The following is a 54,825-nucleotide window of genomic DNA, read 5'->3' as shown; positions in this document are numbered from 1 at the left end:
TGATCCTCAGCATCGCTTCCGGCATCGCCGTGCTCGTCGCTCTCGCCGCGGCGCTGTGGATCACGCTCGGAATCAACAATGGTTTGAGGAAGATCACGACGGTCGCAAACGCCGTTGCAATCGGGGACCTCAGCCAGAGCGTCGACGTCAGGACCAATGACGAGATCAAGGATCTCATCAACACGGTCAATAGCATGACCGCCAATCTGCGCGCCACGGCGGCGCTTGCCGACCAGATCGCCATGGGCGACCTCAGCATCGATGCCAAGCCGCTCTCCGACAAGGATACGCTCGGCATCGCGATGCAGAGCATGATCTCCAACCTGCGGACGACCGCTGGCATCGCCAATCAGATCGCGAACGGGGATCTGACCGTGTCTCCGAAGCCGCTCTCCGAAAAGGATGCGTTGGGCATCGCGCTCGAGCAGATGGTCGAGCGCCTGCGCGGCGTCGTCGCCGATGCGATCTCGGCTTCGGAAAATGTCTCGGCCGGCAGCCAGGAGCTTTCGGCAAGCTCGGAACAGGTGTCGCAGGGCGCCACCGAACAGGCCGCTTCCGCCGAAGAGGCTTCCGCCTCGATGGAGGAAATGGCCGCCAACATCAAGCAGAACGCCGACAATGCCGCGCAGACCGAAAAGATCGCTCGTCAGTCGGCGAAGGATGCGGAAGCCAGCGGTGAGGCTGTCTCCCGCGCTGTCGACGCCATGCGTACGATTGCCCAGAAGATCGGCATCGTCCAGGAAATCGCCCGCCAGACCGATCTCTTGGCGCTCAACGCGGCCGTTGAAGCTGCTCGTGCCGGCGAGCATGGCAAGGGCTTTGCGGTCGTCGCTTCGGAGGTGCGCAAGCTTGCTGAACGCAGCCAGTCGGCTGCCGCCGAAATCAGCTCGATGTCGAGCGATACCGTCAAGGCTGCCGCCGATGCCGGCGACATGCTCGGCCGCCTGGTGCCCGACATCCGCAAGACTGCGGAACTGGTCTCCGAGATCAGCGCCGCCTGCCGCGAGCAGGATATCGGTGCGGCGCAGATCAACGAGGCGATCCAGCAGCTCGACAAGGTGACGCAGCAGAATGCCGGTGCCTCCGAACAGATGTCGGCGACCTCCGAGGAACTCGCCTCCCAGGCCGAGGAACTGCAGACATCGATCGCCTTCTTCAAGGTCGATACTGCGGGCGGGCGCCGCGAGCGTGCACCGGCTGCAAAACTCACCGCCCGCAGCCGGGTTGCAGCCGCCCTCCGCAAGCCGGTCAGCAAGGCGCCGGCCAATACGGTCGCCGGCCAGCAGGCGCGCGCGAAGGGTTTTGCCCTCGACCTGTCGATGGGCGGGCCGGATACGGCCGATGACGAGTTCCGTGAAAGCGCATAGGGCTTTTCCGATGCAGAAGCTGGGGGCCGCGGTGGATAGCGGCCCTCGATTGAACCGGTGCATGGACGCACCTGGTCATGCCGGCTCCGCTGGTGACGCATGAAGCGTTTTTACGACGGCACGATGTGCGATCTGGCGGAATATCCGCCGCGGTACTAACGGGGGTTTGAAATGCGCTTCACAATCAAATTAAAACTGAGCCTAGTGTTCGGTTTCATCGTTCTCCTGACCTGTGCGATGGCCGGTCTTTCGATCTATAACCTCTCGTCGCTGAACAGCGAGATCTCGATCATGGTTGCCGGTCCGGTCGCCAATCTGCGTGATTCCGGCGATCTCTCCGATGCCGTGATGCGCTCGATCCGCGCCGAAAAGGATGCGATCATCAACACCGATCCGACCAAGATCGCCGGTTATGTCGATGAGATCTCGCAGCAGCGCGAGCAGATCAAGACATTGCAGGCTCGCCTCGCTGCTTCGGAAGACCCTGATATCAGGAATGGCATGGGCCAGTTCGGCGATCTCTACGGCAAGTGGACAGCGCTGCAGGCTCGCGTCGCCGGTCTCGCCACGCAGAACACGACGGAGTCCAACGGTCAGGCCGGCGTCATCTCGATGGGCGAAGGCCAGCAGGTGACGACCCAGCTTCTCGGCATCCTCACCAAGCTGAACGACACGGTGACCGGCAATGTCGCCGAAACCGACGCCGCCACCAACGACCAGTATGCGCACTCACGCAATCTGCTTGTCATGATGACGATCGGCCTGATCATCGTCTCGTCGGCAGCAGCAATCTGGATCCTGCTCAACATTTCGCGCGGTCTGAAGCGCGCCGTCAACCTTGCCGATGCCGTCAGCATCGGCGATCTCGAACAGACTATCGAGCACAAGAGCAACGACGAAATCCGCGATCTCGTCCATTCGATGAGCCGGATGACGGCGAACCTGCGCACTACCGCAACGATCGCCAACCAGATCTCGAACGGCGACCTGACTGTCTCTCCGAAGCCCCTTTCGGAGAAGGATATGCTCGGCATCGCGCTGGAGCAGATGGTCGAGCGCCTGCGCGGCGTCGTCGCCGATGCGATCGCCGCCGCTGAGAATGTCTCGGCCGGCAGCCAGGAACTGTCCTCGAGCTCCGAGCAGGTGTCGCAGGGCGCCACGGAACAGGCCGCATCGGCCGAAGAAGCATCCGCCTCGATGGAAGAGATGGCTGCGAACATCAAGCAGAATGCCGACAATGCCGCTCAGACAGAGAAGATCGCCCGTCAATCCGCCAAGGATGCCGAAGTGAGCGGCGAAGCGGTTTCCCGTGCCGTCGACGCCATGCGCACCATCGCCCAGAAGATCGGCATCGTCCAGGAAATCGCCCGCCAGACTGACCTTCTCGCCCTCAATGCCGCCGTGGAAGCGGCGCGTGCCGGCGAGCACGGCAAAGGCTTTGCAGTCGTCGCCTCCGAAGTGCGCAAGCTTGCCGAACGCAGCCAATCGGCCGCTGCCGAAATCGGCGCGATGTCCGGTGATACTGTCAAAGCCGCCCAGGAAGCCGGTGACATGCTCGGCCGCCTGGTGCCCGACATCCGCAAGACGGCGGAATTGGTCTCCGAGATCAGCGCCGCCTGCCGCGAGCAGGATATCGGGGCTTCGCAGATCAACGAGGCGATCCAGCAGCTCGACAAGGTGACGCAGCAGAATGCCGGCGCCTCCGAGCAGATGTCTGCGACTTCGGAAGAACTCGCCTCCCAGGCCGAGGAACTTCAGACGTCGATCGCCTTCTTCAAGGTCGATATGGCGGGCGGGCGCCGCGAGCGCGCGCCGGCTGCCAGGATGACTGTCCGTAGCCAGGCTCCAGCCGCTGCCGCCCGCAAGCCTGCGCCCAAGAAGTCGGCAGCCAATAGCGTCGCCGGTCAGCAGGCGCGGGCGAAAGGCTTCGCTCTCGATCTCTCCATGGGCGGTCCCGATGATGGTGACGCCGAATTCAAGGAAAGCGCATGATCATGGCCACCACCTCCCTGGAAGCGCAATTCGTGACCTTCAGCCTCGGCGACGAGATTTTCGCCGTGCCGGTTGAGGTCGTACGGGAAATCCTCGACTATGCGGAAGCTTTCAAAATTCCGAATGGTCCCGACTATCTGCTCGGCCTGCGCGACGTGCGCGGGCAGGGCGTGCCGACGATCGATCTCAGATTGAAGCTCGGCATGTCGAAGACCGTGCCGACGCCGCATACGCGTGTGCTCGTGCTCGACGTACCGATGGAAAGCCGGCTGCTGACGCTTGGCCTCGTCGCCGACCGCGTCTTCGAGGTCACGCCGTTCCGGCGCGAGCAGATCGAGGCGGCGCCTGATATCGGCGTGCGCTGGCGCTCGGACTATATCGCCGGCGTCGTTCGTCGTGAAAACGGCTTCGTCGTCATCATCGATCTTGCACGCTTGCTGTCGCGCGAGGACGCCTCGGCACTGCAATCGGCGGCCTGACCGCGCATCAATTCGGAGTACTGCGTTCTATGGGTATGGCAGCAGCGGTGGAAACCCAATTGCCGGGCGACCGGATCAGCAAGCGCAATTTCGACAGGCTTGCCCGGTTCATCTGCGACTATAGCGGCATCAAGATGCCGCCGACCAAGCTGACGATGCTCGAAGGGCGGCTGAGGCGCCGCCTTCGCGCAACCAATCATTCGACCTTCGACGATTATTGCGACTTCCTGTTCAATCACGACGGCCTCGCCCAGGAAACCGTCTATCTGATCGACGTGGTGACGACGAATAAGACCGACTTCTTCCGCGAAGCCAAGCATTTCGACTATCTGCAGAGCGTGGCGTTGCCGGCGATCGCCAATAGCGGCGTGCGGACCGTCCGCACCTGGAGTTCGGCCTGCTCGACCGGGGCGGAACCCTACACAATGGCGATGGTGCTGGCGGAGTTCGCCGAAGGCCGCAATGACGTCTCCTACAGCGTACTGGCGACCGACCTTTCCACCGACGTGCTGCAGACGGCGCGCCGGGGCATCTACCCGGAAGATTTGATCGCGCCTGTGCCACGCGATCTGCAGCGCAAATACGTGCTGACGGCCAAGCAGCCGGATCGGCGGGAGGTGCGCATCACGCCGAAACTGCGCAGCAAGATCGGTTTTGCCCGTATGAACCTAATGGACGAGAAATACGCTGTCGGCGAACCGATGCACGTCATCTTCTGCCGCAACGTGCTAATCTACTTCGACAAGCAGACTCAGGCCGGCGTGCTCAACCGCCTCTGTGATTGCCTGGCGAAGGGCGGCTATATGTTCATCGGCCATTCCGAATCGATCACCGGCTTCGATCTGCCGTTGAAGCAGGTCTCGAATACGGTGTTTCAGCGTATCTAAAGCGCATCGCGTCATCCCAAAACCGCTGCGCACTTCTGGACGGCATGCATTAGGGGCATTCATGGCTAAGAAAATCCGCGTTCTCATCATCGACGATTCCGCCAGCATCCGCCAGACGCTGACGCATGTGCTGGAGCAGGATCCCGATATCGAGATCATGGCGGTCGCATCCGACCCCTTCATGGCGGCGCGGAAGCTGCAGGAAGAGATCCCCGATGTCATCACGCTCGATGTGGAGATGCCGCGCATGGATGGCATCACCTTCCTGCGCAAGCTGATGTCGCAACGGCCGATCCCCGTCGTGATGTGCTCGTCGCTGACGGAGGCGGGATCGGAAACGCTGCTCCAGGCGCTGGAGGCCGGTGCCGTCGACGTCATCCTGAAATCGAAGATCGGCGCCGCCGACAGCCTTTCCGACGATGCGATGCGCATTCGCGAAGTCGTCAAGAGCGCCTCGCATGCACGGCTTTCCAACGTCCGCCGCGCCGCCGGAACCATTCGCTCTGCCTCAGTGGAAGGGCCGGCCAAGAAGCTGACGGCGGATGTGATGCTGCCGCCGCCGACGGGGCGGGCCATGGCGAAGACGACGGAGATGGTCGTCTGCGTCGGTGCCTCCACCGGCGGCACCGAAGCGCTGCGCGAGTTCCTGGAGGAACTGCCGGCCAATGCGCCGGGCATGGTGATCGTCCAGCATATGCCGGAGAAATTCACCGCCGCCTTCGCGAAGCGGCTGAACGGGCTCTGCGAGGTCGAGGTCAAGGAGGCCGTCGATGGCGATCCGGTGCTGCGCGGCCATGTGCTGATCGCGCCAGGCGACAAGCACATGCTGCTCGAACGCCAGGGTGCGCGCTACTATGTGAGCGTCAAGAGCGGGCCGCTGGTGTCGCGACACCGGCCTGCTGTCGACGTGCTCTTCCGCTCGGCGGCGCGCTCGGCCGGCTCGAACGCCATGGGGATCATCATGACCGGCATGGGCGACGACGGCGCGCGCGGCATGCTGGAAATGCATCAGGCCGGCGCCTACACCGTGGCGCAGGACGAGGCGAGTTCCGTTGTTTTCGGCATGCCGAAGGAGGCGATCGCCAAAGGCGGCGTCGATCGGGTCCTGCCGCTCGATCAGATCGCCCGCGAAGTACTGATGACGCAGCAGAAGTTTTAAGTCGGTTCAAGGGAACCGGCTTTTGATCATAGCCGTGCAGGTTTTCTGTTCAGGCGAGATAACCGCCGTCGATCGTCAGGCTGGCACCGGTGACGAAGGCGGCCTCGGCACTGGCGAGATAGGCGGCGAGGCCGGCGATCTCGCGGTCCTCCCCCAGGCGGCCAAGCGCCATCAGCGGCTTGAGGCGCTCATGATCGTCCTCATTGGGGTTCATGTCGGTCGCCGTCGGGCCGGGCTGGATGTTGTTGACGGTGATGCCGCGGGGGCCGAGATCGCGGGCGAGGCCGCGGGTCATCGAGGCGATCGCGCCCTTCGTCATGCTGTAGACTGCGGAGGTCGGAAAGCCGCTACGATCGGCGGTGACGCTGCCGATGGTGATGATGCGGCCGCCTTCCTTCATATGTCTTGCCGCTGCCTGGATGCCGACGAAGGCAGCGCGGACATTAACGGCGAACATCCGGTCGAAATCTTCGAGCGAATAGTCGTCGAGCGGGTTGAGGATGAGAATCCCGGCATTGCTGACGAGAATGTCGAGACCGCCAAAGGTCCCGGCTGTCAGCGCGACGGCATCCTGTACGGCTTTCGCATCGGCACTGTCGGCCCGGATAGCCAGCGCCCGGCCGCCGGCAGCCTCCAACTCGGCGACGATCGCCTTCGCCGTGTGCTCGGAGCTGGAATAGGTGAAGGCGACGGCGGCTCCGTCAGCGGCGAGCCTTCGGACGATGGCGGCACCGATGCCGCGCGAGCCGCCGGTGACGAGGGCGATCTTGGTGGAAAGGGGTTGAGACATGCAGGTTTCCTTTGTTTTTGGATCGTTCAGTCTAGAATTATCCATGAAAAAGCCAGCTCGGAGTTGTTCTCGTCAGCGGAGGCTTCTGATTGCCATGCGTGCGATAGCGCGGAGCGTCGCGGGTGAGGCGCCGTTTCGGGCACTGACTTTCATGCCCGACAAGGCAGCGCCGAGAAACCGAATGGCGTCGGCGATATCGATATCTGTTGCGAGTTCTCCGGTCCTGCGAGCCTCCCCGAGAAGGCTCTCGATCGCCGCGTGAAGCGCGTGGCCGGCGCTGTCGGTAAGAGCTGCGACCTCGGCATCGGTGCGGCCGAATTCGCAGATGGCGCTGACACCGAGGCAGCCGCGCCGCGCCTCGGCAGCGGGACGTGAGGCGAAAGCGACGAGAGCGCCTTCCAGCGCCTCGATCGGCCGGCCTTCGCGGCGAAGATCGGCGATGATCTTGTCGATGCTCTCCACATTGTAGCGCTTCAGCGCTTCCAGATAGAGACCGCGCTTGTCGCCGAAGGTGTCGTACATGCTTTGCCGGCTGATCTTCATCGCGGTCAGCAGTTCCTCGGTCGAGGTGCCTTCATAGCCGTGCTCGGAAAATACGCCGATGGCGGCATGAAGGGCGGTGTCGCGATCGAATTCCTTGTGTCGTGCCATGACGAGGCTTCTACTCTTATTGGACTGATCTGTCCAGAATAAAATTGATGGTTTCTGGCGCCGCAGGGCAGCCATGCGCGCCTCCCCTTGAAATTTCCCTGATTTTGTGGTCTTGAGGCCGCCAATCTTCGCAGCGCTGCCTGTCATGCATGTTCAGGGACCCTTCCCGCCCCTGGCAGCGCGCGCGCCCCGTATCAGTCCCAAGGAAAATGCGCCGATGGCCCGTTCAGCTCTTCTCAATGTCATGGTTCAGGCTGCCCTCAAGGCAGGAAAGTCGCTGGGACGTGATTTCGGCGAGGTGCAGAACCTGCAGGTTTCCGTGAAGGGGCCGGGCGACTTCGTTTCCACCGCCGACCGCAAGGCCGAAAAGATCGTCAGGGAAGAGCTGCTGAAGGCGCGTCCGACCTATGGCTTCCTCGGCGAAGAAAGCGAAGAGATCAAGGGCACGGACGGTGCGCATCGCTGGATCGTCGACCCGCTCGACGGCACGACGAACTTCCTGCACGGCATCCCGGCCTTCGCGGTCTCGATCGCTCTTGAGCGCAACGGCGAGATCGTCGCCGCCGTCGTTTTCAATCCGGCGACCGACGAGCTTTATACCGCCGAGCGCGGCGGCGGCGCCTTTCTCAACGACCGGCGCCTGCGCGTCGCCGCTCGCCGCTCGCTGTCGGATTGCGTGATCGGCTGCGGCGTGCCGGCGCTCGGCAAGCGCAATCACGGCAAGTTCCTGGTCGAGCTTCGCCACGTGATGGGCGAAGTGGCGGGCATCCGGCGTCTGGGCTCGCCGACCCTCGATCTTGCCTATGTCGCGGCCGGGCGTTTCGACGGTTTCTGGGAGGCCGAGCTGGCGCCGTGGGACATGGCGGCCGGCATCCTGCTCATCCGCGAAGCCGGCGGTTTCACCACCGACTGGGACGGTGGCGCAACGATGCTGGAGAGCGGCACAATCGTCGCCGGCAACGAGATTATCCACAAGGCGCTGATCGAAGTCGTCAAGCGGCCGGTTCCCGCCAAGTGACCGAACGAAAATCTGGCTGTTGTAAAGTCACGGTTTTCTCCCCGGCATACTTCAATTCGGCACAATGTTGTTCTAGTCTCCGCCAGCAGGGAATCCGGAGGCTGCGTAACCTATGGAAAATGTGAATGTGGCGGAGATCGGCTCCACCGAAAAGACGGCGGGCACTTATGCCTACAGGCTTTCGAGCCCCATGCCCTTCCTCTGGACGATGCTGCTTTTCCTCGTCATCGTCGGTTTTATCGCCGCCATCCTCTTCCGGCAGACGCAGACCGCCTTCATGCACAATCCGGGCCTCAACGGCCTGATCCTCGGCGTTCTCGCGGTCGGAATCATTCTTGTTTTCAACCATGTACTGGCGCTTCGACCCGAGGTGCGCTGGTTTAATTCCTTCCGCGCCGCCGGCAGCGCCGACAAGGTCAACCGCAATCCGCGGCTGCTTGCGCCAATGCGGGCGCTGCTCGGCAGCCGCAAGTCCTCACTGGCACTGTCGACGACGGCGCTGCGCTCGATTCTCGATTCGATCGCCACCCGCCTCGACGAATCGCGCGACGTTTCGCGCTACCTGATCGGCCTCTTGGTCTTCCTCGGCCTGCTCGGCACATTCTGGGGTCTCATCGGCACCATCGGTTCGATCAGCATCGTCATCCAGTCGCTCGATGCCGGCTCGAACGGCACCGGAGACGTGCTCTCGGCGCTGAAGGAAGGGCTTTCGACGCCGCTTTCGGGCATGGGCCAGGCCTTCTCCTCCTCGCTGCTCGGCCTTTCCGGTTCGCTCATTCTCGGCTTCCTCGACCTGCAGGCCGGCCGCGCGCAAAACCGCTTCTACATGGAGCTGGAAAACTGGCTGTCCTCGGTCACGGATGTCGGCTCCGATCTTGCCCCCGCTCTCGAGGCCGTTTCCGGCGCTTCCTCTGACGACATGCGCGCACTCTCCGATTATCTGCGCAAGGTTTCCGAAGAGGGTGGCGCCGGCAGCCAGCGCTCCGTCGCCGCCATGGCAAGCCTTGCCGAGGGCATTCAGGGCCTCGTCAAGAACATGCGCAACGAGCAGCAGATGCTGCGCGACTGGATCGAGGCACAGCAGGACGAGGCCAAGGCGATGCGCCGCACGCTCGACCGGCTTGCCGAACGCATCGGCGTGCAGGAGCGCGCCGGCGAGAGGGGCGAGCGGTCACGCGACCGCGCCAGCCAGGCCGAAAAGAGCGAGGGCAAGTAAGCCATGGCTCTTGCCCGCAACCGGCGCCGCGAACGTACGGTGGATTACTGGCCGGGCTTCGTCGACGCATTGTCGACGCTGCTCATCGCCATCATGTTCCTGCTGACGGTCTTCGTCGTCGGGCAGTTCATCCTCAGCCGCGAGATCAGCGGACGCGACGAGGTGCTGAACCGCCTCAACAGCCAGATCAACGAGCTGACGCAGCTTCTGGCGCTCGAGAAAGGCAGCAACCAGGATCTCCAGGATTCGGTCGCCAATCTGCAGGCCTCGCTTGCCAGTGCCGAAGGTGATCGTTCGCGGCTGCAGGCGCTGCTGAATGCCGGTTCGGGCGGCCAGGATGCGGCGCAGAAGCGGATCGGGGCGATGACGCAGGAACTCGACCAGCAAAAGCAGGTGAGTGAGCGGGCGCTCAGCCAGGTCGAACTGCTGAACCAGCAGATCGCAGCACTTCGCAGCCAGATCGCTGCCGTCGAAGCAGCCCTTCAGGCGTCGGAGGAGAAAGACCGGGTCTCGCAGACCAAGATCGCCGATCTCGGCAGCCGCCTCAACGTGGCGCTCGCCGCGCGCGTTCAGGAGTTGAACCGCTACCGCTCCGACTTCTTCGGCCGGTTGCGCGAGATCCTTTCGGACCGCGAAAATATCCGCATCGTCGGCGACCGGTTCGTCTTCCAATCGGAAGTGCTGTTTCCCTCGGGCGGCGCCGATCTCAACCCGGCGGGGCAGACCGAGATGGCGAAGCTTGCTAGCGCCCTTCTCGATCTCGCCAAGGAAATTCCGCCCGAGATCAACTGGGTGCTGCGCGTCGATGGCCATACCGACAACGTGCCGCTTGGCGGAACGGGCCGCTATCGCGACAATTGGGAACTCTCCTCGGCGCGCGCGATTTCTGTCGTCAAATTCCTGATCGCACGGGGCGTGCCGGCCGACCGGCTGGTTGCCGCAGGCTTCGGCGAATTCCAGCCGATCGCGCCGGGCGATACACCGGATGCGCGCTCTACCAACCGCCGCATCGAGCTGAAGCTGACCGAGAAGTGATTAACTTGATATCGCCTGCCGCGCGTCCTTTAGCCGGCCGGTGAGAAAATCGCGCACGGCGGGGCTGTCGCTGAGGCCGATGGCTGTCATATAGGCACCGGCTGCCGCGGTATGATCGCGGGCCTGAGTCAGGAGAAAGGCACGCACCGCCCAGTAGGGCTGGTAGCTTGCGATGTCGCGCGGATCGAGCTTGTCGAGTTGCTCCAGGCCGGCAGCGGCGCTCAAGGCCCTGCCGATCACCGCAGCCTGGCTGACGTGTGCACCCAATGTCGGCTTCATCATCACCAGCGCTGCGTAAAGTGTTGTCAGCGGCTGCCAGTCGGTCGTTCCCGACAGCCGGCGCGCTGCATGCACGGACTGGATCGCCGCCTGGCACTGGAAGGGGCCGAAACGGTCGAAGCCGCCGGCCTTGCGCAGCAGTGCATCCGCCTCGGCAATCATGATCGCGTTCCACGCGGCCGTATCCTGCTCGTCCAGTGGCACATATCGGCCGCTATCGTCGCGCCGGGCGCTGCGGCGGGCTTCGCAGTGGAGCATCAGCGACAGCAGGCCGATCGCTTCCGGCTCGTTCGGCAGCACCGCCAGAAGCGCACGGCCGAGCCAGATCGCTTCGCCGGCCAGCGAATGGCGCTCTTCCTCGCCGTCGAGACCATCCCAGCCGAGACCGTAAGCCGCGTAGATCGCCGCAAGCACCGCGGCGAGCCGCCCGGGCAAGGCGGGGCGAGGCGGGACGGCGAAGGGAATGCCGGCATCCCGGATCTTCACCTTGGCCCGCACCAGGCGCTGGCTCATCGTTTCCGGCGAAACGACGAAGGTCCGTGCGATCGTTCTCGCCTCGATGCCGAGAACGGTCTGCAGCATGAGCGCCGTATGCACGGAGCTGTCGATGGCGGGATGGGTGCAGGCGAAGAGCAGCTTCAGCCGCTCATCGGGAAAGACGGCGCTGCCGGCCGCATTCATGCGTTCCTCCGCCTCCTCGAAGGCGACCGATATCGTCGTTTGTGCATTGGCCTCGACAGTGCGGTGGCGGGCAGCCTGCATGAGGTTGCGGCGGGCAGCCACCAGCAGCCAAGCTTCCGGATTGCCAGGAATGCCGCGCTCCGGCCAGACGCGAAGCGCCGAAGCCAGCGCTTCCGACAATGCATCTTCTGCCGCCGGCACGTCGCGCGAGCGGGCGGCCAGAAAGGCGATCAGTTTGCCGTAGGACTGACGCGCCACCTTTTCGGCAGCGCGTCCGGCATCGGGCGGCATGACCACCTCACATCTGCAGGCGCGGGCGCACCTCGACCGAACCCTTGTCGGAGATCGGAACCCGGGTTGCCCATTCGAGCGCGGTGTCCATGTCGGGGACATCGATCAGATAGAAGCCGCCGAGCTGTTCTTTGCCGTCCGGATAAGGGCCGTCCTGGACATCGTGGTCCTCGCCTTTGCGGCGCACGATCGTGCCGGTCTCCGGGGGTGTCAGCCCGGCGCCGCCAGTCATGATCCCTGCCTGAGCGAGCGCCTGGCTGTAGGCGACCCAGCCGTCGCGATAGGCGGGATCGCTGCGGCGGGCGAAATCCTCGGCGGCTTCGCGAATGATGAGAGCATATTGCATGGAAAACTCCTGATCTCGTTGCTGACGTTGATCCGGGCATGCCGATATCGGGACCGATACCCCGAAAGCCGTGAAGCCCGGCGGAGCGGCGGAGCCGTTCCAAAACAATGAGGCGCGGCCACCGGTCGTTTCGACATGGCTTTCAAAAAATACGCGAAAAAGAAAAATGGCGCCGAAAATCGCAAGCAAGCGGGCCGGGCTCAAGGGCACCGGCGCTGCTTACGGGCGCGAAAGGGCAGGGCGGCAATCACGCCGCCGCTGCCGGTCTGCTCAGGACTCGGCCTTCGTCTGATCGACGATCTCGGCGCTTGGCGTGTTCTTCTTGATGGATTCGATGGCACTCATGGCGGACGCCTTCGCCTTGTAGCCCTCCGACGAGAACATGGCTTCCCCGTTCGATGCTTTGAAGCGGAAGCGGAACTCCCCGCCCTTATCCTTATAGACTTCGAATTTATACATAGATGTCTCCCGAAATCCCAAAACGCTGAATTGCAACCATCAGCTTAGCGGAAGCTAGATCAAAATGGCGAGCTTTTCCACTGCCTTAATCAGGATTGGGTTGCTTAGCGTCCAATTGTCACCGTTTCCATTGGACGCAAGCGAATGAGGACGCCGGCGCCCATGCCTGCCTAAAATCTGAATCCTGTTCTCAATTAAAGAGTAGAGCATGATGTCATCCGAAAACCGCTCACACTTTTCGGCATCATGCTTTGGCATCACTCCATCTGGATATTCGCGCCCTTGACGACCGGTCCCCATTTGGCGAGTTCGGCCTTCACATGGGCGGCGAGTTCCTCCGGCGTCGAGCCGACGATGGTGGCGCTGAACTCTTTCATCCGTTCCGCGACGGCTGGGTCGGCGAGCGCCTTTTTAGCCGAGGCGTTGAGGCGCGTCACGACCTCGCCCGGCGTCTTGGCTGGGGCGAAAAGCGCGTTCCAGGTATAGGTCTCGTAACCTGGAATACCTGACTCGGCGACGGTCGGTACATCGGGGAAGGAGGGCGCGCGCTCGGCCGTGGTCACCGCCAGCGCCCGCAGAGTGCCGGCCTTGATGTGGCTCGACGAGGAGGGCAGGTTGTCGAACATGATCGGCACCTGGTTGCCGATGACGTCGTTCAATGCCGGACCGGCGCCCTTATAGGGGATGTGCTGCATGCTGACGCCGGCCATGGACTTGAAGAGTTCGCCGGAAAGATGCAAAGGCGTGCCGTTGCCCGATGAGGCGTAGCTGTATTTGTCGGGCTCGGCCTTCAGCAGGGCGACCAGTTCCTGCACGGTCTTTGCCGGCAGTTCCGGATTGACGACCAGCACATTCGGCACGACGACGAGCAGCGAGATCGGTGCGAAATCCTTTTCGGCGTCATATGGCGTCGATTTCAGGATAAGCGGATTGAGGGCGTGGGTCGCGACCGTGCCCATCAGGATGGTGTAGCCGTCCGGTTCGGCGCGGGCGACGTTACCGGCGCCGAGATTGCCGCCGGCGCCGGCGACGTTCTGGACGATCACCTGTTGGCCGAGATCCTCCGACATCTTCTGCGCGACGATGCGGGCGACGACATCGGTCGAGCCGCCGGCCGCGAAGGGCACGACCATAGTGATCGCGCGATCGGGAAAATCCGCAGCGGTGGCAGAGGCGCCGACGGCAATGGCCGCAAGCATACCGAAACCGAGCGCAAGGCCCGCACGTCGCGTCATATCGGAAAGCGCCATTCCTATCTCCTCCCAAGGATTTCAGCAGCAATATCCCCACCCGGGGAATGAAGAGCTTAGGGCAGGACGCGCGAAAGACAACCGCAGAGAAGCGCGGCGGGTTCAAACTTTAGTCGCTGTTGGCGGGAGAAGTGCGCGCCGGCTATTTCGCGGCAGCGAGCACATCCTCATTGGCGGCGTCGAATTGCAGCCGCGCCAGCCGCGCATAAATGCCGCCATGGCGGATCAGGCTCTGATGCGTGCCCTCTTCGACGACGCGGCCCTGATCCATGACGAGAATGCGGTCGGCCTTCAGCACCGTCGCCAGGCGATGGGCGATGACGAGCGTCGTGCGGCCGTCCACCAGACCGTCAAGCGCCTTCTGCACCAGCGTCTCGCTTTCGGCGTCAAGCGCGGAGGTTGCCTCGTCAAGCAGCAGCACGGGTGCGTTTTTCAGGATGGCGCGGGCAATGGCGATGCGTTGGCGCTGGCCGCCGGAGAGCGTGATGCCGCGTTCGCCGACCTCGGTCTCATAACCCTGGTCCAGCCGGGCGATGAATTCGTCGGCCTGGGCGGCAAGGGCTGCGGCGCGGACCTCGTCACGTGAGGCACCGGGACGGCCAAAGGCGATGTTGTCATGAATCGACGCGGCAAAGATGGTGACGTCCTGCGGCACGATGGCGATGCGCTGGCGCAGCTCATCGGGCGTCGTCAGCTGTGCGTCGACCCCATCGATCTTCACGCTGCCCTGCTGTGGATCGTAGAAGCGCAGCAGCAGCGAGAATACGGTGCTCTTGCCGGCACCGGAAGGGCCGACGATGGCGACGGTCTCACCTGGCGTGACGGCGAAGCTTAAGCCATGCAGCGCCGATTTGCCGGGGCGCGAGGGATAGGCAAAATGCACGCCTGAAAATTCGACGCGGCCGCGGCTGGGCGAAGGAAGCGGCTCGGGGCTGGCGGGAGCGGTAATCGGCGAGACCTCGTCGAGAAGCTCGGTCAGCCGGTCTGCAGCACCGGCTGCCTGCGAGAGTTCACCCCAGACTTCCGACAGCGCACCCAGCGAACCGGCGGAGATGACGGCATAGAGCAGGAACTGGCCGAGCGTGCCGGCCGAAAGCGTGCCGGCAAGCACGCTGTGGGCGCCGAACCAGAGCACGGCGACGACGCTGCCGAAGATCAGCGTGATGGCGATTCCGGTTAGCAGCGCGCGCGAGCGGATGGCGGCGCGGGCGGCCTCATAGGCGGATTCGACGGCGGTGCCGTAACGCGTCGCTGCGGCATCCTCACCGTTGAAGGCCTGGACGGTGCGGGTCGCGGCGATCGTCTCGTTGGCGAAGGCGGAGGCATCGGCCAGCGTATCCTGGGCGGCGCGTGAGCGCTTGCGCACCGAGCGGCCGAAGGCGACGAGCGGGAAGACGATCAGCGGGATTGCTCCGATGACGAGGCTCGAAAGCTTCGGCGAGGTGACGATCATCATGCCCATGGCGCCGATACAGAGGATGAAGTTCCTGAGCGCCACCGAGGCGGTAGCGCCGACGGCGGACTTGATCTGCGTCGTATCGGCGGTCAGCCGCGAGACGATCTCGCCGGACTGGTTGACGTCGAAGAAGGAGGGCGACAGCCTAGTCACATGGGAAAAGACATCGCGGCGAAGATCGGCGACGATGCGCTCGCCGATGGTGATGACGAAATAGTAGCGCAGCGCGCTGGCGACCGCGAGCACGATGGCCATGACCATCAGCATGGCGAAGTAGCTGTTGATGAAGCGGCCGTCGGACTGGGTGAAGCCGTGATCAATCATGCGACGCACGGCGAGCGGCAGCGCCAGCGAGGTGATGGCGGCAAGCGCCAGCGAGATCAGCGCACCGGCCACCAGGCCGCGGTAACGCATGACATAGGGCGTCAGCCTGCCGAGCGGTCGCAGCGATCGCGTCTTGTTTTCCTCAGCCCGTGCCTGCTCTGCCAAATCGTCTCCGATCGCCCGCAGGACCCGCGCAATGCGGCCTGTTGGCTCTTGTTATCTAGGCGTCCTTCATGTATAGGCACCGCATCCTAATGGGAAGCCGTAGCCATCCGACTGCGGCTTCATTTATTCAATCGGTTCGTTGGCCGCAACTGCATGCGGCAAATTGAACTCCGGTATCGCAGGAAGATTGTTATGAAGGCAGGCATCCATCCCGAATATCACATGATCAAGGTGGTCATGACCGATGGCACTGAGTACGAAACCCGCTCGACCTGGGGTTCGGAAGGCGCTGTCATGAACCTCGAAATCGATTCCAAGTCGCATCCGGCCTGGACCGGCGGCAACCAGCAGCTCATGGACCGCGGTGGCCGCGTCTCCAAGTTCAACAAGCGCTTCGGCGGCCTCGGCCTCTAATCGCTTTTGCTCGACGGAATTCGAAGAGCCCGGTTTCGCCGGGCTTTTTTGCGTTCGCAATGGCTTACAGCGCCGCGCGTCTTTTAAAGCATGTCGCGCAAAAGTGTGCAGCGGTTTTGGGCTAACGACATGCGTAAAAACAAAGACCTAAAGCGCGACAAGCGAATCTGAAAGATCGCGACGCGCTTTAGACGCGCAAAGGACGCTGTAGGAATTCCGGCGTTCGGCGGCAAAACAAAAAAACCGGCCGCGTAAGACGCAGCCGGTTTGTATTCGAATTCTTGATCCGGTCAGTTGTTGCCGAAGGCGGTCTGCAACAGGGAAAGCTGGGCCTGGACGCTGTTCTGATTATCATGAACGATTACCGCTTCGGACGGGCGGTAGATTTCGCGGTCGAGCAGGGCAATGCGGTTCTGCAAACGCAGCGAGCGTTCGACGAGGTCGCGGAAGGATTCCGGCAGGTCGCCCCAGCCGGGTGCAGCGCGGTCGACGTTGAAGCCGTCGAGGCGAACCTTGTTCTTTTCAGCCAGCACCTGATCGCGAGACATTTCGCCATTGTTGACGGCGCGCTGCAACAGCAGCCAGGAGGCCATCTGCATCAGGCGGGTGGTGAGACGCATCGATTCCGCGGCGTAGAGAACCGAGGCCATCCGGGGCAGAACCTTGGAAGCGGCGCGGCCCTGACCGTCGAGATAGGCGGCAGTCTCTTCGACCAGCGACATGCCTTCCGCATAAAGTGCCTTGAACTGCGAAGATGCAGCGGCGCGACCTGCAAAACTGATCGTGTTCAATCCAACTTCCGACATCGCAATAGTCCCTGTTCGCACGCAGCTACATATATTCAGGTAACGCCGGTTCCGATGGAAAAGTTTCCAGGCCGGGTCTTTATGACTTTAAGATGGTATCATTAGCCCAAATGCGCAAGCCGTTTCTTAAGAAAGGGTTAATCTCCACAGTTTCGTGGAAGTGCGCCGGGCAGAGGAAAAAGAAGAGCCGCAAACGCGGCTCTCAAGGTAAAACAGGGAGAAAAATCAGACCAATTCACCGCTTGGAAAACTGTCTGAGATCCAGAGGAAATCCGGATGAATACAGTAATACCTTATAAAGCTTAATATTTTATTAACATTGTGCCGGATTAAGACTTGAGGCGGGTTATTTTATCCGCCTATAGCCTTGTTTTTCGGGGTTTTTATCGGATCACGAGCGGAAGAAGCTTTCCGCCGCCTGCCGCCCGGAGGCCTTGCGGGCGGCCTCGGCCTCAAGGCGGGCGATCTCCGTCTTCAGCAATTCCACCCGCGCCTTCAATTCGTCGACCGAAAGCATGGAGAGATCGGCGCCGATCTCATGGGCGACTTTCTTCTGCGGCCGGTCATCATCGATGAAGCTCATGGTTCGTCCTCCGTTCGCTGCCTAACCAAACTTTACAGCAGGATCGTCGCTTTCGGGAGACTTTCCGGTTTCGGGAGGTTTGCCAGCGCCGCGATCGGCAAGCGACATGCTTTGCGGTGTCAGGATCGCCGAGGTGCCGGTCGGGATCGTCGTGTAGGCGTCGCGGTCGCTGGCGGGGACCGCGGCGCGGATGCGGCTCCTGATGATGGCATAAACGGTGATCAGCACATGGGCGATGGCGGTGACGAGGAAAAGCGCATGCGGCGTGATCGCCGACATGACGGGACCGCTGAGCGTCGGGCCGATCACCGTGCCGATGCCATAGAGCAGCAGCAGGCCGCCGGAGACCTTGACGAAATCCTCCGACGCCGCAAAGTCGTTCGCGTGGGCGACGGCGATCGGATAGAGCGTATTCGCCACGGCGCCGTAAAGGACGACGAGCCCGATCAGCAAAGCGGGGGACGTCGGGTGGAGCAAGAAGATCAGCAGGCCGGCAAGGGCGGCGATCCCCGACATGGCAGCGAGCACGTAGCGCCGGTCGATGCGATCGGAAAGCCGGCCGGCCGGCAGCTGCATCACCGCCCCGGCGAAGATGGTGGCGCTCATCATGACGGCAATGCTGGTGTCGGAGAGGCCGGCGCCGGCGCCGAAGACGGCGCCGAGCGTGCCGTAGGCACCGTTGGCGATGCCGACGAGCAAGATGCCGAGGCAGGAGACCGGCGAGTTGCGATAGAGCGCCGGCAGGTCGAGGCGCACCGCCTTCAACGGCTGCGGCGAAGCGGCGGTCGACAACGTCGTCGGCAGCATGGCGATGCAATAGAAGATGCCGCAGATCATGAACAGCACCGGTGTGCGCACATCCTCGAGCGGGATCATCATCTGGCCGCCGACGACGCCGATGAGTGTGATGCCAATATAGAGCGAGAAAATCGCGCCGCGACTCTCGTTGCTGGCGCGCTCGTTCAGCCAGCTTTCGATGATCATCGACGTGCCGGCGGTGGAGAAGCCGGTGACGGCGCGCAGGACCACCCACCAGACCGGATCGATGATGATGCCGCTGACCAACGCGATGATGGCGATGATCGAGATGAAGCCGGAAAAGGCACGCACATGGCCGACGCGGCGCACGATCTTCGGAGCAACCAGGCAGCCGATGACGAAGCCCCCGGCCCATGAGGTGCCGAGCAGGCCAAGCGTCGTCGTTCCGTAGCCTTCGAGATTGCCGCGCACGGGAAGCAGGATGCCCTGCAGGCCGTTGCCCATGAAAAGGAAGAGCGTGCCAAAGAGCAGCGCGGCGACGGACAGCAGATTTCTCTTCATTTCCCCAGACTCGGTCTTAGCGATTTGCAATGACATAAGGCAGGACCTGCGTCAGCCCAGCCTCAAGATGATTGATTGTGCCCCGGAATGTCTTTACGGCGTGTCGAGATCCTCTTGTTCGCGCGGAAAAATGTCCGTCCTGTGACATTCCGAAAAACGGAAAAAATAAAGCATGACAAAGCTGATAGCCTTGCTGCTCATCCTTGCCATGGCGATACAAGTGATCAAGCCGCTCGGGCTTCCCGGCCTCAGGCGGCGAATGGATTTCTGGAAGCTCGCGCTGATCGCTTTCGCCGTCTGGGCAGTGGCTCTGCTTTCGCGCGATTTCCTGATGTAGCCCCGGATTACGTGTAACGCAGGGGTACGGTTCGGGCTGCGCCCGTCAGTTTTGCAAGCTAATTTCGCCGCGCATGACGGAAACACAGCCTCCCGAGATGACGACATCGGTGACGATGCCGTTGGATTTCGCGATATCAAGGGTGATGACGCTGCGGCGGCCCATTTCGACGCCCTGTTCAATGGTGATGCGGACGTTCATATCGGCCTCCAGCGCAAGCGAGACGAGATAGGCGCCAAGCGCGGCTGACGCGCTGCCCGTTGCCGGATCCTCGGGCACATTGTCGAGGGGCGCGAACATGCGGGCGCGAATATTCCATGGATTTTCGGCTGTCCTCACATAGAGGAAGAGCGAAAAGTCGTGGCCGCTGGTTGTCTGGTGGCCGGCAGCTGCCTGGAACCCGGCAAGGTTTGGGCGGACGGCGGCCAGCGCCTCGAGCCCATTCACTTCTGCAACGGCGAAATTCAGGCCGACGGATGCAAAGGCCGGGGCATGGGTGGTGCTGACGATGACACCGGCGTCGAGCGAGACGCAGCCGGCGATGGTTTCCGCGGCGATGGTGTCGCCGATCGTCAGCGGCTGCGGCGCGCGGATGGCGGCACCGGCAACCTTTCCGCCGCTGCGTTTCAGGCTGACTTCGACGATGCCGGCCTTTTCCTCGAAACGCAGCGTATCGCCGACCGGCTTGCCGAAAATCTCCGCCTGCTGGCCGAGCACATAGGCGGTGCCGACGTTCGGATGGCCGGCAAAGGGTATTTCCATCGTCGGGGTGAAGATGCGCACGCGGGCGGAATTTTGCGGGTCTTCCGGCGGCAGGACGAAGGTGACTTCGGAATAATGGAACTCGGTGGCGATCTTTTGCATCGTCGTATCGCTCAGACCGCGCGCATCGGAGATGACGGCAAGCGGATTGCCCTCGAAGCGGGTGGAGGTGAAGACATCGACGGTGACGTAGGAGAGGGTGTTCATGGCGGCTCCTGTTGTGACAGGGCGCTATGAGTAATCACGGTTTTTCGCGGAACGAAGCGGTTTCTTGTCGCCGTGACAATGGGAGGGAAGGAAACGGCAGAGAGGGCAGGAAGCCGCGTTCGCCGCCCCCTGCCCATTAGTTCAAAGCTCCAAAAGCTCAGGCGGCCTTTTCCAGGTCTTTCTTCCAGTTGCCCTTGGCGGCAAGGCTGTTCATCTCGGCGCGGTGGGTGAATTCGCGCTGGCCGGCAGCGACGTTTTCCTGCTTGCCGTTCCAGGCCCTGAGCGCGCTGTCCTGCAGGGCGCGGCCGTAGGAGAAGGTGACGAACCAGGGCAGGTCGCCGATGGCATTGATCGCCGAAAGGTGGGCTGTCGCTTCTTCGGTCGTCTGGCCGCCGGAGAGGAAGGCGATGCCGGGAACAGCGGGCGGAACGGTCGTCTTCAGCACCTTGACGGTGCGTTCGGCAACTTCCGCGACCGAGGCCTTGCGGGCGTTCTTGCCGTCGATCACCATGTTCGGCTTGAGGATCATGCCTTCGAGGTTGACGCGGGCATCGGCGAGTTCCTCGAAAACGATGCGCAGCGTGGATTCGGTCACTTCGGCGCAGCGGTCGATATTGTGGTCGCCCGGTTTGCCGTCCATCAGGCATTCCGGCTCGACGATCGGAACGATCCCGGCTTCCTGGCAAAGTGCGGCATAACGAGCAAGCGCCTGAGCGTTGGCGCGGACGGAACCGCGGGTCGGCAAGGTCGATGAGATGGCGATGACGCCGCGCCACTTGGCGAAGCGGGCGCCGGCTTCATAATATCTGGCAAGGCGCTCGCCGAGGCCGTCGAGGCCTTCGGTGATGGTTTCAGCGGGATATTTGGCCATCGGCTTGGCGCCTGTATCGACCTTGATGCCGGGGATGGCGCCGGCGGCGCGGATGATGTCGACGAAGGGCGTGCCGTCCGCGGCCTTCTGGAACAACGTCTCTTCGAAGAGAATAACGCCGGAGATATATTTCTTCATCGCTTCGTCGGAGCGGAAGAGCATTTCGCGGTAGTCGCGCCGGCTCGTTTCGGTCGATTCGAGATTGATCGCGTCGAAACGCTTCTTGATGGTGGAGGTCGATTCATCGGCGGCGAGCAGCCCCCGGCCGCCCGTAACCATCTGCACTGCAATGTCTTCCAGTCGTTCGCTCATTTTCGTTCTCTCCACAACAATAAACATCGGCACTTCAGGAATATAGAACGCGGATAACAGAAGTTTATAGAGAGGAAAATGGAAGGCTAAGTCATTGAAACGATTGAATTCAATTCAATCGTTTGAAAATTTGAGATTTTTTTCATCCTCTGAGCAAAAGACCGTGGAAGCTGTTTTCCTTCCACGGTCTATCCACATGTAAAATCTGCGAAATCAGTCTTGGTAATTATCTACAGCGCCGCGCGTCTTTCAGACGCGCAAAGGACGCTGTAGCACTTTGAATGGCTGCTAATTATGTCCTTAAATCAGTTCCGATTTAAGGAATTATGCAGCAGCAGTGTTGAGGACGGCGACGCCGGGAAGCTCTTTGCCTTCCATCCATTCGAGGAAGGCGCCGCCAGCGGTCGAGACATAGGTGAAATCGTCGGCAACGCCGGCATGGTTGAGCGCCGAGACGGTGTCGCCACCGCCGGCTACAGAGGTGAGCTTGCCGGCTACGGTGCGTCCGGCGGCGTATTTCGCGGCAGCGACCGTCGCGGCATCGAAGGGTTCGATCTCGAAGGCGCCGAGCGGGCCGTTCCAGACCAGGGTTGAGGCGCGTTCGATCCAGGCGTTGATGGCCTCGACCGATTTCGGGCCGACATCGAGCACCATGGCATCGGCAGGAATGGCGTTGATATCGACCGTTTCGTTGGCGGCGCCGGCCTTGAACTCGCGGGCGATCACGCCATCCTCCGGCAGGATGATGGCGCAGCCGGCGGTGGCTGCCTCGATCATGATCTGTTTGGCGGTTTCGGCGAGATCATGTTCGCAGAGCGACTTGCCGACATTGGTGCCGCGGGCGGCGATGAAGGTATTGGCCATGCCGCCGCCGATGACCAGCGCATCGACTTTCTTCACGAGGTTCATCAAGAGGTCGATCTTGGTGGAGACCTTGGCGCCGCCGACGATCGCGACGACAGGGCGAGCGGGATCACCGAGGCCCTTTTCCAACGCTTCCAGCTCGGCCTGCATGGTGCGGCCGGCATAGGCCGGCAGGTGGTGGGCAAGACCCTCGGTCGAGGCATGGGCGCGGTGGGCGGCCGAAAAGGCGTCGTTGACGTAGATGTCGCCGTTGGCGGCAAGCGCCTTGGTGAAGTCGGAGTCGTTGTTTTCCTCGCCCTTGTGGAAGCGGGTGTTTTCCAGAAGCAGGATATCGCCGTCATTCATCGCGGCAACGGCGGAGGCGGCGGCTTCGCCGATGCAGTCGGAGGCCGTCAGCACGGCATGATCAAGCACTTCCTCGACGGAAGGGGCGATCAGCGACAGCGACAGATCCGGCGAAGGGCCATCCTTCGGCCGGCCAAAATGGGCCAGCAGGATCACCTTGGCACCCTTTTCGGACAATTCGAGGATCGTCGGCGCCACACGCTCGATGCGCGTCACATCGGTGACCTTGCCGTCTTTCACCGGGACGTTGAGGTCGACGCGGACGAGAACGCGCTTGCCGCGGATGTCGGAAAGATCGTCGAGGGTCTTGAAAGAAGGCATGGGGGGATCCTGTCGTGGTTGGCGAAAGTCGCGCCGAACATAGCAAGGATCATTCGAGACGCAAGGCGTTCAGCGGCCGTTTTCGCGTGTGCCTTCGTCGCGTCCGGCCGGTGGTTTCAGCGTGCTTTCGGAAGCCGCGGTATCCCGGTTCCGGCGTCCGTTCAGCCGGTCGCGGATGCGCTGGATGATGTCCTTGAGATTGAGGAAGATCGGCAGCGTAATTGCCGGTTCGACCGCTTCGAGCGACATGCCGACGGAGGTGATGTGATCGTGCTCGTCGAGATCGCGGACGATGAGGATGATCGAGCCGAGGCGGACGCGGTCGGCATAATCGGCCTTGCCGCCGAGACGCTGCCGCATCAATTCGGCGATCGTCAGGCCCTTTTCGGATTCGTTGAGCAGGCCGGGGCCATAGGCGGCGTCGAGATCGGCGGCGGGGCGGGCCGGAGAGAGCGCGAAGGCCCCGAAGAATTCGGCATCGTCGTCATCGACAGGCGCCCGGCTGGCGAAGAGCCGGTCGAGCAGGCGGGAATAGCTCGGCACGATGAAGAGGTAGACGAGATCGTGCTCGCGCAGCCGTCCGGCATATTGATAGCGCATCGACTTGCCGTCACGGATGACGAGCGAGGGGGTCGCCCAGCGCGGAATGCGCTCGCCGCGCAGCACCGGGCTATCCTTGATGACGCGGTAAGAGAGCAGTTCGTGGTTGGCCGCACCCGGCAGGTCGACCTCGACCTTGTCGACGGCGCCGATGCGCGGCGGAATGATCAGCCCGAGCTTCTTGGCGACGGGTTTGATCGTCCAGCCCTGGAGGAGCAGCGAGACCAGCACGATGATGAAGGCGGTGTTGAAGTAGATCTGGCCGTTCTCAAGCCCGCCGAGGATCGGCATGATGGCGAGCAGGATGGAGACGGCGCCGCGCAGGCCGACCCAAGCAACGAAGCCGATTTCCTGCTGCGTGTAATCGAAGGGAAGCAGCGACAGCCAGATCGCCAACGGCCGGGCGACGAAGATCAGGAAGAGGGCGAGCAGGATGGCCGGCACGATGATGGCAGGGAATTGCGACGGCGTGGCGAGCAGGCCGAGCACCAGGAACATGATGATCTGCGCCAGCCAGGTCATGCCGTCCTGGAAGCGCTTGATGGTGCCGATCGCCTGCATCTTGCGGTTTCCGGCGTAGATGCCGGCGACATAGACGGCGAGGAAGCCGCTGCCGCCGACCGCGCCGGTGAAGGAGAAGACGAGAAGAGCGAGCGCCAGCACGAAGATCGGCGTCAGGCCGCGATCGGTATCGAGCTTGCTGACGATCAGCACGATCATCATGCCGCCGAGCAGGCCGAGAATGACGCCGAGGCCCATCTGCTGCACGAACATGGCGAGCATGCCGATATTGATGCCGGCATAACGCTCGCCGCTCGCCAGCACCTCGACGAGGGCGATGGTGAGGAAGATCGCCATCGGGTCGTTGGTGCCGGATTCGACTTCCAGCGTCGAGCGCACCTTGTCGCGGATGTTGATGCCGCCGATGCGCAACAGGAAGAAGACGGCGGCGGCATCCGTCGACGCGACGATCGAGCCGAGCAGCAGTCCTTCCAGCCAGGTGAAATTCAAAAGCCACATGGCGGCGAAGGCAAAGAGCGAGGCGGTGATCAGCACGCCGACCGAGGCGAGCGCCAGAGACGGCACAGCCGCCAGCCGGAAGGCCTGCATCGGCGTGCCGAAGCCTGAATCGAACAGGATGATGGCCAGCGCGATGGAGCCGAGAATATAGGCGAGATAATTGTTGCTGAACTCGATGCCGAGGCCATCGACGCCGGCAGCAAGGCCGATCATCAGGAAGAGCAGCAGCAGGGGGGCGCCGAAGCGGAATGCGAGCAGGCTCGAAAAAGCGGCAAGAAGCACGAGCGCCGTCGACACCAGCACCACGATATAGAACGCTTCCATGCCCACCCCTTTCCATCGACTGCTTCGCGAACACAGCCGCCCGGCCGGTTCGCCTTTATCCAACCCCTCCGGCACGCGCGGCAATCCGTCAGTAAACGGCAAAACGTCAGAGAAGGGTAGGCCTTGCGGCTTAACCTCGTCGCGATGCTGCTTCATGCTGCTGAACGGCTGCCGGACGGCCAACCGACACGGACGGAATGCTACGGGAGAAATTCTCTATAAAGAATGTATAGGAAAATCAGGCGAGAGCAGGGCAAAAGAGACGGGCACGGATTTTTCCTGCCGGTATCTGCGAATGGCAACAGAATAAGACACGCTCCCCCTTTCACGCGGCCCGTTTGCCTCGTCCGATGACGGGAAGAAAAATGAGCGCTTTCGATATCGGGTAGGAAAATGCCGGCCGCCCAGCGGGAGCAGCCGGCTGCAGTTTTGTGCCGGAAGCGGCCGGCTCTTGCTCTGCTATCCCAACACTTCCTGAAGTATGATGATGGCGAGAAACGAGAGGCCAATGAACGCGGCGACCCAGATGACCAGACGATTGGCCTTTGCCAACACGGCAGGTCTGACGTCCCGCTTGGGGTGAAACCGTTCCCGCCGTTTGAGGGTGGTGTGGGACAAGCGTTTTTGTGCCTCTGCCATTTATCGCCTCCACTTGGCGCACTTTAGCTTGTGCAGCGCTGTGCATTCCTCAATCTAGCACGCTTGCTCAGCGGATTGCCAACCCGTGATCCATCCTTGCGGCCAAGGAAGTCGTTGATGATGGTTTCGCGCAGGGACGCCTATCGAATTCGAACCCGTCGCTTCGATATGACTTCGAAACCGGCGTGGATCGTCGGTCAGTCTTCTGTGTCCTCGCCCTCGTCGGTCAGATCCGCGACCGGGACCAGGAAAACGACGAACTCGTCCTCGATCGTCCGTTCGGGATCGTCGTCGAATTCATAGGCGTGCTCGACTTCGCTCGCTTCCTCGGTGGTCGCCTTGCGCAGGCTCAGGGCCGCTTTGCGGTCCCAAAGAGGCTTGCCTTCGGATTCCAGGACGGTCAGATCGTCGCGAAAGTCTTCCGCCTCGAAGAAATGCATCGCTTCCTCATGATTTTCCGAGCGAAAACTGGCAATGGCGCGGTCGGCGATTTCAACGGTAAAGTAATCCATCCATCTCTCTCATTTTCATGCGGGCGACAGTGCTACCACACGGTATTGGCGTTCCGCACCTGGCCGGTGGCCGATGCGGTGTGAGGAAACTGGGCAATTTGGAATGTCCAGGGTGCCGTATTCTAACAGATCTCTTCCGGGCAATGGGCGAAAAGATGCCAGTGCGGGAAGGCCGGTTTCGTTTGGAGGCACGGCAACAAAAAGCGGCCCGGTTTCCCGTGCCGCTTGCATATCGATGCCTCAAGAGCGCTCAGATGAGCTTGGCGAAAGCGACTGCCGTGTCGGACATGCGGCTGGAGAAGCCCCACTCGTTGTCGTACCAGGACAGGACGCGCACGAAGTTGCCTTCCATGACCTTGGTCTGATCGGTTGCGAGGATCGAGGAGTGGCTGTCGTGGTTGAAGTCACGGGAGACGAGCGGCTCGTCGGTGTAGCCGAGGATACCCTTCAGCTTGCCGTTGGCAGCAGCCATGATGGCTTCGTTGATCTCGCCAACGCTGGTCGCCTTCTTGGCGACGAACTTGAAGTCGACGACCGAAACGTTCGGGGTCGGAACGCGGATCGAGGTGCCGTCGAGCTTGCCTTTCAGATGCGGCAGAACGAGGCCGACTGCCTTGGCTGCACCCGTCGAGGTCGGGATCATGGAAAGGGCGGCCGCGCGGGCGCGATACAGGTCCTTGTGCATCGTGTCGAGCGTCGGCTGGTCGCCGGTGTAGGAGTGGATGGTCGTCATGAAGCCGTGGTCGATGCCGACGGCGTCGTCGAGAACCTTCACGACCGGCACCAGGCAGTTGGTGGTGCAGGACGCGTTGGAGATGACCAAGTGCTCCTTGGTGAGCTGGTCATGGTTGACGCCGAAGACGACCGTCAGGTCGGCACCATCGGCAGGCGCCGAGACGATGACGCGCTTGGCGCCGGCCGTCAGGTGGGCGGCAGCCTTGTCGCGGGCGGTGAAGATGCCGGTGCATTCCATCGCGATGTCGACGCCGAGCTCGCGGTGCGGGAGCGTTGCCGGATCCTTGATCGCCGTGACCTTGATCGGCTTGCCGTTGCCGACGATGATCGTGTCACCCTCGACCTTCACCGTTGCCGGGAAGCGGCCGTGGATCGAGTCGTAGCGCAGCAGGTGGGCGTTGGTTTCAACCGGGCCGAGATCGTTGATGGCGACGACTTCGATGTCGGTGCGGCCGGATTCGACGATGGCGCGAAGGACGTTGCGGCCGATGCGGCCGAAACCGTTAATGGCAACCTTGACTGTCATGTGCATTCACTCCCGATAGAGTAGGGCCCGATAGTTGAGGGCCTGGAATTGAGGAGATGGAGAGCGCCCCAAGGCGCCCTCATTAAAGCTTTGCTTCCGCGGCTGCAACGACGGCGTCGGCCGTGATGCCGAAATGCTTGTAAACTTCCTTGACCGGGCCGGAAGCGCCGAAGCTCTTCATGCCGATGAAGGTACCTTCCGGTCCAATGAACGCATCCCAGCCTTCGCGAACGGCGGCTTCGACGGCGATCTTGACCGGCGAGTTGCCGAGAATTTCCTTGCGATAAGCTTCAGGCTGCTCGAAGAACAGTTCCGTGCAGGGAACCGATACGACGCGGACGGTGACGCCCTTGGCTTCGAGTGCCGTACGCGCCGCAACGGCGATTTCGACTTCCGAGCCGGAAGCAAAGATCGTCACCTTGGCGTCGGCATTGCCGGCCAGCGTGTAGGCGCCCTGTTCGCAGAGGTTCTTTTCGCTGTATTCGGTGCGGGACGGCGTGAGGTTCTGGCGCGTCAGGGCAAGGCCCGAAGGACGGTTGTGCGTCTTGATGGCGATCTGCCAGCATTCCGCCGTTTCCGTGGCGTCGGCCGGGCGGAAGACCATCAGGTTCGGGATGGCGCGGAGACCGGCGAGCTGTTCGACCGGCTGGTGCGTCGGGCCGTCTTCGCCGACGCCGATCGAGTCATGCGTCAGGACGTGAATGACGCGGATGCCCATCAGCGAAGCAAGACGGATCGGCGGGCGGCAATAATCCGAGAAGATCAGGAAGCCGCCGCTGTAGGGGATCAGGCCGCCATGCAGCGCAATGCCATTCATGGCAGACGCCATGCCGTGCTCGCGGATGCCCCAATGCATGTAACGGCCGGCGAAATCCGTCGGCGTGATCGAATGCATCTGGCTGGTCTTGGTGTTGTTCGACGGCGTCAGATCGGCGGAGCCGCCGAGCGTTTCCGGCAGGAAGCCATTGATGACCTCGAGCGCGTCTTCCGAGGCCTTGCGGGTCGCAACCGTCGGCTTGGTCTCGGCGAGCTTCTTCTTATATGCGCTGATCGCGGCGTCGAAGCCTTCCGGCAGATCGCCTGCCATGCGGCGGGTGAACTCGGCCCTGGCCGGAGCCTTGGCAAGACCGTCTTCCCAAGCCTCGACGAGGTCGGCGGAGCGAGCGCCGGCTGCACGCCAGCTGTCGAGGACATCAGACGGGATGACGAAGGCTTCGGATTCCCAGTTCAGCGCCTTGCGGGTGGCGGCGATTTCCTCGGCGCCGAGCGGATTGCCGTGGACCTTGTGGGTGCCTTGCTTGTTCGGGGCGCCGAAGCCGATGATCGTCTTGCAGGCGATGAAGGTCGGGCGGTCGGACTTATGCGCAGCTTCGATTGCGGCGGCGATAGCGGCCTGATCGTGGCCATCGATCTCGATCGTGTTCCAGTGTACGGCCTTGAAGCGGGCGATCTGGTCGGTGGAGTCCGACAGCGAGACGGCGCCGTCGATGGTGATCGAGTTGTTATCCCAGAACAGGACGAGCTTGTTGAGCTTCAGGTGGCCGGCGAGCGCAATGGCTTCGTGGCTGATGCCCTCCATCAGGCAGCCGTCGCCGCAGATCGCATAGGTATAGTGATCCTGGAGGTCGGAGCCGAACTCCTCGCGCAGCTTGCGTTCGGCAATCGCCATGCCGACGGAATTGGCGATGCCCTGGCCGAGCGGACCGGTCGTCGTTTCGATACCTGTGGCATGACCGTATTCCGGATGGCCGGCAGTCTTCGAACCGAGCTGGCGGAACTGCTTCAGATCCTCGATCGTCATATCGGGATAGCCCGTCAGATACAGCAGCGAATAAAGCAGCATCGAGCCATGGCCGGCCGACAGCACAAAGCGATCGCGGTTCGGCCAATGCGGCTTCTTTGGATCGAACTTCAGATATTTGGTGAACAGGACCGTCGCCACGTCAGCCATGCCCATCGGCATGCCCGGGTGGCCGGAGTTCGCCTTTTCAACGGCGTCCATGGCGAGAAAACGGATCGCATTCGCCATCCGGTCGTGTTGTTCGGGAGAGGTCATGGCTTTTCCGCAAGTTCCGGGTGTCGGGGGATGGCCTCGAGCCTCCAAGACCATCGAGTGAAAGCGGCAGAGACATAGCAGTTGGGGCGGGCAAGTCAATAAAAGGCAGGCCAAATCCGGGCCGTCGGCGGCGATTTTTGACATTTGATCGCGCGATTGTACAAATGACGAATCTGCTGTGACGGGTATGTGTAAAACGCTCATCCACAGGATAGGCCGGTGGGCAGGTGACGGGATTTATTGACGGGCCGTTTACGAGCGGCATATCCTCTTGAAATCACAGGATCGGTGCGGGCCGCCGATTCGCGGATCCTGCGCGGGAATCGGAAAGGCATGATGCCCACAGGCAAAACCATGGAAGCAGCGCTCAACGAGCTGAGACAGGCGATTTCGAGCCTCGAAAACGCCGTCGACATGCGCGTCGAGCGCCAGCGCGAGCAGGGCGAGATCGAGGGCGAGGTGCGGCGCGTGCATGCCGACCGTTCGCGGCTGGCGCAGGAGCTCGACCAGGCCGAATTCCGCGCCAACCGGCTGGAAGAGGTCAATCGCGAGGTATCGCGGCGGCTGGTGACGGCCATGGAAACGATCCGCGCGGTTCTGGATCGTTGATGAGAGAGAGTTTCGCATGGCGCAGGTGACGGTTACGATCGACGGTAAGGCCTATCGTATGGCCTGCGAAGAAGGGCAGGAGGATCACCTGACCGATCTCGCCAACCGCTTCGACGGCTATGTCGGCCATCTCAAGGATCAGTTCGGGGAAATCGGCGATCTCAGGATCACCGTCATGGCCGGCATCATGGTTGTGGATGAAATTTCCGAGCTGACGCGCCGCGTCGCCGGATTGGAGTCCGAGCTCGAGACGCTGCGCGGCAACCGCGATACGGTGCTTGCAGCGACCGCCCGCACCGAGGAAAACCTAGCCGCGGCGCTCAGTGAAGTGTCGAGCCGCATTCGCGGCATCACCGACAAGCTAAACGGCCGGTCTGCTCCCGAACTCAATTGATCTCAAATAAATAGGGGTGGCCTTTCGTCACCACTGGCGCGTCAGCACAAACGACCTTATATATCGCCGTGCGGTCTGCGCCTCTCGACAGGAACCACAATCCCTGGGGCCATACTCGATCCAAAGGGAGCTGTCCCTGGCCAGGCCCGTGGGCCTGGACACACGGCGCCCACCTACGTTTGTAGGCACCCAGGATCGTAAACATCCATCGGTGGTCGTGGATCGCACCCTTTCCTTCTATTTTCAGCGAAGACGCCGGATCGACAGCGAGCATCAGGAAGGGTTCTTGTCGGAAAGAGCAACGATTTCGCTCTCAGCGGCGATCGTCGTCTTGTCCTTGGCATACCGGGTACGGCCCTTCGGCGAAGACCTCGTCGTGATAGCCCTTGGAGCCGACATTCAGCGCCAAAGGGCTTCGCCACTCCCTGTTGTCGCGCAGGCAATCAAGCACGAAACAGAAATCATATCGCGGCCGCCAGCCGAGTTCCCGTCTTGCGCGTTCGTTGACATAGACACGGTCGAGCGAAGGAAACATCTTCCAGCCGCGTGATGCGTAAAGGGCGCCTGCACCTGGGAACCGTCGTTCGACGACATGAGCCGCATCGCGCCGGATCGCGGCGAGATCACTTGCAGAAAACGGAGTCGTGGCGGAGATGATGTAGCGGCCAAAGCCGATTGCCGGCGCCTTTTCGAGCGCCAGCAGATGGGCGCCGACCACGTCACTGATATCGACGCGGCGGTGAAGAAGCTCGTTGGCCTGGGCATTCTCCGCAGAATAGAGGTTGCGAATTTCAGGATCGTCGTCGTTTTCGGGAAAGAAGCGCGATGTCCTGAGAATGGCGACCGGCAGGCCGGACTTGCGCGCGAAGAGTTCGCACAGACCTTCGGCGGCGAGTTTCGTCACGCCGTAGATGTTTTTCGCGACGGGAAGCACGTCCTCGGTCACCCATGCCGCCGGTTCGCCGGCAGCCGGCGTCAATGCCGCGCCGAAGGTGCTGGTGGTGCTGGTGAAGACGAAGCTTGCAACGTTGGCAGTGACCGCTTCTTCCAGCAGGTTGAGGGTGCCGGCGATATTGGTATCGAGGAAATCGTAATTGCCGTGGGTTGCCACATGCGGCTTGTGCAGCGTTGCGGCATGGATGACGTGGCTGATGCCTGACATTGCCTGCCGGACGAAGGCGCGATCACTGATCGAGCCGACCATGTCGGTAAAAGCCGCGGGCTTGATATCGATGCCGCGCACCCAGCGGCTTTCCGCCCTCAAGGTCCGCATCAGCGCCTCGCCGAGATGGCCGGCACTTCCCGTCACCAGTATCGTCATCACATCGTCTCCTGACCGTTTCAGCGGCGGACGCCATAAAGACTGACGTTTCCGGACAACGCATAAATTATGCATGGGCGTGCAGGAAAGCTTGAGGCTCAGCCGATGGTCGTGACGAGGCGGCCGGCGCTGCCGTCGGAAAGCATGATCCGTTCCCAGGTCACGCGGCCGGCGGCGATCGGCAGCAGCGCATTGCCGTTGGCGCCGGTATCGAGGGTCAACGACGAGAGCCTGCCCTCATGCCAGCCGCGCTCCTCCAGCGACTGCTCGGCGGCGGCGATTTCGGCGGAGGCGTAGGAGAACAGAGAGCAGCCAAGAAAGGCAGCGAGCGGCGCCCGCCATTCCGCCTGTCGCGGGCGGGAGGCGGAGAGCAGCCGGTGAGTGCGGTCGCAGATCAGATGCACCGGCCGGACAGAATCCTCGACCAGCCGCTTCAGCGCCGCATCGACTGCTGTATGTTGCGGTGAGCTGAAAATCCGCTCCAGCTTGGTGGCCTGTTCGGCCGATAGGGCGAGCTGATCGCGCTCCCAGCGCGAGACCGTCGCCTGGTTGACGCCGATGAGTTCGGCAAGATGTTCCCTGCTTCATGCTGCGCAGCAGCCGCATGCGGCGTATGCCGGCCCCCGATATCATCATCTTCCTGGTCCCGTGCCGTCTTGGCCAGCATAAGGCTTCGGCTGGCCGACCCGCAAGCTGTTGGGCGGCTGGATCATTATTCGGGCTGGCCTTCGAGGTCGCCTTTCAGCCGGTCGAGAATTGACAAGGAATGGCCGGCATAGGCGCTGATCCAGCGGTCATAGATGTGTTTGATCGGCAGGCTGTTCAGGTGGTTCCAGCGCTCGCGGCCTTCCTTCCTGGCAATGACCAGGTCAGCCTCTTCCAGCACCTTCAGATGCTGCATCACCGTACAGCGATCCATCTCTGGAAACATCTCGCAAAGGGTCCCTGTGGTTCGAGGGCCGTCCTTGAGCAGATCGAGGATTTCGCGGCGGCGATGATGCGCCAGCGCCTTGAAAACGGGGTCGTCGGTTGATTCGCTTGACATGTTATGTTTTTATAACATAATGGCGCCAAGGACAATGGAACAGACACACTGGAGAAGAGGAGAAGTGTCATGTCTCTCGGAATCCGCGTTTCCGGCCGTATCGGCCGCCCTGTCGCAGAGGTTTTCGACGCCGTCGTCAACCCGAAGAAACTCAGCAGCTATTTCACCACGATCGGCGGAGCGAGCGCGCCGCTCGTGAAGGGCACGACGGTGACCTGGTGGAAGGATGCGCCGGTCGAGGTCGTCGATCTGGTGCCGGAAAGCCGCATCGTGCTGCGCTGGGATGGCGGCACCGGCGAAGACAAGGCGACATACAAGACGCTGGTGGAGATGGACTTCAAAGCGCTGGAGGATGGTGGCACGCTGGTGACGATTGCCGAGAGCGGCTGGCGCGAGGACGAGGCCGGGAGGCGCGGCACCTATCTCAACTGCGAAGGCTGGACGCAGATGCTCTGCAGCATGAAGGCCTTCGTCGAATATGGCATCAACCTGCGCGAGGGCATGTTCCTCAGTGAAATGAAGGGCGAGCCGGCCAGCGCGCCTGATGTTTGAGGAGAAGGGTCATGACGGAACTTCTTTATGGCGGCGTCGATATTGCGATGAAGGTGCCGCCGCACCAGTATCAGGCGACGGTCGCCTTCTATCGCGATGTCATCGGCCTTAAGCAGATCGGCGAAGGGGATGCGGCGCTGTTCGCTCTCGGGCCGATCCGGCTCTGGATCGACGAGGTGCCGGCGATGAGCCAGGCCGAGCTCTGGCTGGAGTTGATGACACCGGATCTCGAGAGGGCTGCCGCGCATCTCGAAAGGGCCGGTGTCATTCGCTGCGATCCGATCGAGGCGTTGCCGGAGGATCTGCGCGGCGCCTGGATCGTCAATCCGGCTGGTATCGTGCATCTGGTGCGCGAGGCGCAATAGTCGCATTCGTCAATATGACCGAGACTTCGCTTGCCTGTCACACCGCGGGTGCTAATTTCCGGATTCGATACTTCATTTCGGTTTCCAGGAGATTCATTATGCAGCTTGGCATGGTTGGTTTGGGCCGCATGGGCAATTATATGGTCCAGCGCTTGATGCGAGGCGGTCACGATTGCGTTGTCTACGACGCAAGGCCGGAAAGCGTTGCCGAACTCGCAGGCCTCGGCGCGACCGGCAGTGCTTCGCTCGCGGAATTCGTCTCGAAGCTCGCCCATCCGCGCGCGATCTGGCTGATGCTGCCGGCGGCGATCGTCGACAAGGTACTGGCGAGCCTGGTGCCGCTGCTTGAGAATGGCGATATCGTCATCGACGGCGGCAACTCCTATTATCATGACGATATCCGCCGCGGCGCCGACCTCATCACCAAGGGCATCCACTATGTTGATGTCGGCACCAGCGGCGGCGTCTTCGGCCTCGAGCGCGGTTATTGCCTGATGATCGGCGGCGAGAAGGGCATCGTCGAACACCTTTCCCCGATCTTCGCGACGCTGGCGCCCGGCGTCGGCAAGACCGAAGCCTCGCCGAACCGGAGCCCCGAAGCGGCTGCGGTCAGCACCGCGGAACAGGGTTACCTGCATTGTGGCCCGCATGGTGCCGGTCATTTCGTCAAGATGGTGCATAACGGCATCGAATACGGCCTGATGGCTGCCTATGCCGAAGGTATCAATATTCTGAAACATGCCAATATCGGCGCTGCCTCGCACGAGGCGGATGCGGAAACCGCGCCGCTCGCCCATCCGGAACATTTCCAATACGACTTCAACCTGCAGGATGTCGCCGAAGTCTGGCGCCGCGGCAGCGTCATCACTTCCTGGCTGCTCGATCTCACGGCCGATGCGCTGCATGCCGATCCGGCACTGGCCAAATATGCAGGCCGGGTTTCGGACAGCGGCGAAGGCCGCTGGACGATCATGGCGGCAATTGACGAAAGCGTGCCGACGCCGGTGCTGAGTGCTGCGCTCTACGGCCGTTTCTCCTCGCGCGACAATGACGAATTCGCCAATAAGGTGCTGTCGGCGATGCGCGCGGGCTTCGGCGGCCACGTGGAAAAACCAGCCGCGAAATCCTAAACCAATGAAGCGCTGCAGCGCCCTGCGGCTCTCGAAAAGACGCGTGGCGCTGTAGAGCGCCCGCCATCATAGCCGTGCCGACGGTGCAGGTGGCGGGCGACCGCGACGCGGAGGTGGATGCTGCCGTCGCGCGCTACGCCGCGCATGCGCGGGCGAGCAGCGAGCCGGCGGCATGAACCGCCTCACATCGCGCCGGAGGCTGCGATCAGCAGGCCGCCGATGATCGCCATGTTCGTCTTCCAGGTATTGATCGCGCTGTCGCGCGCCGTTCCCTGCATGTCCCAGAAATTCAGCAGCATGACTGTGGCCGCCAGCGTGAAGACGATGAGACCGAATGCCGCTGCCGCGACGAACAGGCCGAGCATCAGCAGGATGCCGGCGACGATCTGGAACATGCTGCCCAAGACCAGCACTCCTTTTGCAAAAGGGACGCCGCGGGCTTCGATCGCGTCGGTCAGCGGCACGATGACGAAAAAATGATGAATGCCGCCAGCGACATAGAGGCCGCCCAGCAGCAGTCGTCCGAGAGCAAGCATCACGAAGGCTGAACCATCCTGCATATCGAACCTTTCTCCCGCGTCTCAACTCTCCATCGAGCGCAAGGCTCTGCCGAAGCTTACGAAAATGCAATGTGCCGCGACGCCCGCCTGCGCAAATTCGCCCCAATTGAGGATGATTGAGGCGCAGGAGGCGGAGCTGGGGTAGCGGCGGCAGGGCTTCATAGAGCTTATATGCCTCTCATGTTACGTCATCTGAAATGATTCCCGCCGAGCTGGCAGTTGCAGCAGGGTAAGAGAATGTCGGGGCACGGCAATTTGGAAGAGATTGAAGAAACGGACGGGTTTTCTTTTGGCGGGCTATTCAGACGGTACAGAACGCCGCTGTTGGCAGCCGCGTCACTCGTGGTCTTCTGCCTCGTCGGTTACGCGATCATGCAGCTCACCAACGAGGTGCGCTATGACGACGTCGTCGGTGCGCTGGCGGCGACCAGGCCGAGCGCGATCCTGCTTGCGCTGTTCTTCACGGCGCTCAGTTTCCTCGCACTGATCTTCTACGATCTCAACGCCATCGAATACATCGGCAAGAAGCTGCCCTTTCCGCATGTGGCGCTGACGGCGTTCAGCGCCTATGCCGTCGGCAACACGGCCGGTTTCGGCGCGCTTTCGGGGGGCGCGATCCGCTACCGCGCCTATACCCGCCTCGGGCTCTCGCCGGAGGACATCGGCCGCATCATCGCCTTCGTCACGCTCTCCTTCGGTCTCGGGCTTGCGGGTGTCGCGGCAATCGCCCTCATCGTCATCGCCGACGAGATCGGCCCGCTCATCGGCGTGAACCCCTTCCTTCTGCGGCTGATCGCCGGTTCGATCGTCGCCATTCTGGGCGCGGTGATGATTATCGGCCGTGACGGGCGCGTGCTCGATCTCGGGCCTGTGGCAATCCGCCTGCCGGATTCGCGTACCTGGTCGCGGCAGTTCCTCGTCACCGCCTTAGATATCGCCGCCTCGGCGTCGGTACTCTATGTGCTGCTACCGCAGACGGCCATCGGCTGGCCGGTCTTCCTCGCCGTCTATGCGATCGCCGTCGGTCTCGGCGTGCTCAGTCACGTTCCGGCCGGGCTCGGCGTGTTCGAGACCGTGATCATCGCCTCGCTCGGCAGTGCTGTGAACATCGATGCCGTGCTCGGATCACTGGTGCTCTACCGGCTGGTCTACCATGTGCTGCCGCTGCTGATCGCCGTGCTCGCGGTCTCGGCGGCGGAGCTGCGTCGTTTCGTCGATCATCCGGCCGCCTCCAGCATGCGGCGCATCGGCGGACGGCTGATGCCGCAGCTGCTGTCGGCTCTCGCACTGCTGCTCGGCGTCATGCTGGTGTTTTCGAGCGTCACGCCGACGCCGGACCAGAACCTCGAATTCCTCTCCAACTATCTGCCACTGCCGATGGTCGAAGGCGCGCATTTCCTCTCCAGCCTGCTGGGGCTGGCCCTCGTTGTCGCCGCGCGCGGCCTCGGCCAGCGGCTCGACGGCGCCTGGTGGGTGGCCGTGTTCTCGGCGCTTGCCGCGTTGACTTTGTCGCTGCTGAAGGCGGTCGCGCTCGTCGAAGCCGCTTTTCTCGCCTTCCTCATCTTCGGGCTCTTCGTCAGCCGCCGGCTCTTTACCCGCCAGGCTTCGCTGCTCAACCAGGCGCTGACGGCGTCCTGGCTGATGGCGATCGCCGTGATCGTCGTCGGCGCCGTCGTCATCCTGCTCTTCGTCTATCGCGACGTCGAATACAGCAACCAGCTCTGGTGGCAGTTCGAATTCACCGCCGAGGCGCCGCGCGGGCTGCGCGCCGTGCTCGGCATCACCATCATCTCGTCGGCGATCGCCGTCTTCAGCCTGCTCCGGCCGGCGAGCTTCCGGCCGGAACCGGCGACGGACGAGGCGCTGGCGCGTGCCGTCGAGATCGTCATGAAGCAGGACAATGCGGACGCCAATCTGGTGCGCATGGGCGACAAGAGCATCATGTTCTCGGAAAACGGCGACGCCTTCATCATGTACGGTCGACAGGGCCGCTCCTGGATCGCACTGTTCGACCCGGTCGGCGACCATCGCGCCGTGCAGGAACTCGTCTGGCGTTTCGTCGAAGCAGCGCGTGCCGCCGGCTGCCGGGCTGTGTTCTACCAGATATCGCCGGCGCTGCTGTCCCATTGCGCCGATGCCGGCCTGCGCGCCTTCAAGCTCGGCGAACTGGCGGTGGCCGATCTCAGGACCTTCGAGATGAAGGGCGGCAAATGGGCGAACCTTCGCCAGACGGCAAGCCGCGCCCAGCGCGACGGGCTGGAATTCGCCGTCGTCGAACCGCAGGACGTGTCTTCGGTCATCGATGACCTTGCCGCCGTGTCGACGGCCTGGCTCGAGCATCACAATGCCAAGGAAAAGGGATTTTCGCTCGGCGCCTTCGATTCCGATTATGTCTCGTCCCAGCCGGTCGGCATCCTGAAAGAGGATGGCAGGATCGTTGCCTTCGCCAATATCCTCCTGACCGAATCCCGACAGGAGGGCACGATCGATCTCATGCGCTTCTCGCCGGACGCGCCGAAGGGCTCGATGGACTTTCTCTTCGTGCAGATCATGGAATATCTGCGCGGGCAGGGTTTCACCCACTTTAATCTCGGCATGGCGCCTCTCTCCGGCATGTCGAAACGCGAGGCGGCGCCCGTCTGGGACCGCATCGGCAGCACCGTCTTCGAACACGGCGAGCGCTTCTATAACTTCAAAGGCCTTCGCGCATTCAAATCCAAGTTTCATCCGCACTGGCAACCGCGCTATCTTGCGGTCTCCGGAGGAGGCAATCCGATGATCGCGTTGATGGACGCGACATTTCTGATTGGGGGCGGATTGAAAGGGGTAGTGAGAAAATGATCAGGACAATCCTTCTTGCCACGGCATGCGCCTGCATGCTCGCGGCCGCACCGGCTGATGCCGCCGAGGAAACCACGCAGAGCTTCGAAACCGGGCTCATTCCGTCGCCGCACATCTTCCTGCCGGAAGGGGAGGTGAAGGGCACGGTAATGCTGATCTCGGATGCCGCCGGCTGGGGCGACTATGAGAAGGGCGAAGCCGACAGGTTGGTCGCCGAAGGCGCCGTCGTCATCGGCGTCGACTTTCCATCCTATATCCAGGCGCTCAGCCGCTACGACGTCAGCCTCAACGACGGCTGCGTCTATATGGTCTCGGACATCGAATCGCTGAGCCAGCAGGTGCAGCGCGCGACCGGCAACAGCGCCTATCACCTGCCGATCGTCGCCGGCATCGGCGAGGGCGGGGCCTTGGCGCTGGCGATCGCCGCGCAAACACCGGATGCGACGATCGGCCAGACACTTGCCGTCAATCCGGTCGCCGGCATTCCGCTTGCCAAGGAGCTTTGCACGCCGACGTCCAAGCAGGTGATCGGCGAACGCACGGTCTATGGCCTCAGCGACGGCATCCTGCCGGACCCGATCATTACCGTCTTCACGCCTGATGCCAACAAGGATGGCCGGGCGCATGCTGAGGCGCTGAAGAAGGCCCATGACAAGATCGAGATCCGCGATTCCAATGACGATGCGCAAACGGCATTTGCCGATACGCTCGACGACCTCGTCACAGCCTCCGGCGCCTTCGGCAACCCGCTCGGCCTGCCGCTGGCGGTGCTCGAGGCGACGCCCACCCTCGATACGATGGCGGTGATCTATTCCGGCGATGGCGGCTGGCGCGACATCGACAAGGAAGTCGGCGGCACGCTGCAGAAGGAAGGCATTCCTGTCGTCGGCGTCGATTCGCTCCACTACTTCTGGTCCGAGCGCAAGCCGGAGGAGACCGCCGCCGATCTTTCGAAGATCATCGATTTCTACCGCAAGCAGTGGAAGGTGAAGCACGTGCTGCTCGTCGGTTATTCCTTCGGTGCCGATGTCGTGCCCGCCACCTACCAGCTCCTCAAGCCAGCCGAAAAGTCGGCGGTGGCGCAATTGTCATTGCTGTCGCTTTCGCACCAAGTCGACTACGTCATCTCCGTTCTCGGCTGGCTCGGCCAGAAGACGGAAGGGGCGGGCGGTGATCCCGTCGGCGATCTGAAGAAGATCGATCCGAAGCTCGTGCAATGCATCTACGGCAAGGACGACGATGACGATGTCGCCTGTCCGGCGGTTAGGGACAGCGGCGCCGAGGTGATCGAACTGCCCGGGGACCATCACTTCGACGAGAATTACGACCTTCTTACCAAGACCATCATCGACGGGCTGAAGAGACGGCTGCAGAATTAATGCGTGTGACGCAAAAGCGTACAGCGCTTTTGGGGCCAGGACATGCATCAAATAAAGACTTGAACTGCGCGTCCGATAGGGCGCGCTAACGCATCAGCTTCTCTTCGCTCCAGCCGAGATCCGTAAGCTCGCGGCCGCGAAACCGCGCATCGTCGGCGACGATGAATTCGTCAAGCTGAGGCGGAGCGACGCTGGTGCCGGAGAGCATCGCATGCACCTGTCCGCGATGATGGGTCTGATGCTGGAAGAGGTGACCGAGTACGTCTTCCATCCGCTCTTCCTGGATGTGGGCGCCGCGATGCAGGCTGATAGTCGAGGTGAGCCTCTCCGGCGTCAGGGCCTCGCAAAGCGCCGTCAGGCGCTGATCGACCTTCTCCTGCGCTTCTGCGAGCGAGGAAACGTCATCGAACGGTTCGTCGACCTCGAAGGCCTTGAGCCCGAGCGTGCCGCCTTCCAGGCCGTCGACATAGAACCAGTCGACGGTGATGATATGGTTCAAGGTTTCCTTGATCGAGGGGAAGAAGCTGGTGCGTGGCGCTTCGAATTCTCCAGGCTTTAAAGTCGCGCAGGCCTGAAGCAGGCGGCGGTTGGCAAGGGCGTTGTTATAGGCAAGTTTGCGGAACGGCCTGACAGGATCGAAGGTCGGCATTGGCGCATCTCCTCTTCAAGCGCTGGCTTGCATTAGTTCTTGTCATCGAGATCGCCGTCGCGCCATACGAGATGGCGTGGTGCAGCAGGCAGTGTCTCGATTTCATCGGCGATAAAATAGGGCGGGATGTCGAGGTCGGTCAGGGCTTCGCGCGTCGCAAGCACCCATTTGAACTCGAGGTGGTTGTTACCGTCCTCGACCCGATGGATGATTTCGCCGGACAAAAAGGGGAATTCCGGCGGGAGGTCCATCAGGTAATAGAGACCGAGTTCATGCCAGTCGCGCTGTTCGTAGCGGAAGAAGTTCTCGACGATCCACAGCAGGCGATGGACGGTTACCTCAACGCCCAGTTCCTCCATCATTTCCCGCTTCAGCGTTTCCTCCGACGTCTCGCCGATTTCCGCCCTGCCGCCTGGAAAGGTCCAGAAGGGCTCATGCACGGCGCGATGGACGAGCACGTGGCCGTCGCGAAAGCCGAGGCCGGCGATACGATAGTTGAAACGCTCAGCGCCCGCATTCAGGCGGATGAGAGTGCGCTTGGCCATGCCATTCTTATCCAAGATCGATGACGACAATTTCCGGCGGCACGCCGAAGCGCACCGGTGCGATGGAGCAGCCGAGGCCGCCGGAAACGATGATATTACGCCCCTCCTCGATCATATGGCCATAGGCGTAGCGGTTGCCGTAACGCGAGGGGACGATCGGCGAACGGCCGAGGAGGCGGATCTGTCCGCCATGGGTGTGGCCCGATAGCGTCAGCGAGACACGCTCGGGCACGCGCGGAAAGATATCGGGCTCATGAGCGAGCAGAATGACGGGCGCATCGTCCGTCACCTGAGCCATCGTTCCATCGAGATCGTCGAGGCCGTGCATATGCGTGCGACGCCATTTCCTGCCGGGCAGAAGCGCCAGCTGATCTTCGAGGCCTGCCAGCCAGAAGCCGCGGCCATCCTTTTCGAGCCGAACGGCGCGGTTGCCATAGACCGGGATGCCGACGTCGGCGAGGGCTCGGTGTCCGAAGGTTTCCATCCCGCCGTTCTTCTGGGCGGTCCTATCCTCCCACCAATCATGGTTGCCCATGACCGCATGGACGCCGAGAGGGGCCTGCAAGGTGGCGAGCGCCTTCGACCATTGGCTCGAATGCACGTACTGCGTCACCATGTTCATGCCGGCGGCATAATCGCCGAGCAGGACGGTGACGTCGCCTTCAAGTTCATTCGCCCTGTGGCAGATCGTGGCAATGCGGCTTGCCGACATCCAGGGTTCGCAGGCATGGAGATCGGCGAGCGCAACGACGCGCAGCTTGAGCCCTGGCGTCCATCCCGGCGGCGTCAGCTGATAGCGGGTGATGGCGAGCCGCGCGAGCGGTTCATAGGCGAAGGCATAACCACCGAGCGACATGAGGCCTGCGACACCGCCGCCCAGAACCTTGAAAAATCCGCGGCGGGTGATCACTCAATTGTCCTCCTGGAACAGCCGGAACTGCGCAGCCTCCATATCCTTGGGCGGTTGCATTCCCAGATGTTTCCACGCGATTGCGGTCAGAACACGGCCGCGTGGCGTGCGCTGGATGAAACCTTGCTGGATCATGTAGGGCTCGATGATGTCCTCGATCGCGTCGCGTGGCTCGGAAAGGCCGGCGGCAATGGTTTCGATGCCGACTGGGCCGCCGCCGAAATTGACGGCGATCATGTTGAGGTAACGTTTGTCGAGCTGGTCGAAGCCGACATTGTCGACTAGCAGGCGGGTCAGCGCCTCGTCGGCGATCTCGCGGGTGACGGCTTCTGCTCTTGCCACCTCGGCGAAGTCGCGCACGCGCCGCAGCAGCCGGCCGGCGATGCGCGGGGTGCCGCGGGCGCGTCTTGCGATCTCGCGGGCGCCCTCCTCGGTGATCGGCAGGTTCATCAGCCGCGCGCCACGGCGCACGATCAGTTCCAGCTCCTCGACGGTGTAGAAGCTCAGGCGCACCGGAATGCCAAAGCGGTCGCGCAGCGGCGTCGTCAACAGGCCAAGGCGGGTGGTGGCCGCCACCAGTGTGAATTTCGACAGGTCGATTTTCACCGAGCGAGCGGCAGGGCCTTCCCCGATGATCAGGTCGAGCTGGAAATCTTCCATGGCCGGATAGAGGATTTCCTCGACGGCCGGATTGAGGCGATGGATTTCGTCGATGAAGAGCACGTCGCGCTCCTCGAGATTGGTGAGCAGGGCAGCGAGATCGCCGGCCTTGGCGATAACCGGGCCGGAGGTCGAGCGAAAGTTGACGCCGAGCTCTTTGGCCATGATCTGCGCCAGCGTCGTCTTGCCGAGGCCGGGCGGCCCGACGAAGAGCACATGGTCCAACGCCTCGCCGCGGTTTTTCGCCGCCTCGATGAAGACCTTGAGATTGGCGCGCGCCTCCGCCTGGCCGGTGAACTCGTCCAGCGATTGCGGGCGCAACGTGATATCAAGGTCTTCGCCCCGCTTTTCCGGCGATATCAGGCGGGCGGATTCGCTCATGTCAAAAGTTCCATTCCAGGTATGGTTTTTGCGGCTTGGGCATCGAATGTCCTGGTTGTCACGCAGCCCGCATCACGATTACGAAGGGCGATGAAGACATCTGCGAATTCTGCATTCGTCCGCACCATGATTGCGAGCGTCTCCTCGACTACTCTTTCATCTTCAAGGATCAGGTCGGCCGAGTCCAACAAGTCCGAAATCGCCTCCATGATCTGTTCTCTCTTCAGCTTGATCCGTTGTCTCAAGAACCACGCGCATTCCATCAGCGTGATGCAACTGATATAGCCGGGTGCCGTATCGGACAGGCTCGCGAAGAGCGTTGTGACCTTCTCCGTCTGGACGACATCGTCCTTCAGGAGGAAGCGCAGCATAATATTGGTGTCGAGGCCAATCATCTTGCACTAGTCACGTGATCGGCGATGGCTTCCCCAATCGCCTCGTCCATTTGCGTCAAAGTGATCGTCGGTCGGTTCGGATCGTGAAACTTGCCTGCAAGGTCGATGGCGCGTTTGTTCTTGGCTTTCATGATGATTTCACCATCGCGGTTGATGTAGCGGATCCTGTCGCCGGACTTCAGATTCAGCAATTCACGAACTTCAGCCGGAATTGTTGTCTGGCCCTTCGATGTCATCGTACCGTAGTAGATATTCATGCGGATCTCCTTACCATTCGAGTTTAGTAAGGAATTGCGATATATTCAAGGAGATCAACGCGCCAGTTCCTTTAATCCCAGCCTGATCAGCTTGGCGCTATCGGCGCCGTCGCCTGCCGTCTTCATTGCCGCGGCAATCGCGTTCGCCGCCTGGTCGCGGGAATAGCCGAGGTTGGTCAGCGCGGAAACCGCATCGGCGACAGGCGCGGCCGCGACCCCTTCGCCGAGTTCCTGCTTGAGGGCGATATTGATCGCTTCCCCGGCAAAGGCCGGCGCCCGGTTCTTGAGCTCGGTGACGAGGCGCATCGCCACTTTGGGACCGACGCCTGGCGCACGCGAGACGGCGGCGCGGTCCTGCAGGGCAATGGCATTGGCAAGTTCGCCTGGCGTCAGCGTCGAGAGCACGGCGAGCGCCACCTTTGCGCCGACGCCCTGGACACTCTGGAGCAGGTTGAACCATTCCCGCTCCAGCGCCGTCATGAAACCGAAGAGCTTCAACTGGTCCTCGCGCACATAGGTCTCGATGAAGAGCACGCAGGCCTCACCGGCCGAGCCGAGCTTGGATAGGGTGCGGGCCGAACAATGGGCGACGTAGCAGACGCCGTGCACATCGACGAGCACATAGTCTTCGCCGATCTCGTCTATGGTGCCTTTCAGCTTGCCGATCATGGGTCGCGGTCTCTCAAGGATGCGTTTCGGGGGTTATAAGGTCAACGGAGGGGAAATAGGAGCGGTATCCGCTGGGATCGCGGGTCAAAATTCTGTAGCCCCTTATCGCCGCATGCGCGCCGATGAAGAAATCGGGCAAGATCCGTTCTCGCCCACCGCCGGCGCGACGGTAAAGCCGGAAGGCCGCAGCAGCGGCGAATGCAGCCGGCCAAGGCAGATTCTCGCGGCGGAATTCATCCTGCGGCAACAGTCGATCGACTTCGTCCACGTCGTCGTACCGAACGGAAAATTCGGAATAGATGATCGGGTTTATGAGGACAGGACCGTCTTTGAAGACGTCAAGCATCTTTCGACGCGACCAACCGTGCCAGCCCGAACCGACCACGGCCAGATCGACAAGTATGTTCGTGTCGACAAGTGTGGCCATCAGCGCTCACGGGTCATCGACATAAGGTCTTCGGCATCGATCTCCTGATCGCCAGTGCCCTCGAGACGACGGATCGTCTGCATGAAACGATCCAGACGGCCTCGATCCTCGATCTCCTGCTTGCCGTTCTTCGGCGAGAGAACGAGCTTGCCGCCCTCTATCGAGAAAATGACCTCGCTATTGGCCTCGATGCCGACAAGTTCCCTGAGATCACGAGGAATGGTGACCTGCCCTTTGGACGTAACACGCATCTTGTTGCTCCTTCATAGTAAGAATTATCCTTACCGATAGAACAAGTCAAGAACAAGCTATCCGGCCAATGCCTGCCGCATCCGGTTGCTGCCGCGATTATGCGCATGGCAGATGGCGATCGCCAAGGCGTCGGCGGCGTCGTTGCCCTTGAATTCGACCTTCGGCATCAGGATCTTCAACATCATGTGGATCTGCTGCTTTTCGCCGTGGCCGACGCCGATGACGGCCTTCTTCACGGCGTTCGGGGCATATTCGGAGACCGGCAGTCCGGCGCGCGCCGGCACCAGCATGGCAATGCCGCGGGCCTGGCCGAGCTTCAGGGTCGCCACCGCATCCTTGTTGACGAAGGTCTGTTCGACGGCGGCCTCATCCGGCTTATAGCTGTGGACAATCTCCGCCAGGCCATCGTGCAGCTGACAAAGGCGGGATGCAAGGTCCATGTCACCATCGGAGGTCACGGTTCCGGATGCCACGAACCGCAGGGAATTGCCAAGCGTTTCGATGATTCCCCAGCCGGTGCGGCGAAGCCCGGGATCGATACCGACGATGCGAATCGTATTTTGCATGGTTCAACCTATAGCGATTGCGAAATAACTGCCATTGATATGTGAACAAAACAAAAACGTTCCCGGATTTCGGCCCTGCCATTTACCGCGAATTAAAACAGATGCCCGAATTCTAGTCATCGAATACGAGAGGGCTTCTTTTCGCGAAGATTTAAGCCCCCGGTGTTCTGTTTATAGGTCAGTGGATCAGGCATGCGCTGCGTGCCCGCGCTTGGCAGGCGCGTTCAGAAGGGGTTCGTCGTACATGGCTCGGAGATTTCAATCCCTGTCCTTCAAGGTCATCGCCACATTCATTCTGCTGACCGTGCTGTCGATCGCGGTCATCGATGTGCTTGCCTATTTCGCCAGCAGCCGCATTTCCGACGAGCAGGCGCTGAAGGCTAAGGAAAGCGTGCTGATCTTTCGCGGCGACATGCTGCAGGACCAACTGACGCAGCTTGAAAACCAGGCCAATTCCATCGCACGCATCGAGGCGCTGCAGATGTCGATCACCAATCTGAAGAGCGGCTGGAAGACCATCGAGAAGACCGCGGGCGATGCCCGTGCCGAGCTAAAGAAGGTTTTCATAGCGGGCAACCCCAACCCCGCCGACCAGCGCGAGAAGCTCATCAAGCCGGAAGGGCCGAGCGGCTTTTATTATTCGAGCCACGAAAAGACGCAGGGCGAAGTCGCCCGCGACCTCGAGGAGACAGCCTTCAGCGATCTGCTGATCGTCGATCTCGAGGGTACCGTGCTCTATTCCTATAAGAAGGAAGATGATTTCGCCGAAAATCTGAAGTCGGACGCCTGGAAGGCGACCGGCGCCGGCATCGCTTTCGCCAAGGCGATCGAGAATACCGCCAAGGCGTCCGATGACGCCGCGCCGACGGGCTTTTCCGGCCTTCGCGTCGATGCCGGCAGCGGCAAGTCGGCGATCTTCTATGCCGTGCCGATCGTCAAGCTTGGGGCGGCCAAGGGCATCATCCTCTTCAAGGTGCGCGACGATATCGTCACCGGCATCCTCGCCAAGGGCATCGTCCAGGGCAGCACGGCGCGGGCGGCGATCGTCTCCGGTGATGGTTCCGTCATCGGCCTCGACGGAAGCGGCAAGCTTGCGACGCTCGATGCGACGCCCTTCACCTTCATCAAGAGCGCGCTTGCCAGTTCGACGATGACGGTTGCCGATTTCGACCGGGCGGACGGAGCGGCTCGCGCCTATGTCCGCGGCATCGACTATCGCGGCGACCGCTTCCTCGTGGTCGAAAGTGTGCTGTTGAGCGAGCTCAATGCCGGCTCGATCGAGATCGCCACCCTGCTGACGATGATCGGCATCGGCGTGCTCGTCGTCATGGCGGTTACGATCGGGCTCGTTACCAATTTGCTGTTTTCGCCGCTTGCGCGGCTTGCCGGTGTCACCCGCGATGTCGCCGACGGCAAGCTCGACAGCGAGATCGGCAGCCTGAACCGCAAGGACGAGATCGGCACGATGGCCAATGCGCTCGACCGCTTCCGCCACTCGCTGATCGAAAGCCGCGAGCTCGAAGCTGCCAGCGAGGAGACGCGCCTGCAGGCCGAGCACGACCGCCAGCAGAATCTGGCCGAGCGTGAGGCCGAGGCGAAAACGCTGCAGCAGGTGGTCGAGGCGATTGACGAGGGCCTGCATCATCTGGCGAACGGCGATCTCGCCTATCAGATCGATACCCGCTTCCCGAACGAGCTTGAAAGCCTGCGCGTCAATTTCAACGAGGCGCTGGCGACACTCAGCGAAACCATGACCGCCATCGGCGGCAACTCGATGGCGGTGCGCGCCGGCTCCGAGGAGATGCGCACCGGCGCCGACGAACTTGCCGGGCGCACAGAGCGCCAGGCCGGCTCGATCACCGAGACGGCGAATGCGATCAGCGCCATCACCCAGTCGGTCCGCCGGCAGATCGAGCGAGCCGAACAGGCCGAGCGCATCGCCCGCGACGCCAAGAAGGAGACGACCGGCTCAGGCCAGATCATGCGCGAGACGATCGCGGCGATGGAGGCAATCCAGGCCTCCTCGCGCCAGATCAACACAATCATCTCCGTCATCGACGACATCGCCTTCCAGACCAACCTCCTGGCGCTCAATGCCGGCGTCGAGGCGGCGCGCGCCGGCGAATCCGGCAAGGGCTTTGCCGTCGTCGCCATGGAAGTGCGCGAGCTGGCCCAGCGTTCGTCGAGTGCGGCCAAGGAGATTTCCAGCCTGCTGCAGAAATCGACGCATGAGGTCGAAAGCGGCGTTACGCTTGTGGAAAAAGCGGGCGTTGCCCTGACGGGCATCGGCGCCCATGTCGAGGCGATCAACGGGCAGATCAACGAGATCATGAGTGCGACCCGCGAGGAGGCCAATACGCTGCGCGAGATCAATAGCGCCGTCGCCGAACTCGACGCGATGACGCAGCAGAACGCCTCGATGGTCGAAGAGACGACGGCGGCAATCCACCGGCTGGCGACGGAAGCCCTGGAAATGGACCGCCAGCTCGGCAATTTCACGCTGCCGCCCGGCCACCACCAGCCGAGCGCCGAGGTGCATGTGCTGCGCCGTCACAGGTAAACGATCGCTTCCGACCTTGCACAAGGGTCGCGCTCGCGCGGCCTTTTTTGTTTGCGTCCATGGTTTGGAATGGTGCGGGCGCGAACCTACATAGACGGCATCGTTCAACTGCCCGGCAGGTTTCCCATGGTTCCCTTCTCCATACTCGACCTTTCCCCCGTTGCCGAAGGCAGCACCGTGCGCCAGTCCCTCGATGGCTCGGCGCGGATGGCTGTGAAGGCCGAGGAATTCGGTTACAAGCGCTTCTGGCTTGCCGAACATCACGGCATGCCGGGGATCGCCAGCGCTGCCACATCAGTCGTCATCGGCCATGTCGGGGCCGCGACCAAGCGCATCCGCATCGGCTCCGGCGGCATCATGCTGCCCAATCATTCGCCGCTTGTTATCGCCGAGCAGTTCGGCACGCTGGAGGCGCTCTTCCCCGGCCGCATCGATCTCGGCCTCGGGCGCGCACCGGGAACGGACATGCGCACGGCACAGGCGCTACGGCGCAACCTCGAGGCCGGCGCAAACAGCTTCCCGAACGACGTGGTGGAACTGCAGCAACTTCTCGATACGCCGGTCGAGAACCAGGCGATCCTCGCGGTTCCCGGCAATGGCTCACATATCCCGATCTGGCTGCTCGGCTCCAGCCTCTACAGCGCCCAGCTTGCGGCCATGCTGGGGCTTCCCTATGCCTTCGCCTCGCATTTCGCGCCCGATATGCTGCTCGATGCGATCGCGATCTACCGTGACCGCTTCCAGCCTTCGGCGACGCTCGACAAGCCCTACGTGATGGTCGGCGTCATGGGCGCGGTGGCGGCGACGGACGAGGAGGCGCAGTACCATTTCACTTCCGCAGAGCAGCAGTTCGTCAATCTGCGCCGCAATGTCCGCGGCCCGTTCCCGCGTCCGGTGGCCGATATGGCGGACTTCTGGTCGCCGATGGAAAAGATGAATGTCGAACACACGCTGCGTTATGCCGTGGTCGGCTCGCCAAAGACGGCCGAGGCGAAACTGACGGAGTTTCTACAGGAAACGCAGGCCGACGAGGTGATCATCTCGATGCCGATCCACGACATCGAGGCGCGGCTGAGGTCGGTGGAACTCTTCGCGGGGCTTGGAAATTTCATGCGAGCCGCCGCGTAGGGCAGGGCCTGCGCGAGGCGGCACTCTGACGGCGCCACCTCTCCGGCAAGAAAAACCCGGCGTTGCAGCCGGGTTTTTATTTGACACCTGTCTGAGGAAATTCAGGCCGAGAGCTTCGCCAGCACTTCTTCCGAGACTTCGAAGTTGGAATAGACGTTCTGCACGTCGTCATCGTCTTCCAGGCTGTCGATGAGTTTCAGCAGCGACTGGGCTTTTTCCTCGTCTACCGGCACGTTGTTCTGGGCACGCCAGACGGCCTTGACGGTTTCGGCTTCGCCGAGGCTCGATTCCAGCGCTTTTGCCACTTCGCCGAGGGCTTCGAAGGCGCAGGTGATGTAGTGGCCGTCTTCGTCGGACTCGACGTCGTCAGCGCCGGCTTCGATCGCGGCTTCCATCACCTTGTCGCCATCGCCGACGGAAAGCTTGTAGGTGATTTCGCCGACATGGTCGAAGGAGAAGGACACGGAACCGGTTTCACCGAGAGCGCCGCCGGCCTTGGTAAAGCTCGAGCGGACGTTGGAGGCGGTGCGGTTGCGGTTGTCGGTCAGGGCTTCGACGATGATCGCCGTGCCGCCGGGGCCATAACCTTCATAGCGGACTTCATCGTAGTTTTCGCCGTCGGCACCGGCTGCCTTCTTGATGGCGCGGTCGATATTGTCCTTCGGCATGGACTGGGCCTTGGCGTTCTGGATCGCCAGACGAAGGCGGGCGTTCATCGTCGGGTCGGGCAGGCCGGCCTTGGCGGCAACGGTGATTTCGCGCGCAAGCTTGGAGAACATTTTCGACCGCACGGCATCCTGACGGCCTTTGCGGTGCATGATGTTTTTAAACTGTGAATGGCCAGCCATGGCACCCCTGTTCACGTCTCATTGTTCGGAATGGGCCGCCTTATAAGAGTGAAACGGCACCCGTTCAAGGAAAAAGCAGTTCGGAACAAAGGCGGGGGGATGACGTTTCAACCGAACTCCATCCAACGGAAAGGAACGGTCATGGCAAGTCTCAGTGAGGCGCAGGAACATCCAGCACGTCAGCTCTGGGATCAGGTCAACGATGTTCATGCCGGCATGCTCGGAATTTCCGGACTGGACATGCACATGCAGCCGATGGCGCCGCATGCCGATCCCACCACCAACACCATCTGGTTCTACACCAAGACCGACGCCGATATCGTGCGCGCCATCAAGCCCGGCAGCCGCGCGCATTTCTGCGTTATCGGCAAGGATCACGACTATCACGCCTGCCTCGCCGGTGTGATCGAGGTGCATCCTGACCCCTCCAAGATCGAGGAATATTGGAGCTCGATCGTCGCGGCCTGGTATGACGGCGGCAAGAAGGACCCCAAGCTCACCATGTTGTCCCTCCATGTCGACGATGCCGAGATCTGGGTTTCCACGGGCAACAAGCTGAAATTCGGCTGGGAGATCGCCAAGGCCAACCTCGACGACGACAAGATGCCGGATGTCGGCATCAAGCGCCATCTGCAGTTCGCTTGATGCGCGAGGCCCAGAGGGAGCCGCCGGGCATTTTATTACTGGACGCCCTTGAAGACATAGATCAGCGGCTTTTTCGGCAGCGTGCGCATCGAGACGGTGATGCTGTCATCGGGCGCATTGGCGACGTCGAAATCCTTGCCGAACATCGAGACGAAGGCTTCGACCGGCGGGCCGCGCCGGTGCATCGGCAGGATCAACGACGAGCGTAGCCGCTTGATGACACGGCTCATGCTATCGGCGCCCATGGTCAGGCCGCCATCGACTGGGACCATGACGACGTCGAGGCGGCCGATCTCGGTATAATGGGTATCCGTCAGTTCATAATGCAGGTGGCCGAGATGGCCAATGCACAGGCCGGCGATCTCGAAGATGAAGATGGAATTGCCGTTCTCGTGCGAGCCGCCGAGGCCATAGCTGAAGCGGATATCCGTCGTGACGTTGCGGATATAGGCATCGCCGACGACCAGATTCACATTGGCCTTCTCGTCCGGAACATCGCTCCACCCGTGCAGTACGTGCTTGATGCCCGGATCGGGTGCCAAGGTGAAGTGGGTCGAGTGGGCCTTGTTCATGGTCACGACGTCGGGCATCGCCGCCGGCCTGTACCAGCCATTATAGTCTGTCGCGATGACGATGCCGCCCGGCGTCTCGATCGCGAAGGTGGAGTGGCCGAGGAAGGTGAGTTTCACGTCCTCGCCCTCAGAGACGGCAGGCATCAGCGGCGGAGCGCCGGAAAAGCTTGCGAAGGTCACCTTGGGGATGGTTTGCGCGATTGCCTGGCACTGGCTGACCGGCGGCCGCTGCTCTTGTGCCCCGGCAAGATTCGGCGCGGCGAAGGCCGCAAGGCATGCGACAGCGAGAACAAGATATCGCGGCTTCATGCCACCCCTCCGGCGCTCTATCACCCTTCAATCCGAGTGGCGGGGAGGATGCGGCATGAGGCCGCAGGGGTCCAGACCGAGGATGCTCACAATTGCGTGTTGGACGGCCGCGCGTCGCCTGTTACCGCCAGAACTCCGGCACCGTTTCGGCCAGCCGCGGCCCGAGCCGGAGCGGCGCGATCTTTTCGGCAAGTCCCGTCGTATCCGAAATCTCCACGCCGACGCCGCAGATCGTCGCGGGACCGTTTGCGGCTTCCATGCGGCCCTTCGGCATCTTGGAGATGAAGCGGTTGAGCGGCTCCTCCTTGTCCATGCCGAGGGAGGAGTCGTAGTCGCCGCACATGCCGGCATCCGACATATAGGCGGTGCCGCCGTTCAGGATCTGCGCGTCGGCGGTCGGTACATGCGTGTGGGTGCCGACGACGAAGCTGGCGCGGCCATCGACGAAATGTCCGAAACACTGTTTTTCACTGGTCGCCTCGGCATGGAAATCGAAGATGATCGCGTCGGCCTGTTCCTTCAGCGGGCAGGCGTCGAGGATGACCTCCGCCGATTTGAAGGGGTCGTCGAGTTCGGGATGCATGAAGACCCGGCCCATGACGTTGGCAACGAGCACACGCGCGCCGTTCCTGGCATAGAAAAGGCCGGAGCCGCGGCCGGGCGTGCCTTGGGGATAATTGGCGGGACGCAGGAACTGATCATGCCGGCCGGCAAAAGCGACGGCTTCCTTCTGGTCCCAGACGTGGTTGCCTGTCGTCACCACATCGGCGCCGGCATTGATCGTTTCCAGAAAGATGTCCTCGGTGATGCCGAAGCCGCCGGCGGCGTTCTCGCCGTTGACGATGACGAAATCGAGCTTGAGGTCGGAGACCAGCCCCGGAAGGCGATCCCAGACCGCCGTGCGTCCCGTCTTGCCGACCATGTCACCCAGAAAAAGCAGCCGCATTCCCTATCCAATCCAAGAGGCAAAAAAGCGAAGGCCGCTTTCTGTCAGGATGGCATCCAGGCTTATGTCATGCGGCTCAGCGGGCACATGTGCCACTTCCTGGCAGTCGAATGCAATGCCGATCAGCTTCGGATGCAGGTCTTTTTGCCTTAGCCGGCTGATGGCGCGGTCGTAGTGGCCGGCGCCGTAGCCGATGCGGTGGCCGCGGGCATCGAAGGCCGAAAGCGGCACTAGCATGATTTCGGGATCAAGAATGGCTGCATCTGTGCCGGGGCCGACCGTGCCGAAGCCGGTATCGACGAGGGGCGCGCCTTCCGCCAGCTCGCGAAAGACGATGGTCTGCCGGTCGAGGATTGCCGGCACGCAGAGCCGCGCACCGCGCACGGCAAAGCGCGCCATCAGCGGCCTGAGATCGGGTTCCGAACGGATCGGCAGAAAGCCGGAGACGATCGTATCCAGCGCAAAACCGACGGCCTCGCCGGCATGGTCGGCCATTGCGAGGCTTTTGGAGGCGCGGTTCTCGGCAGGGATGGCGTCGCGTGCGGACAGCCGTTCGTTGCGCAGCTGCGCTTTCAATTCTTTCGCGGTCATTGGATCTGCCGGTTCTGAGAGATTTGCGCGAGCATAGACGGCGGGATGTCCGATGCAAATGCCGCATGCGACGGTATTACGCTCGTTTCACGCCTCGGCCGCCGCCGCCGGCGATCGTCAGACGACGATGCTTGTCGGTATTGTCGCCGTGGCAATGGAGAAGCCTGCCATATTGGCCCCGGCCTGCCGATCCTGCTGCCGCAACTCGCGCATCGCCTTTTCGAGCACTTGCTTGAGTTCGCGCACGACCGCCTTGAACTCTTCCATCGTTTCGCGATCATCGGCCGAGATTCCTGAGAATTTCGGGGCGTCTTCGGCGACGCTGGCATAGGCGTTGCGGGCGTTGGCGGCGGGGTCCGGTTCCTGCGAACCGGACGCGCCGGCCGCAGTTTCTCCCGAAGTATCCGTCAGCGCAGCGGCGGCCCCGCTGGTTGCGACTGCTGTTGCATCCGTGGTTGCGTCCATCGGAACAGCCGTTGTGGGATTGCCGGTCGCGACTGATGATGCGAATTCGGAGGCGGCGGTGCCGACCTTGCGCGCCAGCTCGGCGGCCAGCCGGGCGACCACCTCAGGAGCCATGTTGGAGCTGCGCAGCATCTCCAACTGCTGTTTTGCCTCTTCGAGCTTGCGTTGCGCCTTCGCCTTGGCCTCGTCTCCCGAGTTCACCAAGGTCTGGCGCATCTGCTGCAGCGCCTGGGTGGCGCGCTGCAGCTTCAGCACGCCTTGATCGGTCTCGCTTCCGGCGGCTGTAATGGCTGCTGTCGAAGACGCGCCGCGCAAGATGATGGAGGCAGACGTAGTTGCGACCTGCATGAACAATTCCCTGATTTTTAATTCGGGCCCCGATTGCGATTCGGGCGCATTCTGCAACGTCAGACTTGCGTGGACCTGTGTCTTGGGGCTTTAGGAAGCGCAGCGGCCAGCCGCTGCATCGTCTCCTCGAACAGAGGGGTTCCGCCGGGTGCCCAGCCGAGCGCGCGGATTTTCGTAGTGTTCATTGGAATGAGCGCGGCGCTATCGGCAGGGGCCGGCAGCGCGTGCCGACAGCCAGTCGCGCGGCGGATGGATGAAAGGACATCGCGCGTGTCGACTGATATGTCCGAGACGTTGAAGACCTCGCCGGAGATGCGAGTGCTTTCCGTCTCCAGCATGAGCCGTACTGCCCGACCGAGGTCGTGACCATGGACTTCCGTTCCCAAACGGGCAGCAACCGGCCGGCCGGCGAGGTAATCGGCGATGAGGCCGTCCCATTTGTTCGGCGAGAGATCGCCATAGACGCCGGTCGCCCTCAGGCTTACGCCGGCAAAGCCCGGCGTGGAGAGATGGGCAAGCGCGCGTTCGGCATCGAGCTTGATCTGGCCGTAGAGTGTTTCGGGCTTGGCCAGCATCGTCTCCGTCAGTTCGGTTGCCTCGGGATGTTCGCCGTAGGCGGCGCGGCTGGACAGGAAGACGCAGCGGCGCGTGCCGGCGCGTTTGGCGGCTTCGAAAAGCCGGACGGTGCCGTTGAGGTTCAACCTGTGGAAGGTCTTCGGATCGTCGCCCTCGCCGCCGCGATATTTGCCCGGAACATGGCTGAAGGCGGCGTGGACGAAGAAATAGGCGTCGTCGAAGACGTCGATCTGATCCTTGTCGGGATCGAGCGAAAGTGCTGCGAACTCGACCGGGCGGGAGAAGAGGCGGGGCAATGGCGCGCGGCGCCCGCCGACGATCACCTGATACCCGGCGGCCAGCAGTTCCTCGACGACATACCGGCCGACGAGACCCGTTCCACCCGATACCAGTACCTTCATGCTGCCCCTTCCGGATTGTCCAGCGCCGTGATCTCAGGCACGTCGCCGCCATCGTGGAAACGGTGCCACAGATCGATCAAAGGTTGTAGTCGCGCTGCCTTGGAATGATCCTTTTCCCACGGTTTTTCAT

The 54,825-nt window shown here is 62.1% G+C and carries 58 protein-coding genes, 1 other RNA gene and 1 pseudogene (2 of these 60 running past the window's edge); 21 read left to right on the top strand and 39 right to left on the bottom strand.

Features of this window, described 5'->3' with window-relative positions; genetic code table 11:
- From V8P77_RS14475 to V8P77_RS14455, 5 genes are all read left to right on the top strand, one after another.
- Positions 1–1,367 carry the 3' portion of a HAMP domain-containing methyl-accepting chemotaxis protein gene (locus V8P77_RS14475; RefSeq protein WP_335913082.1) on the top strand. 556 nt of this gene lie to the left of the window's left edge, so 1,367 of the gene's 1,923 nt are visible here — the last part of the coding sequence; its start codon lies beyond the left edge, outside the window; it ends in the stop codon at positions 1,365–1,367.
- A gap of 171 nt (positions 1,368–1,538) precedes the next feature.
- Complete coding sequence (locus V8P77_RS14470) at positions 1,539–3,359, top strand: HAMP domain-containing methyl-accepting chemotaxis protein (RefSeq protein ID WP_335913081.1); 1,821 nt, start codon at positions 1,539–1,541, stop codon at positions 3,357–3,359.
- Positions 3,356–3,838, top strand: coding sequence for a chemotaxis protein CheW (locus V8P77_RS14465; protein ID WP_205936846.1), 483 nt, complete (start codon positions 3,356–3,358; stop codon positions 3,836–3,838). Before V8P77_RS14470 ends, V8P77_RS14465 begins: the two co-directional genes overlap by 4 nt.
- A 29-nt stretch (positions 3,839–3,867) precedes the next feature.
- Positions 3,868–4,725, top strand: coding sequence for a CheR family methyltransferase (locus V8P77_RS14460; RefSeq protein ID WP_335913080.1), 858 nt, complete (start codon positions 3,868–3,870; stop codon positions 4,723–4,725).
- 61 nt (positions 4,726–4,786) lie between these two features.
- Positions 4,787–5,884, top strand: a complete 1,098-nt coding sequence (locus tag V8P77_RS14455) for a protein-glutamate methylesterase/protein-glutamine glutaminase (protein ID WP_335913079.1) — start codon at positions 4,787–4,789, stop codon at positions 5,882–5,884.
- Positions 5,885–5,933: 49 nt separating this feature from the next.
- Here the strand turns inward: V8P77_RS14455 and V8P77_RS14450 are convergent, their stop codons facing one another.
- Complete coding sequence (locus V8P77_RS14450) at positions 5,934–6,674, bottom strand: 3-oxoacyl-ACP reductase family protein (protein ID WP_335913078.1); 741 nt, start codon at positions 6,672–6,674, stop codon at positions 5,934–5,936.
- A 72-nt stretch (positions 6,675–6,746) separates the two neighbouring features.
- Positions 6,747–7,325: a TetR/AcrR family transcriptional regulator gene (locus tag V8P77_RS14445; protein WP_335913077.1), complete on the bottom strand. Its 579-nt coding sequence runs from the start codon at positions 7,323–7,325 to the stop codon at positions 6,747–6,749.
- Positions 7,326–7,542: 217 nt separating this feature from the next.
- Between V8P77_RS14445 and V8P77_RS14440 the strand changes: the two genes are divergently transcribed.
- The 3 genes from V8P77_RS14440 (at position 7,543) to V8P77_RS14430 (ending at position 10,594) form a co-directional block, all read left to right on the top strand.
- Entirely contained in the window at positions 7,543–8,343 is an 801-nt protein-coding gene (locus tag V8P77_RS14440; RefSeq protein ID WP_335913076.1) for an inositol monophosphatase family protein, read from the top strand.
- A 112-nt stretch (positions 8,344–8,455) separates the two neighbouring features.
- Positions 8,456–9,559 (top strand): flagellar motor protein MotA, encoded by a 1,104-nt coding sequence (locus tag V8P77_RS14435; RefSeq protein ID WP_335913075.1) that lies wholly within the window; start codon positions 8,456–8,458, stop codon positions 9,557–9,559.
- Between the two features lie 3 nt (positions 9,560–9,562).
- Positions 9,563–10,594 carry a peptidoglycan -binding protein gene (locus tag V8P77_RS14430; protein WP_335913074.1) on the top strand — a complete coding sequence of 344 codons (1,032 nt, stop codon included), beginning with the start codon at positions 9,563–9,565 and terminating at the stop codon, positions 10,592–10,594.
- Here V8P77_RS14430 and V8P77_RS14425 read toward each other — a convergent pair whose 3' ends face one another.
- From V8P77_RS14425 to V8P77_RS14405, 5 genes are all read right to left on the bottom strand, one after another.
- Complete coding sequence (locus tag V8P77_RS14425; RefSeq protein ID WP_335913073.1) at positions 10,595–11,845, bottom strand: RNA polymerase sigma factor; 1,251 nt, start codon at positions 11,843–11,845, stop codon at positions 10,595–10,597.
- Positions 11,846–11,852: 7 nt separating this feature from the next.
- Positions 11,853–12,191, bottom strand: a complete 339-nt coding sequence (locus V8P77_RS14420) for a YciI family protein (RefSeq protein WP_335913072.1) — start codon at positions 12,189–12,191, stop codon at positions 11,853–11,855.
- A gap of 270 nt (positions 12,192–12,461) precedes the next feature.
- Entirely contained in the window at positions 12,462–12,650 is a 189-nt protein-coding gene (locus tag V8P77_RS14415; RefSeq protein WP_003542808.1) for a YegP family protein, read from the bottom strand.
- A 257-nt stretch (positions 12,651–12,907) separates the two neighbouring features.
- Entirely contained in the window at positions 12,908–13,900 is a 993-nt protein-coding gene (locus V8P77_RS14410) for a Bug family tripartite tricarboxylate transporter substrate binding protein (protein WP_335913071.1), read from the bottom strand.
- Positions 13,901–14,042: 142 nt separating this feature from the next.
- On the bottom strand, positions 14,043–15,845 hold the full coding sequence (locus V8P77_RS14405) for an ABC transporter transmembrane domain-containing protein (protein WP_335913070.1): 1,803 nt from the start codon (positions 15,843–15,845) through the stop codon (positions 14,043–14,045).
- Positions 15,846–16,037: 192 nt separating this feature from the next.
- Here V8P77_RS14405 and rpmE point away from each other — a divergent pair, with 192 nt between their 5' ends.
- A complete protein-coding gene (rpmE, locus tag V8P77_RS14400) occupies positions 16,038–16,259 on the top strand; it encodes a 50S ribosomal protein L31 (protein ID WP_003542805.1) in 222 nt (73 codons plus the stop codon).
- Positions 16,260–16,549: 290 nt separating this feature from the next.
- On the opposite strand, the gene rcdA is transcribed toward rpmE, so the two are convergent.
- From rcdA to V8P77_RS14385, 3 genes are all read right to left on the bottom strand, one after another.
- Positions 16,550–17,065, bottom strand: coding sequence for a protease adaptor protein RcdA (gene rcdA, locus V8P77_RS14395; RefSeq protein ID WP_003542804.1), 516 nt, complete (start codon positions 17,063–17,065; stop codon positions 16,550–16,552).
- 391 nt (positions 17,066–17,456) lie between these two features.
- The gene (locus tag V8P77_RS14390) at positions 17,457–17,648 is read right to left on the bottom strand and encodes a DUF1192 domain-containing protein (protein WP_003542803.1); all 192 of its coding nucleotides are present in this window, start codon (positions 17,646–17,648) and stop codon (positions 17,457–17,459) included.
- A gap of 21 nt (positions 17,649–17,669) precedes the next feature.
- The gene (locus tag V8P77_RS14385) at positions 17,670–18,968 is read right to left on the bottom strand and encodes an MFS transporter (protein WP_335913069.1); all 1,299 of its coding nucleotides are present in this window, start codon (positions 18,966–18,968) and stop codon (positions 17,670–17,672) included.
- Between the two features lie 172 nt (positions 18,969–19,140).
- Here V8P77_RS14385 and V8P77_RS14380 point away from each other — a divergent pair, with 172 nt between their 5' ends.
- Positions 19,141–19,305: a hypothetical protein gene (locus V8P77_RS14380; RefSeq protein ID WP_003542801.1), complete on the top strand. Its 165-nt coding sequence runs from the start codon at positions 19,141–19,143 to the stop codon at positions 19,303–19,305.
- Positions 19,306–19,350: 45 nt separating this feature from the next.
- Here V8P77_RS14380 and V8P77_RS14375 read toward each other — a convergent pair whose 3' ends face one another.
- From V8P77_RS14375 to tkt, 8 genes are all read right to left on the bottom strand, one after another.
- Positions 19,351–20,274 carry a PhzF family phenazine biosynthesis protein gene (locus tag V8P77_RS14375; RefSeq protein WP_335913068.1) on the bottom strand — a complete coding sequence of 308 codons (924 nt, stop codon included), beginning with the start codon at positions 20,272–20,274 and terminating at the stop codon, positions 19,351–19,353.
- A 157-nt stretch (positions 20,275–20,431) separates the two neighbouring features.
- On the bottom strand, positions 20,432–21,457 hold the full coding sequence (locus tag V8P77_RS14370; protein WP_335913067.1) for a class I fructose-bisphosphate aldolase: 1,026 nt from the start codon (positions 21,455–21,457) through the stop codon (positions 20,432–20,434).
- A 324-nt stretch (positions 21,458–21,781) separates the two neighbouring features.
- Positions 21,782–22,987 carry a phosphoglycerate kinase gene (locus V8P77_RS14365; protein ID WP_335913066.1) on the bottom strand — a complete coding sequence of 402 codons (1,206 nt, stop codon included), beginning with the start codon at positions 22,985–22,987 and terminating at the stop codon, positions 21,782–21,784.
- A 69-nt stretch (positions 22,988–23,056) separates the two neighbouring features.
- Positions 23,057–24,931, bottom strand: a complete 1,875-nt coding sequence (locus V8P77_RS14360; protein WP_335913065.1) for a potassium/proton antiporter — start codon at positions 24,929–24,931, stop codon at positions 23,057–23,059.
- Between the two features lie 459 nt (positions 24,932–25,390).
- The gene (locus V8P77_RS14355; protein WP_335913064.1) at positions 25,391–25,570 is read right to left on the bottom strand and encodes a hypothetical protein; all 180 of its coding nucleotides are present in this window, start codon (positions 25,568–25,570) and stop codon (positions 25,391–25,393) included.
- Positions 25,571–25,767: 197 nt separating this feature from the next.
- Complete coding sequence (locus tag V8P77_RS14350; protein WP_335913063.1) at positions 25,768–26,082, bottom strand: hypothetical protein; 315 nt, start codon at positions 26,080–26,082, stop codon at positions 25,768–25,770.
- Positions 26,083–26,332: 250 nt separating this feature from the next.
- Positions 26,333–27,343 (bottom strand): type I glyceraldehyde-3-phosphate dehydrogenase, encoded by a 1,011-nt coding sequence (gene gap / locus V8P77_RS14345; protein ID WP_026158863.1) that lies wholly within the window; start codon positions 27,341–27,343, stop codon positions 26,333–26,335.
- 82 nt (positions 27,344–27,425) lie between these two features.
- Complete coding sequence (gene tkt / locus V8P77_RS14340; protein ID WP_335913062.1) at positions 27,426–29,399, bottom strand: transketolase; 1,974 nt, start codon at positions 29,397–29,399, stop codon at positions 27,426–27,428.
- 333 nt (positions 29,400–29,732) lie between these two features.
- Here tkt and V8P77_RS14335 point away from each other — a divergent pair, with 333 nt between their 5' ends.
- The 3 genes from V8P77_RS14335 (at position 29,733) to ssrS (ending at position 30,630) form a co-directional block, all read left to right on the top strand.
- The gene (locus V8P77_RS14335; protein WP_012758879.1) at positions 29,733–30,008 is read left to right on the top strand and encodes a DUF4164 domain-containing protein; all 276 of its coding nucleotides are present in this window, start codon (positions 29,733–29,735) and stop codon (positions 30,006–30,008) included.
- A gap of 16 nt (positions 30,009–30,024) precedes the next feature.
- Entirely contained in the window at positions 30,025–30,402 is a 378-nt protein-coding gene (locus tag V8P77_RS14330) for a cell division protein ZapA (protein WP_017962012.1), read from the top strand.
- A gap of 69 nt (positions 30,403–30,471) precedes the next feature.
- A non-coding RNA gene (gene ssrS, locus V8P77_RS14325) (6S RNA) lies at positions 30,472–30,630 on the top strand.
- Between the two features lie 85 nt (positions 30,631–30,715).
- On the opposite strand, the gene V8P77_RS14320 is transcribed toward ssrS, so the two are convergent.
- From V8P77_RS14320 to V8P77_RS14310, 3 genes and pseudogenes are all read right to left on the bottom strand, one after another.
- Positions 30,716–31,723 carry an NAD-dependent epimerase/dehydratase family protein gene (locus V8P77_RS14320; RefSeq protein ID WP_335913061.1) on the bottom strand — a complete coding sequence of 336 codons (1,008 nt, stop codon included), beginning with the start codon at positions 31,721–31,723 and terminating at the stop codon, positions 30,716–30,718.
- A 98-nt stretch (positions 31,724–31,821) separates the two neighbouring features.
- Positions 31,822–32,359: pseudogene (locus V8P77_RS14315) on the bottom strand (helix-turn-helix transcriptional regulator).
- A 76-nt stretch (positions 32,360–32,435) separates the two neighbouring features.
- Positions 32,436–32,768, bottom strand: coding sequence for an ArsR/SmtB family transcription factor (locus tag V8P77_RS14310; RefSeq protein ID WP_129419546.1), 333 nt, complete (start codon positions 32,766–32,768; stop codon positions 32,436–32,438).
- A gap of 69 nt (positions 32,769–32,837) precedes the next feature.
- Between V8P77_RS14310 and V8P77_RS14305 the strand changes: the two genes are divergently transcribed.
- From V8P77_RS14305 to gnd, 3 genes are all read left to right on the top strand, one after another.
- A complete protein-coding gene (locus V8P77_RS14305; RefSeq protein ID WP_020051542.1) occupies positions 32,838–33,320 on the top strand; it encodes an SRPBCC domain-containing protein in 483 nt (160 codons plus the stop codon).
- Positions 33,321–33,331: 11 nt separating this feature from the next.
- Entirely contained in the window at positions 33,332–33,685 is a 354-nt protein-coding gene (locus V8P77_RS14300; RefSeq protein WP_017962007.1) for a VOC family protein, read from the top strand.
- A gap of 98 nt (positions 33,686–33,783) precedes the next feature.
- Positions 33,784–34,815, top strand: coding sequence for a phosphogluconate dehydrogenase (NAD(+)-dependent, decarboxylating) (gene gnd, locus V8P77_RS14295; RefSeq protein ID WP_335913060.1), 1,032 nt, complete (start codon positions 33,784–33,786; stop codon positions 34,813–34,815).
- A 182-nt stretch (positions 34,816–34,997) separates the two neighbouring features.
- Here the strand turns inward: gnd and V8P77_RS14290 are convergent, their stop codons facing one another.
- On the bottom strand, positions 34,998–35,375 hold the full coding sequence (locus V8P77_RS14290) for a DoxX family protein (RefSeq protein ID WP_335913059.1): 378 nt from the start codon (positions 35,373–35,375) through the stop codon (positions 34,998–35,000).
- 237 nt (positions 35,376–35,612) lie between these two features.
- Here V8P77_RS14290 and mprF point away from each other — a divergent pair, with 237 nt between their 5' ends.
- Both mprF and V8P77_RS14280 read left to right on the top strand, forming a co-directional pair.
- Positions 35,613–38,216 carry a bifunctional lysylphosphatidylglycerol flippase/synthetase MprF gene (mprF, locus tag V8P77_RS14285; protein ID WP_335913058.1) on the top strand — a complete coding sequence of 868 codons (2,604 nt, stop codon included), beginning with the start codon at positions 35,613–35,615 and terminating at the stop codon, positions 38,214–38,216.
- Positions 38,213–39,595, top strand: a complete 1,383-nt coding sequence (locus V8P77_RS14280) for a virulence factor family protein (RefSeq protein ID WP_335913057.1) — start codon at positions 38,213–38,215, stop codon at positions 39,593–39,595. The genes mprF and V8P77_RS14280 overlap by 4 nt, the downstream gene beginning before the upstream one ends.
- Positions 39,596–39,680: 85 nt before the next feature.
- On the opposite strand, the gene V8P77_RS14275 is transcribed toward V8P77_RS14280, so the two are convergent.
- From V8P77_RS14275 to ruvC, 10 genes are read right to left on the bottom strand one after another with little or no spacing between them, the layout of a single operon-like run.
- Positions 39,681–40,244: a DinB family protein gene (locus V8P77_RS14275; RefSeq protein WP_335913056.1), complete on the bottom strand. Its 564-nt coding sequence runs from the start codon at positions 40,242–40,244 to the stop codon at positions 39,681–39,683.
- Positions 40,245–40,276: 32 nt separating this feature from the next.
- Positions 40,277–40,789: an NUDIX hydrolase gene (locus V8P77_RS14270; protein ID WP_335913055.1), complete on the bottom strand. Its 513-nt coding sequence runs from the start codon at positions 40,787–40,789 to the stop codon at positions 40,277–40,279.
- A 7-nt stretch (positions 40,790–40,796) separates the two neighbouring features.
- Complete coding sequence (locus tag V8P77_RS14265) at positions 40,797–41,699, bottom strand: metallophosphoesterase (RefSeq protein ID WP_335913054.1); 903 nt, start codon at positions 41,697–41,699, stop codon at positions 40,797–40,799.
- On the bottom strand, positions 41,700–42,740 hold the full coding sequence (gene ruvB / locus V8P77_RS14260; RefSeq protein ID WP_017968121.1) for a Holliday junction branch migration DNA helicase RuvB: 1,041 nt from the start codon (positions 42,738–42,740) through the stop codon (positions 41,700–41,702).
- Positions 42,737–43,135, bottom strand: a complete 399-nt coding sequence (locus tag V8P77_RS14255) for a type II toxin-antitoxin system VapC family toxin (RefSeq protein WP_017968120.1) — start codon at positions 43,133–43,135, stop codon at positions 42,737–42,739. The genes ruvB and V8P77_RS14255 overlap by 4 nt, the downstream gene beginning before the upstream one ends.
- Complete coding sequence (locus tag V8P77_RS14250) at positions 43,132–43,392, bottom strand: AbrB/MazE/SpoVT family DNA-binding domain-containing protein (protein ID WP_017968119.1); 261 nt, start codon at positions 43,390–43,392, stop codon at positions 43,132–43,134. Before V8P77_RS14250 ends, V8P77_RS14255 begins: the two co-directional genes overlap by 4 nt.
- 54 nt (positions 43,393–43,446) lie before the next feature.
- On the bottom strand, positions 43,447–44,061 hold the full coding sequence (ruvA, locus tag V8P77_RS14245) for a Holliday junction branch migration protein RuvA (protein WP_017968118.1): 615 nt from the start codon (positions 44,059–44,061) through the stop codon (positions 43,447–43,449).
- 13 nt (positions 44,062–44,074) lie between these two features.
- Positions 44,075–44,488, bottom strand: a complete 414-nt coding sequence (locus tag V8P77_RS14240; RefSeq protein WP_335913053.1) for a type II toxin-antitoxin system VapC family toxin — start codon at positions 44,486–44,488, stop codon at positions 44,075–44,077.
- Entirely contained in the window at positions 44,488–44,739 is a 252-nt protein-coding gene (locus V8P77_RS14235) for an AbrB/MazE/SpoVT family DNA-binding domain-containing protein (protein WP_335913052.1), read from the bottom strand. Before V8P77_RS14235 ends, V8P77_RS14240 begins: the two co-directional genes overlap by 1 nt.
- Positions 44,740–44,796: 57 nt before the next feature.
- A complete protein-coding gene (ruvC, locus tag V8P77_RS14230) occupies positions 44,797–45,306 on the bottom strand; it encodes a crossover junction endodeoxyribonuclease RuvC (RefSeq protein ID WP_018069006.1) in 510 nt (169 codons plus the stop codon).
- 244 nt (positions 45,307–45,550) lie between these two features.
- On the opposite strand from ruvC, the gene V8P77_RS14225 reads away from it, so the two are divergent.
- Both V8P77_RS14225 and V8P77_RS14220 read left to right on the top strand, forming a co-directional pair.
- A complete protein-coding gene (locus V8P77_RS14225) occupies positions 45,551–47,866 on the top strand; it encodes a methyl-accepting chemotaxis protein (RefSeq protein WP_335913051.1) in 2,316 nt (771 codons plus the stop codon).
- A gap of 126 nt (positions 47,867–47,992) precedes the next feature.
- Positions 47,993–48,994: an LLM class flavin-dependent oxidoreductase gene (locus tag V8P77_RS14220; RefSeq protein WP_335913050.1), complete on the top strand. Its 1,002-nt coding sequence runs from the start codon at positions 47,993–47,995 to the stop codon at positions 48,992–48,994.
- Positions 48,995–49,095: 101 nt separating this feature from the next.
- Here V8P77_RS14220 and V8P77_RS14215 read toward each other — a convergent pair whose 3' ends face one another.
- Complete coding sequence (locus V8P77_RS14215; RefSeq protein WP_011653412.1) at positions 49,096–49,842, bottom strand: YebC/PmpR family DNA-binding transcriptional regulator; 747 nt, start codon at positions 49,840–49,842, stop codon at positions 49,096–49,098.
- Positions 49,843–49,983: 141 nt separating this feature from the next.
- Here V8P77_RS14215 and V8P77_RS14210 point away from each other — a divergent pair, with 141 nt between their 5' ends.
- Positions 49,984–50,487: a pyridoxamine 5'-phosphate oxidase family protein gene (locus V8P77_RS14210; RefSeq protein ID WP_012758860.1), complete on the top strand. Its 504-nt coding sequence runs from the start codon at positions 49,984–49,986 to the stop codon at positions 50,485–50,487.
- Positions 50,488–50,522: 35 nt separating this feature from the next.
- On the opposite strand, the gene V8P77_RS14205 is transcribed toward V8P77_RS14210, so the two are convergent.
- The 6 genes from V8P77_RS14205 to V8P77_RS14180 form a co-directional block, all read right to left on the bottom strand.
- A complete protein-coding gene (locus V8P77_RS14205) occupies positions 50,523–51,368 on the bottom strand; it encodes an MBL fold metallo-hydrolase (protein WP_335913049.1) in 846 nt (281 codons plus the stop codon).
- A gap of 121 nt (positions 51,369–51,489) precedes the next feature.
- Positions 51,490–52,314, bottom strand: a complete 825-nt coding sequence (locus V8P77_RS14200; RefSeq protein ID WP_011653409.1) for a TIGR00282 family metallophosphoesterase — start codon at positions 52,312–52,314, stop codon at positions 51,490–51,492.
- 3 nt (positions 52,315–52,317) lie between these two features.
- A complete protein-coding gene (locus tag V8P77_RS14195; RefSeq protein ID WP_335913048.1) occupies positions 52,318–52,905 on the bottom strand; it encodes a 5-formyltetrahydrofolate cyclo-ligase in 588 nt (195 codons plus the stop codon).
- Between the two features lie 117 nt (positions 52,906–53,022).
- The gene (locus V8P77_RS14190) at positions 53,023–53,718 is read right to left on the bottom strand and encodes a hypothetical protein (protein WP_335913047.1); all 696 of its coding nucleotides are present in this window, start codon (positions 53,716–53,718) and stop codon (positions 53,023–53,025) included.
- Positions 53,719–53,777: 59 nt separating this feature from the next.
- A complete protein-coding gene (locus V8P77_RS14185) occupies positions 53,778–54,695 on the bottom strand; it encodes an NAD-dependent epimerase/dehydratase family protein (RefSeq protein WP_335913046.1) in 918 nt (305 codons plus the stop codon).
- Positions 54,692–54,825 carry the 3' end of a glycosyltransferase gene (locus tag V8P77_RS14180; RefSeq protein WP_335913045.1) on the bottom strand. 691 nt of this gene lie beyond the right edge of the window, so the window shows 134 of its 825 coding nt (coding positions 692–825); the start codon falls outside the window, past its right edge; its stop codon occupies positions 54,692–54,694. Before V8P77_RS14180 ends, V8P77_RS14185 begins: the two co-directional genes overlap by 4 nt.

The sequence above is a fragment of the Rhizobium aouanii genome (assembly GCF_037002925.1).
Lineage (GTDB): Bacteria > Pseudomonadota > Alphaproteobacteria > Rhizobiales > Rhizobiaceae > Rhizobium > Rhizobium aouanii.
This window is presented reverse-complemented; position numbering and strand designations above follow the sequence as displayed.

Bases quoted from the DNA above. Each gene is read 5' to 3' on its own strand.
- V8P77_RS14470 (WP_335913081.1), top strand. From the start codon at position 1,539: ATGCGCTTCACAATCAAATTAAAACTGAGCCTAGTGTTCGGTTTCATC.
- V8P77_RS14465 (WP_205936846.1), top strand. From the start codon at position 3,356: ATGATCATGGCCACCACCTCCCTGGAAGCGCAATTCGTGACCTTCAGC.
- V8P77_RS14460 (WP_335913080.1), top strand. From the start codon at position 3,868: ATGGGTATGGCAGCAGCGGTGGAAACCCAATTGCCGGGCGACCGGATC.
- V8P77_RS14455 (WP_335913079.1), top strand. From the start codon at position 4,787: ATGGCTAAGAAAATCCGCGTTCTCATCATCGACGATTCCGCCAGCATC.
- V8P77_RS14450 (WP_335913078.1), bottom strand. From the start codon at position 6,674: ATGTCTCAACCCCTTTCCACCAAGATCGCCCTCGTCACCGGCGGCTCG.
- V8P77_RS14445 (WP_335913077.1), bottom strand. From the start codon at position 7,325: ATGGCACGACACAAGGAATTCGATCGCGACACCGCCCTTCATGCCGCC.
- V8P77_RS14440 (WP_335913076.1), top strand. From the start codon at position 7,543: ATGGCCCGTTCAGCTCTTCTCAATGTCATGGTTCAGGCTGCCCTCAAG.
- V8P77_RS14435 (WP_335913075.1), top strand. From the start codon at position 8,456: ATGGAAAATGTGAATGTGGCGGAGATCGGCTCCACCGAAAAGACGGCG.
- V8P77_RS14430 (WP_335913074.1), top strand. From the start codon at position 9,563: ATGGCTCTTGCCCGCAACCGGCGCCGCGAACGTACGGTGGATTACTGG.
- V8P77_RS14425 (WP_335913073.1), bottom strand. From the start codon at position 11,845: ATGCCGCCCGATGCCGGACGCGCTGCCGAAAAGGTGGCGCGTCAGTCC.
- V8P77_RS14420 (WP_335913072.1), bottom strand. From the start codon at position 12,191: ATGCAATATGCTCTCATCATTCGCGAAGCCGCCGAGGATTTCGCCCGC.
- V8P77_RS14415 (WP_003542808.1), bottom strand. From the start codon at position 12,650: ATGTATAAATTCGAAGTCTATAAGGATAAGGGCGGGGAGTTCCGCTTC.
- V8P77_RS14410 (WP_335913071.1), bottom strand. From the start codon at position 13,900: ATGGCGCTTTCCGATATGACGCGACGTGCGGGCCTTGCGCTCGGTTTC.
- rpmE (WP_003542805.1), top strand. From the start codon at position 16,038: ATGAAGGCAGGCATCCATCCCGAATATCACATGATCAAGGTGGTCATG.
- rcdA (WP_003542804.1), bottom strand. From the start codon at position 17,065: ATGTCGGAAGTTGGATTGAACACGATCAGTTTTGCAGGTCGCGCCGCT.
- V8P77_RS14390 (WP_003542803.1), bottom strand. From the start codon at position 17,648: ATGAGCTTCATCGATGATGACCGGCCGCAGAAGAAAGTCGCCCATGAG.
- V8P77_RS14385 (WP_335913069.1), bottom strand. From the start codon at position 18,968: ATGAAGAGAAATCTGCTGTCCGTCGCCGCGCTGCTCTTTGGCACGCTC.
- V8P77_RS14380 (WP_003542801.1), top strand. From the start codon at position 19,141: ATGACAAAGCTGATAGCCTTGCTGCTCATCCTTGCCATGGCGATACAA.
- V8P77_RS14375 (WP_335913068.1), bottom strand. From the start codon at position 20,274: ATGAACACCCTCTCCTACGTCACCGTCGATGTCTTCACCTCCACCCGC.
- V8P77_RS14370 (WP_335913067.1), bottom strand. From the start codon at position 21,457: ATGAGCGAACGACTGGAAGACATTGCAGTGCAGATGGTTACGGGCGGC.
- V8P77_RS14365 (WP_335913066.1), bottom strand. From the start codon at position 22,987: ATGCCTTCTTTCAAGACCCTCGACGATCTTTCCGACATCCGCGGCAAG.
- V8P77_RS14360 (WP_335913065.1), bottom strand. From the start codon at position 24,931: ATGGAAGCGTTCTATATCGTGGTGCTGGTGTCGACGGCGCTCGTGCTT.
- V8P77_RS14355 (WP_335913064.1), bottom strand. From the start codon at position 25,570: ATGGCAGAGGCACAAAAACGCTTGTCCCACACCACCCTCAAACGGCGG.
- V8P77_RS14350 (WP_335913063.1), bottom strand. From the start codon at position 26,082: ATGGATTACTTTACCGTTGAAATCGCCGACCGCGCCATTGCCAGTTTT.
- gap (WP_026158863.1), bottom strand. From the start codon at position 27,343: ATGACAGTCAAGGTTGCCATTAACGGTTTCGGCCGCATCGGCCGCAAC.
- tkt (WP_335913062.1), bottom strand. From the start codon at position 29,399: ATGACCTCTCCCGAACAACACGACCGGATGGCGAATGCGATCCGTTTT.
- V8P77_RS14335 (WP_012758879.1), top strand. From the start codon at position 29,733: ATGATGCCCACAGGCAAAACCATGGAAGCAGCGCTCAACGAGCTGAGA.
- V8P77_RS14330 (WP_017962012.1), top strand. From the start codon at position 30,025: ATGGCGCAGGTGACGGTTACGATCGACGGTAAGGCCTATCGTATGGCC.
- V8P77_RS14320 (WP_335913061.1), bottom strand. From the start codon at position 31,723: ATGACGATACTGGTGACGGGAAGTGCCGGCCATCTCGGCGAGGCGCTG.
- V8P77_RS14310 (WP_129419546.1), bottom strand. From the start codon at position 32,768: ATGTCAAGCGAATCAACCGACGACCCCGTTTTCAAGGCGCTGGCGCAT.
- V8P77_RS14305 (WP_020051542.1), top strand. From the start codon at position 32,838: ATGTCTCTCGGAATCCGCGTTTCCGGCCGTATCGGCCGCCCTGTCGCA.
- V8P77_RS14300 (WP_017962007.1), top strand. From the start codon at position 33,332: ATGACGGAACTTCTTTATGGCGGCGTCGATATTGCGATGAAGGTGCCG.
- gnd (WP_335913060.1), top strand. From the start codon at position 33,784: ATGCAGCTTGGCATGGTTGGTTTGGGCCGCATGGGCAATTATATGGTC.
- V8P77_RS14290 (WP_335913059.1), bottom strand. From the start codon at position 35,375: ATGCAGGATGGTTCAGCCTTCGTGATGCTTGCTCTCGGACGACTGCTG.
- mprF (WP_335913058.1), top strand. From the start codon at position 35,613: ATGTCGGGGCACGGCAATTTGGAAGAGATTGAAGAAACGGACGGGTTT.
- V8P77_RS14280 (WP_335913057.1), top strand. From the start codon at position 38,213: ATGATCAGGACAATCCTTCTTGCCACGGCATGCGCCTGCATGCTCGCG.
- V8P77_RS14275 (WP_335913056.1), bottom strand. From the start codon at position 40,244: ATGCCGACCTTCGATCCTGTCAGGCCGTTCCGCAAACTTGCCTATAAC.
- V8P77_RS14270 (WP_335913055.1), bottom strand. From the start codon at position 40,789: ATGGCCAAGCGCACTCTCATCCGCCTGAATGCGGGCGCTGAGCGTTTC.
- ruvB (WP_017968121.1), bottom strand. From the start codon at position 42,740: ATGAGCGAATCCGCCCGCCTGATATCGCCGGAAAAGCGGGGCGAAGAC.
- V8P77_RS14255 (WP_017968120.1), bottom strand. From the start codon at position 43,135: ATGATTGGCCTCGACACCAATATTATGCTGCGCTTCCTCCTGAAGGAC.
- V8P77_RS14250 (WP_017968119.1), bottom strand. From the start codon at position 43,392: ATGAATATCTACTACGGTACGATGACATCGAAGGGCCAGACAACAATT.
- ruvA (WP_017968118.1), bottom strand. From the start codon at position 44,061: ATGATCGGCAAGCTGAAAGGCACCATAGACGAGATCGGCGAAGACTAT.
- V8P77_RS14240 (WP_335913053.1), bottom strand. From the start codon at position 44,488: ATGGCCACACTTGTCGACACGAACATACTTGTCGATCTGGCCGTGGTC.
- V8P77_RS14235 (WP_335913052.1), bottom strand. From the start codon at position 44,739: ATGCGTGTTACGTCCAAAGGGCAGGTCACCATTCCTCGTGATCTCAGG.
- ruvC (WP_018069006.1), bottom strand. From the start codon at position 45,306: ATGCAAAATACGATTCGCATCGTCGGTATCGATCCCGGGCTTCGCCGC.
- V8P77_RS14225 (WP_335913051.1), top strand. From the start codon at position 45,551: ATGGCTCGGAGATTTCAATCCCTGTCCTTCAAGGTCATCGCCACATTC.
- V8P77_RS14220 (WP_335913050.1), top strand. From the start codon at position 47,993: ATGGTTCCCTTCTCCATACTCGACCTTTCCCCCGTTGCCGAAGGCAGC.
- V8P77_RS14215 (WP_011653412.1), bottom strand. From the start codon at position 49,842: ATGGCTGGCCATTCACAGTTTAAAAACATCATGCACCGCAAAGGCCGT.
- V8P77_RS14210 (WP_012758860.1), top strand. From the start codon at position 49,984: ATGGCAAGTCTCAGTGAGGCGCAGGAACATCCAGCACGTCAGCTCTGG.
- V8P77_RS14205 (WP_335913049.1), bottom strand. From the start codon at position 51,368: ATGAAGCCGCGATATCTTGTTCTCGCTGTCGCATGCCTTGCGGCCTTC.
- V8P77_RS14200 (WP_011653409.1), bottom strand. From the start codon at position 52,314: ATGCGGCTGCTTTTTCTGGGTGACATGGTCGGCAAGACGGGACGCACG.
- V8P77_RS14195 (WP_335913048.1), bottom strand. From the start codon at position 52,905: ATGACCGCGAAAGAATTGAAAGCGCAGCTGCGCAACGAACGGCTGTCC.
- V8P77_RS14190 (WP_335913047.1), bottom strand. From the start codon at position 53,718: ATGCAGGTCGCAACTACGTCTGCCTCCATCATCTTGCGCGGCGCGTCT.
- V8P77_RS14185 (WP_335913046.1), bottom strand. From the start codon at position 54,695: ATGAAGGTACTGGTATCGGGTGGAACGGGTCTCGTCGGCCGGTATGTC.